This window comes from Streptomyces sp. NPDC048659 (genome assembly GCF_040650575.1).
GTDB lineage: Bacteria > Actinomycetota > Actinomycetes > Streptomycetales > Streptomycetaceae > Streptomyces.
On the sequence record NZ_JBEZHM010000006.1, the window covers coordinates 170,872 to 223,359 of the forward strand.

44 protein-coding genes (1 of these 44 only partly in view) are annotated in these 52,488 nt (G+C 74.4%); 30 read left to right on the forward strand and 14 right to left on the reverse strand.

Features of this window, described 5'->3' with window-relative positions:
- The 5 genes in view from AB0C99_RS07340 to AB0C99_RS07360 are tightly spaced (at most 43 nt apart) and all read left to right on the forward strand, a layout consistent with a single transcriptional unit that may run on beyond the window.
- Nucleotides 1-918: the 3' portion of a type III polyketide synthase gene (locus AB0C99_RS07340; protein ID WP_362470646.1), read on the forward strand. It extends 285 nt beyond the left edge of the window; only the last 918 of its 1,203 coding nucleotides appear in the window; the start codon falls outside the window, past its left edge; the stop codon is at nucleotides 916-918.
- Entirely contained in the window at nucleotides 915-2,138 is a 1,224-nt protein-coding gene (locus tag AB0C99_RS07345; RefSeq protein WP_362470648.1) for a cytochrome P450, read from the forward strand. Before AB0C99_RS07340 ends, AB0C99_RS07345 begins: the two co-directional genes overlap by 4 nt.
- A 16-nt stretch (nucleotides 2,139-2,154) precedes the next feature.
- Entirely contained in the window at nucleotides 2,155-2,724 is a 570-nt protein-coding gene (locus AB0C99_RS07350; RefSeq protein ID WP_362470651.1) for a cupin domain-containing protein, read from the forward strand.
- Nucleotides 2,721-3,935 carry a cytochrome P450 gene (locus AB0C99_RS07355; protein WP_362470653.1) on the forward strand — a complete coding sequence of 405 codons (1,215 nt, stop codon included), beginning with the start codon at nucleotides 2,721-2,723 and terminating at the stop codon, nucleotides 3,933-3,935. Before AB0C99_RS07350 ends, AB0C99_RS07355 begins: the two co-directional genes overlap by 4 nt.
- Nucleotides 3,936-3,978: 43 nt before the next feature.
- Nucleotides 3,979-4,755 carry a GNAT family N-acetyltransferase gene (locus tag AB0C99_RS07360; RefSeq protein WP_362470656.1) on the forward strand — a complete coding sequence of 259 codons (777 nt, stop codon included), beginning with the start codon at nucleotides 3,979-3,981 and terminating at the stop codon, nucleotides 4,753-4,755.
- A gap of 16 nt (nucleotides 4,756-4,771) precedes the next feature.
- On the opposite strand, the gene AB0C99_RS07365 is transcribed toward AB0C99_RS07360, so the two are convergent.
- On the reverse strand, nucleotides 4,772-5,623 hold the full coding sequence (locus tag AB0C99_RS07365; RefSeq protein ID WP_362470659.1) for a pentapeptide repeat-containing protein: 852 nt from the start codon (nucleotides 5,621-5,623) through the stop codon (nucleotides 4,772-4,774).
- Nucleotides 5,624-5,690: 67 nt separating this feature from the next.
- On the opposite strand from AB0C99_RS07365, the gene AB0C99_RS07370 reads away from it, so the two are divergent.
- Nucleotides 5,691-7,223 carry an alpha/beta fold hydrolase gene (locus tag AB0C99_RS07370; RefSeq protein ID WP_362470662.1) on the forward strand — a complete coding sequence of 511 codons (1,533 nt, stop codon included), beginning with the start codon at nucleotides 5,691-5,693 and terminating at the stop codon, nucleotides 7,221-7,223.
- A gap of 5 nt (nucleotides 7,224-7,228) precedes the next feature.
- Here the strand turns inward: AB0C99_RS07370 and AB0C99_RS07375 are convergent, their stop codons facing one another.
- Nucleotides 7,229-8,851 carry an acyl-CoA synthetase gene (locus tag AB0C99_RS07375; protein WP_362470664.1) on the reverse strand — a complete coding sequence of 541 codons (1,623 nt, stop codon included), beginning with the start codon at nucleotides 8,849-8,851 and terminating at the stop codon, nucleotides 7,229-7,231.
- Between the two features lie 176 nt (nucleotides 8,852-9,027).
- Between AB0C99_RS07375 and AB0C99_RS07380 the strand changes: the two genes are divergently transcribed.
- From AB0C99_RS07380 to AB0C99_RS07415, 8 genes are all read left to right on the forward strand, one after another.
- Entirely contained in the window at nucleotides 9,028-9,831 is an 804-nt protein-coding gene (locus tag AB0C99_RS07380; RefSeq protein WP_362470667.1) for a crotonase/enoyl-CoA hydratase family protein, read from the forward strand.
- A 54-nt stretch (nucleotides 9,832-9,885) separates the two neighbouring features.
- Nucleotides 9,886-10,848 (forward strand): OB-fold domain-containing protein, encoded by a 963-nt coding sequence (locus AB0C99_RS07385; protein ID WP_362470669.1) that lies wholly within the window; start codon nucleotides 9,886-9,888, stop codon nucleotides 10,846-10,848.
- Entirely contained in the window at nucleotides 10,845-11,906 is a 1,062-nt protein-coding gene (locus tag AB0C99_RS07390) for a thiolase domain-containing protein (RefSeq protein WP_362470672.1), read from the forward strand. Before AB0C99_RS07385 ends, AB0C99_RS07390 begins: the two co-directional genes overlap by 4 nt.
- Nucleotides 11,899-13,065: a thiolase domain-containing protein gene (locus AB0C99_RS07395; protein WP_362470675.1), complete on the forward strand. Its 1,167-nt coding sequence runs from the start codon at nucleotides 11,899-11,901 to the stop codon at nucleotides 13,063-13,065. The genes AB0C99_RS07390 and AB0C99_RS07395 overlap by 8 nt, the downstream gene beginning before the upstream one ends.
- A 38-nt stretch (nucleotides 13,066-13,103) precedes the next feature.
- On the forward strand, nucleotides 13,104-13,514 hold the full coding sequence (locus AB0C99_RS07400; RefSeq protein ID WP_362470677.1) for an ACT domain-containing protein: 411 nt from the start codon (nucleotides 13,104-13,106) through the stop codon (nucleotides 13,512-13,514).
- 118 nt (nucleotides 13,515-13,632) lie between these two features.
- Entirely contained in the window at nucleotides 13,633-16,605 is a 2,973-nt protein-coding gene (locus AB0C99_RS07405; protein ID WP_362470680.1) for an AAA family ATPase, read from the forward strand.
- Nucleotides 16,606-16,654: 49 nt separating this feature from the next.
- Entirely contained in the window at nucleotides 16,655-17,155 is a 501-nt protein-coding gene (locus tag AB0C99_RS07410) for a hypothetical protein (protein WP_362470683.1), read from the forward strand.
- Nucleotides 17,156-17,173: 18 nt separating this feature from the next.
- Nucleotides 17,174-17,539 (forward strand): RNA-binding S4 domain-containing protein, encoded by a 366-nt coding sequence (locus AB0C99_RS07415; protein ID WP_362470685.1) that lies wholly within the window; start codon nucleotides 17,174-17,176, stop codon nucleotides 17,537-17,539.
- Nucleotides 17,540-17,578: 39 nt separating this feature from the next.
- Here AB0C99_RS07415 and AB0C99_RS07420 read toward each other — a convergent pair whose 3' ends face one another.
- From AB0C99_RS07420 to AB0C99_RS07430, 3 genes are all read right to left on the reverse strand, one after another.
- Nucleotides 17,579-19,777, reverse strand: coding sequence for a germacradienol/geosmin synthase (locus tag AB0C99_RS07420; protein WP_362470687.1), 2,199 nt, complete (start codon nucleotides 19,775-19,777; stop codon nucleotides 17,579-17,581).
- Nucleotides 19,778-19,939: 162 nt separating this feature from the next.
- Nucleotides 19,940-21,817, reverse strand: a complete 1,878-nt coding sequence (locus AB0C99_RS07425) for a peptidoglycan recognition family protein (protein ID WP_362470690.1) — start codon at nucleotides 21,815-21,817, stop codon at nucleotides 19,940-19,942.
- Between the two features lie 354 nt (nucleotides 21,818-22,171).
- Nucleotides 22,172-23,299 carry an aminoglycoside phosphotransferase family protein gene (locus tag AB0C99_RS07430; RefSeq protein ID WP_362470693.1) on the reverse strand — a complete coding sequence of 376 codons (1,128 nt, stop codon included), beginning with the start codon at nucleotides 23,297-23,299 and terminating at the stop codon, nucleotides 22,172-22,174.
- Between the two features lie 236 nt (nucleotides 23,300-23,535).
- Here AB0C99_RS07430 and AB0C99_RS07435 point away from each other — a divergent pair, with 236 nt between their 5' ends.
- On the forward strand, nucleotides 23,536-25,026 hold the full coding sequence (locus tag AB0C99_RS07435; protein ID WP_362470696.1) for a hypothetical protein: 1,491 nt from the start codon (nucleotides 23,536-23,538) through the stop codon (nucleotides 25,024-25,026).
- 169 nt (nucleotides 25,027-25,195) lie between these two features.
- On the opposite strand, the gene AB0C99_RS07440 is transcribed toward AB0C99_RS07435, so the two are convergent.
- Nucleotides 25,196-26,623 (reverse strand): SpoIIE family protein phosphatase, encoded by a 1,428-nt coding sequence (locus tag AB0C99_RS07440; RefSeq protein ID WP_362470699.1) that lies wholly within the window; start codon nucleotides 26,621-26,623, stop codon nucleotides 25,196-25,198.
- A gap of 214 nt (nucleotides 26,624-26,837) precedes the next feature.
- Between AB0C99_RS07440 and AB0C99_RS07445 the strand changes: the two genes are divergently transcribed.
- Together AB0C99_RS07445 and AB0C99_RS07450 are read left to right on the forward strand one after the other, a co-directional pair.
- On the forward strand, nucleotides 26,838-28,448 hold the full coding sequence (locus AB0C99_RS07445; RefSeq protein WP_362470702.1) for a hypothetical protein: 1,611 nt from the start codon (nucleotides 26,838-26,840) through the stop codon (nucleotides 28,446-28,448).
- 58 nt (nucleotides 28,449-28,506) lie between these two features.
- Nucleotides 28,507-29,019 (forward strand): GNAT family N-acetyltransferase, encoded by a 513-nt coding sequence (locus AB0C99_RS07450; RefSeq protein ID WP_362470705.1) that lies wholly within the window; start codon nucleotides 28,507-28,509, stop codon nucleotides 29,017-29,019.
- On the opposite strand, the gene AB0C99_RS07455 is transcribed toward AB0C99_RS07450, so the two are convergent.
- The 3 genes from AB0C99_RS07455 to AB0C99_RS07465 all read right to left on the reverse strand — a co-directional run bounded on the left by AB0C99_RS07455 (nucleotide 28,997) and on the right by AB0C99_RS07465 (nucleotide 31,459).
- Complete coding sequence (locus tag AB0C99_RS07455) at nucleotides 28,997-30,286, reverse strand: bifunctional GNAT family N-acetyltransferase/ATP-binding protein (protein ID WP_362470708.1); 1,290 nt, start codon at nucleotides 30,284-30,286, stop codon at nucleotides 28,997-28,999. The genes AB0C99_RS07450 and AB0C99_RS07455 overlap by 23 nt on opposite strands.
- 249 nt (nucleotides 30,287-30,535) lie before the next feature.
- A complete protein-coding gene (locus tag AB0C99_RS07460; protein ID WP_362470711.1) occupies nucleotides 30,536-30,892 on the reverse strand; it encodes a DUF805 domain-containing protein in 357 nt (118 codons plus the stop codon).
- A gap of 186 nt (nucleotides 30,893-31,078) precedes the next feature.
- Nucleotides 31,079-31,459: an SPW repeat protein gene (locus tag AB0C99_RS07465; RefSeq protein WP_362470714.1), complete on the reverse strand. Its 381-nt coding sequence runs from the start codon at nucleotides 31,457-31,459 to the stop codon at nucleotides 31,079-31,081.
- A gap of 363 nt (nucleotides 31,460-31,822) precedes the next feature.
- On the opposite strand from AB0C99_RS07465, the gene AB0C99_RS07470 reads away from it, so the two are divergent.
- Nucleotides 31,823-33,067 carry a cytochrome P450 gene (locus AB0C99_RS07470; protein WP_362470717.1) on the forward strand — a complete coding sequence of 415 codons (1,245 nt, stop codon included), beginning with the start codon at nucleotides 31,823-31,825 and terminating at the stop codon, nucleotides 33,065-33,067.
- Here the strand turns inward: AB0C99_RS07470 and AB0C99_RS07475 are convergent.
- Nucleotides 33,042-33,425 (reverse strand): VOC family protein, encoded by a 384-nt coding sequence (locus AB0C99_RS07475; protein WP_362470719.1) that lies wholly within the window; start codon nucleotides 33,423-33,425, stop codon nucleotides 33,042-33,044. The two genes, AB0C99_RS07470 and AB0C99_RS07475, sit on opposite strands and share 26 nt — an antisense overlap.
- 325 nt (nucleotides 33,426-33,750) lie before the next feature.
- Between AB0C99_RS07475 and AB0C99_RS07480 the strand changes: the two genes are divergently transcribed.
- Nucleotides 33,751-34,122, forward strand: a complete 372-nt coding sequence (locus tag AB0C99_RS07480) for a cupin domain-containing protein (RefSeq protein WP_362470721.1) — start codon at nucleotides 33,751-33,753, stop codon at nucleotides 34,120-34,122.
- Between the two features lie 102 nt (nucleotides 34,123-34,224).
- On the opposite strand, the gene AB0C99_RS07485 is transcribed toward AB0C99_RS07480, so the two are convergent.
- Nucleotides 34,225-35,643, reverse strand: coding sequence for a sulfatase-like hydrolase/transferase (locus AB0C99_RS07485; protein WP_362470724.1), 1,419 nt, complete (start codon nucleotides 35,641-35,643; stop codon nucleotides 34,225-34,227).
- Nucleotides 35,643-36,725, reverse strand: a complete 1,083-nt coding sequence (locus tag AB0C99_RS07490) for a TauD/TfdA family dioxygenase (RefSeq protein ID WP_362470727.1) — start codon at nucleotides 36,723-36,725, stop codon at nucleotides 35,643-35,645. Before AB0C99_RS07490 ends, AB0C99_RS07485 begins: the two co-directional genes overlap by 1 nt.
- A gap of 438 nt (nucleotides 36,726-37,163) precedes the next feature.
- Here AB0C99_RS07490 and AB0C99_RS07495 point away from each other — a divergent pair, with 438 nt between their 5' ends.
- From AB0C99_RS07495 to AB0C99_RS07535, 9 genes are all read left to right on the forward strand, one after another.
- Nucleotides 37,164-38,393 (forward strand): ROK family protein, encoded by a 1,230-nt coding sequence (locus AB0C99_RS07495; protein WP_362470730.1) that lies wholly within the window; start codon nucleotides 37,164-37,166, stop codon nucleotides 38,391-38,393.
- Between the two features lie 503 nt (nucleotides 38,394-38,896).
- Nucleotides 38,897-40,495, forward strand: coding sequence for an ABC transporter substrate-binding protein (locus tag AB0C99_RS07500; protein WP_362470733.1), 1,599 nt, complete (start codon nucleotides 38,897-38,899; stop codon nucleotides 40,493-40,495).
- Between the two features lie 4 nt (nucleotides 40,496-40,499).
- Entirely contained in the window at nucleotides 40,500-41,444 is a 945-nt protein-coding gene (locus tag AB0C99_RS07505) for an ABC transporter permease (protein WP_362470736.1), read from the forward strand.
- A gap of 5 nt (nucleotides 41,445-41,449) precedes the next feature.
- Nucleotides 41,450-42,352: an ABC transporter permease gene (locus AB0C99_RS07510; protein ID WP_362470739.1), complete on the forward strand. Its 903-nt coding sequence runs from the start codon at nucleotides 41,450-41,452 to the stop codon at nucleotides 42,350-42,352.
- Nucleotides 42,349-44,211, forward strand: a complete 1,863-nt coding sequence (locus AB0C99_RS07515; RefSeq protein WP_362470742.1) for an ABC transporter ATP-binding protein — start codon at nucleotides 42,349-42,351, stop codon at nucleotides 44,209-44,211. Before AB0C99_RS07510 ends, AB0C99_RS07515 begins: the two co-directional genes overlap by 4 nt.
- A 122-nt stretch (nucleotides 44,212-44,333) precedes the next feature.
- Nucleotides 44,334-45,173, forward strand: a complete 840-nt coding sequence (locus AB0C99_RS07520) for a formylglycine-generating enzyme family protein (protein ID WP_362470745.1) — start codon at nucleotides 44,334-44,336, stop codon at nucleotides 45,171-45,173.
- Nucleotides 45,170-47,491 (forward strand): arylsulfatase, encoded by a 2,322-nt coding sequence (locus AB0C99_RS07525; RefSeq protein WP_362470748.1) that lies wholly within the window; start codon nucleotides 45,170-45,172, stop codon nucleotides 47,489-47,491. Before AB0C99_RS07520 ends, AB0C99_RS07525 begins: the two co-directional genes overlap by 4 nt.
- 93 nt (nucleotides 47,492-47,584) lie before the next feature.
- The gene (locus AB0C99_RS07530; protein WP_362470750.1) at nucleotides 47,585-48,103 is read left to right on the forward strand and encodes a DinB family protein; all 519 of its coding nucleotides are present in this window, start codon (nucleotides 47,585-47,587) and stop codon (nucleotides 48,101-48,103) included.
- 68 nt (nucleotides 48,104-48,171) lie between these two features.
- Nucleotides 48,172-48,702 carry a GNAT family N-acetyltransferase gene (locus AB0C99_RS07535; protein ID WP_362470753.1) on the forward strand — a complete coding sequence of 177 codons (531 nt, stop codon included), beginning with the start codon at nucleotides 48,172-48,174 and terminating at the stop codon, nucleotides 48,700-48,702.
- Here the strand turns inward: AB0C99_RS07535 and AB0C99_RS07540 are convergent.
- Nucleotides 48,684-49,052 (reverse strand): hypothetical protein, encoded by a 369-nt coding sequence (locus AB0C99_RS07540; RefSeq protein WP_362470756.1) that lies wholly within the window; start codon nucleotides 49,050-49,052, stop codon nucleotides 48,684-48,686. The genes AB0C99_RS07535 and AB0C99_RS07540 overlap by 19 nt on opposite strands.
- Nucleotides 49,053-49,152: 100 nt before the next feature.
- Complete coding sequence (locus AB0C99_RS07545; protein ID WP_362470759.1) at nucleotides 49,153-50,478, reverse strand: ROK family transcriptional regulator; 1,326 nt, start codon at nucleotides 50,476-50,478, stop codon at nucleotides 49,153-49,155.
- Nucleotides 50,479-50,752: 274 nt separating this feature from the next.
- On the opposite strand from AB0C99_RS07545, the gene AB0C99_RS07550 reads away from it, so the two are divergent.
- Nucleotides 50,753-52,240 (forward strand): carboxylesterase family protein, encoded by a 1,488-nt coding sequence (locus tag AB0C99_RS07550; protein WP_362470762.1) that lies wholly within the window; start codon nucleotides 50,753-50,755, stop codon nucleotides 52,238-52,240.
- Nucleotides 52,241-52,333: 93 nt separating this feature from the next.
- Complete coding sequence (locus AB0C99_RS07555) at nucleotides 52,334-52,474, forward strand: hypothetical protein (protein WP_362470780.1); 141 nt, start codon at nucleotides 52,334-52,336, stop codon at nucleotides 52,472-52,474.
- Nucleotides 52,475-52,488: the final 14 nt, after the last annotated feature.

Genomic DNA, 52,488 nt, shown 5'->3' on the forward strand with positions numbered 1-52,488 from the left:
CACGACATCGACCTCATCGTCTACGTCTCGTGCACCGGGTTCATGATGCCCTCGCTCACCGCCTGGATGATCAACAACCTGGGCTTCCGCGCGGACACCCGCCAGCTCCCCGTCGCCCAGCTCGGCTGCGCCGCCGGCGGAGCGGCGATCAACCGGGCCCACGACTTCTGCGCCGCCTACCCCGGCGCCCACGTGCTCATCGTCGCCTGCGAGTTCTGCTCCCTGTGCTACCAGCCCACCGACCTCACCGTCGGCAACCTGCTCTCCAACGGCCTCTTCGGCGACGCCGTCGCCGCCGCCGTGGTCCGGGGCTCCGGCGGCACCGGCGTCCGCCTGGAGCGCAACGGCTCCCACCTGGTCCCCGGCACCGAGGACTGGATCGCCTACCGGGTCCGCGAGACCGGCTTCCACTTCCTGCTCGACCAGCGCGTCCCCGGCACCATGGAGCAGCTCGCCCCCGCCCTCGTGGACCTCGCCGCCCGGCACGGACGGGACGCCGGCCGCCAGGACTTCTACCTCGTCCACGCCGGCGGCCCCCGCATCCTCGACGACCTGTCCAAGCACCTCGACGTCGTCCCCGACCAGTTCCGCTTCAGCCGGGCCACCCTCACCGAGTACGGCAACATCGCCAGCGCCGTCGTCCTCGACGCCCTGCGCCGCCTCTTCGACGAGGGCGGCGCCGCCGACGGCGCCACCGGCCTCATCGCCGGCTTCGGCCCCGGCATCACCGCCGAGATCTCCCTCGGCAGCTGGACCCGCGACCCCTCCGCACCCCCCTGCGAAGGCCCCTCCCGAGACCTCCCGCGTGACACCCCTCTCGACACCCGTCCCGACACCCGTCCCGCTACGTGTCACGACACCCCTCCCGACACCCCCCTCGGCCCCCCACTCACCACGACAGCGACGGTGACCCCATGACCACGACCACGACCTCCCAGGACAGCGACGCCCCCCACGTGCACTTCTGGGCCGTCCCCGACCTCACCGGCCTCGCCTTCGACCCCCTCCTCGCCAAGCTCCTCCACGAGGACCCCGTCTCACGGGTCCGCCTCCCGCACGGCGAGGGCCACGCCTGGCTCGTCACCCGCTACGAGGACGTCAAGTTCGTCTCCGTGGACCCCCGGTTCAGCCGCCAGGCCGTCTACGGGCGCTCCATCACCCGGCTCGCCCCCCACTTCATCCCCATGGAAGGCGCCGTCGGCTTCGCCGACCCGCCGGACCACACCCGGATGCGCCGGGTCGTCGCCCGCGCGTTCAGCGCCCGCGCCCTGCGCTCCCTGCGCGAGCACGCCCAGGCCGTCATGGACGGCCTGCTCGACCGGCTCGAACGGCACGGCCCGCCCGCCGACCTGATGGAGCTCGTCAACCGCCCCTTCCCGCTCGCCATGGTCAGCGAGCTCATGGGCGTCCCCGACGGCGACCAGCCCCTCATGGCGAACTGGTCCGACGCCATCATCTCCGCCGGCGCCGGCCGCGAGGCCAGCGAACGCGCCAAGAGCGAGATGGCCCGCTACTTCACCGAGCTCATCGGCCGCAACCACGGCACCGGCAAGGAGACCCTCGCCGCCGTCCTCGCCGACGCGATCGACGACGGCACCCTGGACGAGAACGAGGCCGTCGGCCTCGCCGTCCTCATCCAGATCGGCGGCGCCCACGCCGTCCGCAACAACAGCGCCAACATGGTCTACGCCCTGCTCACCCACCCCGAGCACCTGGCCCGGCTGCGCGCCGAACCCGCGCTCCTCCCGCAGGCCGTCGACGAACTGCTGCGCTACATCCCGCACCGCAACGCGGTCGGCCTCTCCCGGATCGCGCTGGAGGACGTCGAGGTCGGCGGCGTCCGCATCGCCGAGGGCGACCCCGTCTACGTCTCGTACCTCACCGCCAACCGCGACCCCGCCGTCTTCCCCGACCCGGAGAAGCTCGACTTCGACCGCGGCTACAACCCGCACGTCGCCTTCGGCCACGGCCCGCACTACTGCCCCGGCTCCGCGCTCGCCCGCATCGAGTCCGAGATCCTCCTCGACTCCTTGTGGACCCGCTTCCCCGACCTGCGGCTCGCCGTCCCCGAGGAGGAGATCCGCTGGCAGCGCGGCGCCCTCATCCGCGGCCCCGAGACCCTGCCCGTCACCTGGTGAGAGGAACCGCCGCCCCATGACCGCGACCGCCATCGGACCGGGCGGCGGCCTCATCGTGCCGCCCGGCCACGGCAAGACCCTCACCACCGCCGCCCAGCGCGTCACCTTCAAGGTGACCGGCGAACACACCCCCACCTCCTCCACCTTCGAGGTCCTCGTCCCGCCCGGCTTCGACGTCGGCGCGCACGCCCACGGACACAGCGAGGAGCTCTTCTACGTGCTGGAGGGCGAGCTCGACGTCCTCGCCTTCGAACCCCTCGTCCGCACCCGCGACAGCTGGCGCGACTGGGAGTCCGCCTCCGGCCAGCGAGCCGTCCGAGCCACCGCGGGCACCCTGATGCTGGTACCGCCCGGCTGCCCGCACGCCTTCGCCAACCCCACCGGGGAACCCGTACGGATGCTGTTCCAGGCATCGCCCCCACCCGACCACGAGCGCTACTTCGAGGAGCTCATGGACATCCTCGGCTCCGGCGGCCCCGTGGATCACGCCGCCATCGAACAGCTCCGCATCCGCTACGACATCGACCAGATCACCCCGCTCCGGCACGACGCCGGAGCCCCGCGCGGAACGGTCCCCACGCCATGACGCGGCCCCCCGACAGACCCGGGCGGGTCGTCCACGACTGGGCCCCCACCCCGCTGCCCGGCACCGTCTTCGACCCGCTCCCGCACCGGCTCCTCCACGAGGAGCCGGTGGCCCGGGTCCGCCTCCCGCACGGCGAGGGCCACGCCTGGCTCGTCACCCGCTACGAGGACGTCAAGCTCGTCTCCGCCGACCCCCGGCTCAGCCGCGCCGCCACCGTCGGCCGGCCCATCACCAGCATGACCCCGCACACCCTCGCCCCCGCCGGCGGCGTCGGCCGCGCCGACCCGCCCGACCACACCCGGCTGCGCCGCCTCATCGCCCCCACCTTCGGCCGCCGCCGGATGGCCGCCCTGCGCGCCCACACCGAGCGGACCGCCGAGGCCCACGCCCTGCGCACCCTGGAGACCGGCCCGCCCGCCGACCTCGCCGAGACCTTCGTCGGCCCGCTCTCCGCCACCGTCGTCGCCGAACTCCTCGGCGTCCCCGCCGCCGACCTCGACCGCGTCCAGACCTGGCGCGCCGGACTGCTGTCGAACGCCACCACCGCCGCCGCGGGCGAAGCCGTCAAGAAGGAGATCGCCGGCTACTTCGCCGACCTCGCCCGGCACCGGGCCGCCCACCCCGGCGACGACCTCGTCAGCGAACTCGCCGCCGCCCGCGAGACCGGCGGCATCAGCACCCCCGAACTGGTCTCCATGGCCGTCATGCTCACCCTCAACGGCCTCGACGCCGTCCGCAACATCGTCTCCACCATGGTGTACGTGCTCCTCACCCACCCCGCGCAGACCGCGAAGCTCCGCGAGGACCCCGCGCGGCTGCCCCGGGCCGTCGACGAACTCCTCCGCTACATCCCCCAGCGCGACGGCGTCGGGATGCCCCGGGTCGCCACCGCCGACGTCGAGGTCGGCGGCGTCACCATTCGCGAGGGCGAGGCCGTCTACGTCTTCTACCCAGCGGCCAACCGCGACCCCTCCGTCTACACCGAGCCCGACCGGCTCGACCTCGCCCGCGACGAGGCCCCGCACCTCGCCTTCGGCCACGGCGCCCACTACTGCGCGGGCGCCCAACTGGCCCGCATGGAGGCCGAGGTGATGCTCACCACCCTGCTCACAGGCTTCCCCGCCCTCCGCCTCGCCGTCCCGCCCGACGAGATCGCCTGGCGCGCGGGCACGGTCAACCGAGGCCCCGAGGCCCTGCCCGTGACCTGGTAAAACCAGTGGCGTCCCGGCCGCCCGCGAGGTTGAGTGGGCGGCCATGGACATCACCGCACTCCGCATCCGCTTCGACCGCCAGCGCCGGATCGACGCCCGCCCCGACGGCCCCGGCTGCCACGTCGAGCGCGACGGCTCCGTCGTCCGCCACACCGGACCCGCCTACGCCTGGAACGGCGTCCTCTGGTCCGGCCTCGGCGAGACCGACGCCGACGCCGCCATCGAGGCCCAGATCCGCTACTTCCGCGCCGCCGGCCGCTCCTTCGAATGGACCGTGTACGGCCACGACGGCCCCGCCGACCTCGCCGACAGGCTCCTCGCCGCCGGGTTCACCGCCGAGGAGCCCGAGACCCTCATGGTCGCCGAGGCCGACTCGCTGCCCGCCGCCGTCGACCTGCCGCCGGGCGTGGAACTCCACGCGGTCACCGACGAGGCCGGGGTGCGGATGATGGCCGAGGTGCACGAGAAGGCGTTCGGCACCGACAGCTCGCAGTACGTCAGCCGGATGCTCGACCAGCTCACCGCCGCGCCCGACTCCGTCGCCGCGGTCGTCGCCCTCGCCGACGGCGTCCCCGTCAGCTCAGGCCGCCTCGACCTGCCCGAGGGCTGCGACTTCGCGGGCCTGTACGGCGGCGGCACCGTCGCCGAATGGCGCGGCAAGGGCCTCTACCGCGCCCTCGTCTCGCACCGCGCCCGCACCGCGATCGCCCGCGGCTACCGCTACGTCCAGGTGGACGCCGCGCCCACCAGCCGCCCCATCCTCCGGCGCCTCGGCTTCGCGGAGCTGACCACCATGACCCCGTACGAGTACGAGGTCTGAGCCCGCGCGCGACGGCTCAGCGGGACCAGTGGGCCGGGCGCTCGAACCCCTCCGGCAGCCGGGTGGCGGCGTCGCCGCGCGCCGCGTTCAGCTGCGGCTGGGTGAGGAAGAGCGCCCCGGTCAGGTCCGCCCCCGACAGGTCGGCGTCCCGCAGGTCCGCGCCGATCAGATCGGCCAGCGACAGGTCCGCGCCCGACAGGTCGGCGGCGATCAGCAGCGCCCCGCGCAGGTCGGCGCCGCGCAGCTTCGCCCCGCGCAGCCGGGACCCGATCAGGTCGGCGCCGCGCCGGCTCTTCGGCTTCCCGCCCGCGGCGGCGCGGACCAGCGCGCTGCTCTTCAGGAGCAGCGGGTTCACCTCGGCCCGCACCGGGGCCACGTCCAGCCCCTCCAGCTCCGCCGGGCCGCCCTCGGCCAGCGCGGTCACCCGGGCCAGCGCCCGGTCGAGCTCCGCGTGGAGCGTCCGGGTCGCGGGCAGGGCGCGGGCCTCGGTCAGATAGCGGAGCAGCTCGTGGAGCTGGCGCATCACCGGGAACACCTCGTACATGCGCCGCGCGGTGTCCGGGGCCTCGCGCCAGGAGACGCCGCCGAAGGTCACCTGGGAGACCCGCTGCCCGGCGCCGAAGCAGTCGTACACGGTGCAGCCGCGGAAGCCGCTGTCCCGCAGCCGGGTGTGGATGCCGCAGCGGAAGTCCTCCTGGAGGTTCCGGCAGGGCTCGCCCGAGGACTTGTTCACGGCGAAGTCCGCGGACTTGGCGAAGGGGAGGGCCACACAGCACAGGCCGAAGCAGTTCGCGCAGTCGCCGCGCAGTTCGGACTGACGGGTATCGGACACGGTGGAACGGCTTCCTTCGCTGGTGGGGGCGGACATCCCACCGTATCGCGCTGTGGGCGAACCCGGTTGCGGCGCCGGGACGCGGCTGGTCATGATCGGCGGCATGGCCGAGCGGACACAGACCTTCACCACCTACGACGGCACCGAACTCTCCTACCGGACACGCGGCGAGGGCGAGCCCCTCGTCGTGCTGCCCGGCGGCCCGATGCGCGACGCGGTCCACCTCGGCGACCTCGGCGGACTGTCCGCCCACCGCGCCCTGGTCCTGTTCGACCCGCGGGGCACCGGGGCGAGCGCGGTGCCCGCCGACCCGGCGAGCTACCGCTGCGACCGGCAGGTCGCCGACGTCGAGGCGCTCCGCGTCCACCTCGGGCTCGACCGGATCGACCTGCTGGGCCACTCCGGGGGCGGCGCCCTGGCGACCCTGTACGCCGCCGCGCACCCCGGGCGGGTGCGCTCGCTGGTCCTGGTGACCGTCGGGGGCCGGGCGCTCGGCATCGAGACCTCCGACGCGGAATGGGACGAGGCGGTCGAGGTCTTCGCCGACCGGCCCTGGTACCCGGAGCTGCGGGCCGCCCTGGACGCGCTCGATCCGGCCACGCCGCCCCGGGAGGAGGTCGCCCTCCTCATGCCCTTCGCCTACGGGCGCTGGGACGAGGCCGCCCGCGCCCACGCGGCGGGCCTCGACGAGCAGACGAACTGGGAGGCGTGGGAGCGCTTCTACGCGCCGGGGGCGCTCGACCCCGAGGCCACCCGCGCCGCGCTGGCCGCCCTCACGGCCCCCGTGCTGGTCCTCGCGGGCGCGCTCGACGCCTCCCCGACCCCGGCGAAGGCCGCCCGGCTGGCCGCCTGTTTCCCGCACGCGGAGCTGGTCGTCCAGGCGGACGCCGGGCACTACCCCTGGGTCGACGACCCGGGCGCCTTCACCCGCGCGGTCGCCGCCTTCCTCGACCCGGCGGTGCGCACGGTCACCGTCGACGGGGTCCGGCTCGCGTACCGGGTGAGCGGCCCCGAGGACGCCCCGCCGGTGGTCCTGGTGCACGGCCGGGGCGCCGACTCCACCGACTGGGCCGGGATCGCCGCCCCGCTCGCCGCCGACCGGCGGGTGTACGCCCTCGACCTGCGCGGCCACGGGCTGAGCGACCGTCCGGGGGAGTACGGCTTCGCGGCGCTGCGCGACGAGATCGGCGGCTTCCTGAAGGCCCTCGGGCTGGCCGGGGCCACCGTCGTCGGGCACTCGATGGGCGGGGCGGCGGCCTGCCTGCTGGCCCAGCGGGAGCCGGCGCTGATCGGGCGGCTGGTCCTGGAGGACGCCCCGGTGTTCTTCCCGGTCCTGCCGCCGCGCGGCCCCTCGGGCCCGCCCGAGGAGGGCGCGGCCTTCGACTGGGCGGTGCTCGACGCGACCAACGCGGACCTGAACGCGCCGGACCCGGCCTGGCGCGAGGAGCTGACGGCGGTCACCGCGCCGACCCTGATCGTCGGCGGCGGCCCGGACAGCCACCTGCCGCAGGGCCACCTGGTCTGGATGGCGGAGCGGGTCCCGGACGCGCGGCTGGTCACGATCGAGGCCGGGCACCTGGTGCACGATGCCCGGCCGCGTGAATTCCTGGCCGCCCTGAGGGAGTTCGGCGTCTGACGGTCCTAGTTGGCGTCCGCCGCCACGGCCACCGAACGGGCCCAGCGGTAGTCGGCCTTGCCGCTGGGGGAGCGCTGGATCCGGTCGGCGAGGACGAGCTGGCGCGGCACCTTGTAGCCGGCCAGGCGGGTGCGGCAGTGGTCCTGCACGGCCGCCAGGTCCAGCGGCGCGGCGCCCGCGCGCAGCTCGACCACGGCGGCGACGTGGTTGCCCCAGCGCGGGTCCGGGACCCCGGCGACCAGGGCGTCGTAGATGTCCGGGTGGGACTTGAGCGCCTGCTCGACCTCCTCCGGATAGACCTTCTCGCCGCCGGTGTTGATGCACTGCGAGCCCCGGCCGAGGACGGTGACGATGCCGTCCTCGTCGACGGTGGCCATGTCGCCGAGCAGCACCCAGCGCACGCCGTCCCGCTGGAAGAAGGTCTCGGCGGTCTTGGCCGGGTCGTTGTAGTAGCCGAGCGGCACGTGCCCGCGCTGCGCGAGCCGGCCGATCTCGCCGACGCCGACGAGCTCGTGGGTGGCCGGGTCGACCACCTGGGTGCGCTCGTTGACGTGCAGCCGGAAGCCCTTCTCGGGGCCCGAGTCGTCGGTGGCCCGGCCGTTGGAGCCGGACTCCGAGGAGCCGAAGTTGTTGAGCAGCAGCACGTTCGGCGCGAGCGCCTGGAACTGGGCGCGGACGGTGTCGGACATGATGGCGCCCGAGGAGGAGAGGCTGAACAGCGCCGACAGGTCGGTGCCCTTGAGCGGCCCGTGCAGGGCGTCGATCAGCGGGCGCAGCATCGCGTCGCCGACCAGCGAGACGCTGGAGACCTTCTCCTTCTCGATGGTCCGCAGCACCTCCTCGGGCACGTACTTGCGGTGGACGACCACCCGCTGCCCGTAGTTGAAGGCGACGAACGAGGTGAGCGTCGAGGTGCCGTGCATCAGCGGGGGAGTCGGGAAGAAGGTGATCCCGGCGGCGCCCGCGGCGACCCGCTCGGCCAGCTCCTCGGGGCGCTTGACCGGCTCGCCGGAGGGGTCGCCGCCGAAGAGCCCCGCGAAGAACAGGTCCTCCTGCCGCCACATCACGCCCTTGGGCATCCCGGTGGTGCCGCCGGTGTAGATGATGAAGAGGTCGTCGGCGGAGCGCGGGCCGAAGCCGCGCTCCGGCGAGCCGGCCGCCTCCGCCGCCGTGAACTCCACGCAGTCGAGCTCGGGCGCCCCCTCGGGCGGGGTCCCCACCCGCACGAGGTGCCGCAGCTTCTCCGTCTGCGGCCGGGCCGCCGCCACCCGCTCGGTGAACTCCGCGTCGAAGACGAGCGCGGCCAGGTCGGCGTCGCGGTAGAGGTAGACCAGCTCCTCCTCCACGTACCGGTAGTTGACGTTGACCGGCACGATCCGGGCCTTGAGGCAGGCGAGCACGGTCTGGAGGTACTCGATCCCGTTGTACAGGTGGATGCCGAGCTGTTCGCCGGGGCGCAGCCCCGTGTCGACGAGGTGGTGGGCCAGGCGGTTGGCCGCGGTGTCGAGCTCCGCGTAGGTCAGCCGGCGCTCGGCGCCGGTGCCGGGGTGGTCGACGTAGACCAGCGCCTCGCGGTCCGGGACCGCGTCGACGACCGATTCGAACAGGTCGGCAAGGTTGTACTCCACCGTTCCTCCTGATCCTGGCCCAGGGCTGCCCCGTCGGTCACTGGTCGGTCATCAGAGCACCGAAGACCGGAGGGCGGAAGGGGTCGCGCAGAAGAATCTGACTGGGTGTCAGAAAACTATTGAACTGGACCCGGCACTCCTGCAACCTGTTCCAGAACTGGAGACGGGAGACGCCCATGGGCGGCAGCACCGAGCACCTCACCGTGCGGCGCGAAGGCGCCACGCTCGTACTCACCCTCAATCGGCCCGAGGCGCGGAACGCCCTCTCGCTGCCGATGCTCGTCGGCCTCTACGACGGCTGGCTGGAAGCCGACGCCGACGACACCGTCCGCTCCGTCGTCCTCACCGGCGCGGGCGGCAGCTTCTGCGCGGGCATGGACCTCAAGGCCCTGGCCGGCAAGGGCATGGCGGGCGAGGCGTACCGCGACCGCATGACCGCCGACCCGGACCTGCACTGGAAGGCGATGCTGCGGCACCACCGCCCCCGCAAACCGGTGATCGCCGCCGTGGAGGGCCCCTGCGTCGCGGGCGGCACCGAGATCCTCCAGGGCACCGACATCCGCGTCGCCGGGGCCTCCGCGACCTTCGGCCTCTTCGAGGTCCGCCGCGGCCTGTTCCCGATCGGCGGCTCCACCGTCCGGCTGCCCCGCCAGATCCCGCGCACCCACGCCCTGGAGATGCTCCTCACCGGCCGCCCCTACACGGCCGACGAGGCCCAGCGGATCGGCCTCATCGGCAGCGTCGTCCCCGACGGCACCGCCCTCGACGCGGCCCTGGAGACCGCCGAGCGGATCAACGCGTGCGGGCCGCTCGCCGTCGAGGCCGTCAAGGCGTCCGTCTACGAGACCGCGGACCTCACCGAGGAGGAGGGCCTGGCCGCCGAACTCAAGCGCGGCTGGCCGATCTTCGCCACCGCCGACGCCAAGGAAGGCGCCAGGGCCTTCGCGGAGAAGCGCCCGCCGGTCTACCGGCGCGAGTGAGCGCGCGCACCGCCCGCCACCGCCGCCCGCGCCCACCCACCAAGGAGCCGCCCCATGACAGCCGCCCCCGAGACGCTCTCGGCCCCCCTCGTCGTCGAGTTCCCCTTCACCCGCTCCCTCGGCCCCGTCCAGTCCGCCTTCCTCACCGGACTGCGCGAACGCACCCTCCTCGGCGTGCGCACCGAGAGCGGGAAGGTCCTCGTGCCGCCCGTCGAATACGACCCCGAGACCGCCGCCGAGCTCGGCGAACTCGTCGAACTCCCCGCCACCGGCACCGTCACCACCTGGGCCTGGAACCCGTCACCCCGCCGCGGCCAGCCCCTCGCCACCCCCTTCGCCTGGGTCCTGGTCCGCCCCGACGGCGCCGACACCGCCCTCCTGCACGCCCTCGACGCGCCCGGCCCCGAAGCCGTCCGCACCGGCATGCGCGTCCGGATCCGCTGGGCCGCCGAACGCCGCGGCGAGATCACCGACATCGCCTGCTTCGAACCGTACGAGGAGCCCGCGCCGGCCGCCGACACCCCGCCCCCCGGCCACGACGGGCGCTTCCCCGAACCCGTCACCGGCATCGTCGCCCCCGCCCGCCTCGACTACACCTACAGCCCCGGCCGCGCCCAGACCGGCTACCTCCACGCCCTCGCCGGCCACCGCACCGTCGGCGAACGCTGCCCCTCCTGCGCCAAGGTCTACGTCCCGCCCCGCGGCGCCTGCCCCACCTGCGGCGTCGCCACCACCGACAAGGTCGAGGTCGGCCCGCGCGGCACCGTCACCACGTACTGCATCGTCAACATCAAGGCGAAGAACCTCGACATCGAGGTCCCCTACGTCTACGCCCACATCGCCCTCGACGGCGCCGGGCTCGCCCTGCACGGCCGGATCGGCGGCATCCCCTACGACCAGGTCCGCATGGGCCTGCGCGTCGAACCCGTGTGGAGCGAGGACGGCCGCTACCCCGACCACTACCGCCCCACCGGGGAGCCGGACGCCGACTACGACACGTACAAGGAGATGCTGTGAGCCGAGACGTGGCGATCGTCGCCTTCGCCCAGACCGACCACACCCGGCGCACCGACGAGCTCTCCGAAGTCGAGATGGTGATGCCCGTCCTCCACGACGTGCTGCGCCAGACCGGCCTGAAGACCTCCGACATCGGCTTCACCTGCTCCGGCTCCTCCGACTACCTCGCCGGCCGCGCCTTCTCCTTCACCATGGCCCTCGACGGCGTCGGCGCCTGGCCCCCCATCTCCGAGTCCCACGTCGAGATGGACGGCGCCTGGGCCCTCTACGAAGCCTGGGTCAAACTGCTCACCGGCGAGGCCGACACCGCCCTCGTCTACTCCTACGGCAAGTCCTCGCCCGGCTCCGTCCGCGACGTGCTGACCCGCCAGCTCGACCCCTACTACGTGGCCCCCCTCTGGCCCGACTCCGTCGCCCTCGCCGCCCTCCAGGCCCAGGCCCTCATCGACGCGGGCGACACCGACGAACCCGGCCTCGCCAGGATCGCCGCCCGCAGCCGCGAGGACGCCGCCGCCAACCCGCACGCCCAGCTCCCCGGCGCCCGCCCGCAGGGCGAACACCTCGTCGCCCCGCTGCGCACCGGCGACTGCCCGCCCATCGGCGACGGCGCCGCCGCCGTGATCCTCGCCGCCGGGGACAAGGCCCGCGAACTGTGCGCCAGGCCCGCCTGGATCACCGGCATGGACCACCGCATCGAGGCCCACTCCCTCGGCGTCCGCGACCTCACCGACTCGCCCTCCACCCGGCTCGCCGCCACGCGCGCGGGCGCCTTCGACCCCGGCCGCCCGCCCCTCGACACCGCCGAGCTCCACGCGCCCTTCACCTCCCAGGAGGTCGTCCTGCGCAAGGCCCTCGGCCTCGGCGACGAGACCCGCGTCAACCCCTCCGGCGGCGCCCTCGCCGCCAACCCCGTGATGGCCGCCGGCCTCATCCGCATCGGCGAGGCCGCCGCCCGCATCCACCGCGGCGCCTCCCGCCGCGCCCTCGCCCACGCCACCTCCGGGCCCTGCCTCCAGCAGAACCTGGTCGCCGTCCTGGAAGGGGACTCGCATGAGTAAGGAGCCCGTCGCGATCGTCGGGATCGGCCAGACCAAGCACGTCGCCGCCCGCCACGACGTCTCCCTGGCCGGACTGGTCCGCGAGGCCGCCCTGCGCGCCCTCGCCGACGCCGAGCTGACCTGGGCCGACATCGACGCCGTCGTCATCGGCAAGGCCCCGGACTTCTTCGAGGGCGTCATGATGCCGGAGCTCTACCTCGCCGACGCCCTCGGCGCCGTCGGCAAACCGATGCTCCGCGTCCACACCGCGGGCTCCGTCGGCGGCTCCACCGCCCTCGTCGCCGCCAACCTCGTCGCCGCCCGCGTCCACGGCACCGTCCTCACCCTCGCCTTCGAGAAGCAGTCCGAGTCCAACGCCATGTGGGGCCTGTCCCTCCCCGTCCCCTTCCAGCAGCCCCTGCTCGCCGGGGCGGGCGGCTTCTTCGCCCCGCACGTGCGCGCCTACATGCGCCGCACCGGCGCCCCCGACGCGATCGGCTCCCTCGTCGCGTACAAGGACCGCCGCAACGCGCTCAAGAACCCGTACGCCCACCTCCACGAACACGACCTCACCCTGGAGAAGGTCCAGGCGTCCCCGATGCTCTGGGACCCGATCCGCTACTCCGAGACCTGCCCCTCCTCCGACGGCGCCTGCGCCATGGTCCTCACCGACCGGGCGGGCGCGGCCCGTTCGCCCCGCCCGCCCGCCTGGCTGCACGGCGGCGCCATGCGCAGCGAGCCCACCCTCTTCGCGGGCAAGGACTTCGTCTCCCCGCGCGCGGGCAGCGACTGCGCCGCCGACGTCTACCGGCAGGCAGGCATCACCGACCCGCGCCGCCAGATCGACGCCGTCGAGATGTACGTCCCCTTCTCCTGGTACGAGCCGATGTGGCTGGAGAACCTGGGCTTCGCCGAGGAGGGCGAGGGCTGGAAGCTCACCGAGGCCGGGGTCACCGAACTCGACGGCGACCTCCCGGTCAACCCGTCCGGCGGAGTCCTCTCCACCAACCCCATCGGAGCCTCCGGCATGATCCGCTTCGCCGAGGCCGCCCTCCAGGTCCGCGGCCAGGCCGGCGAACACCAGATCCCCGGGGCCCGCCGGGCCCTGGGACACGCCTACGGCGGCGGCGCCCAGTTCTTCGCGATGTGGCTGGTCGGCGCGGAACCCCCGGCCACCTGACCACGCGGCACCCGCCGGGGCCCCCTACCCTGGCGATCATGAGCGCAGAGCGAGACCTGACCCGGCTGCTGTCCGGGATGCGACCGGAGCTCCACCCCGGCCGCTACGTCTTCACCACCGTGGACGGCCCCGTGCCCGCGGGTGTCGCCCCGGTGGCCACCGTCGCCGAACGCGAGGGGCTGACGATGGTCGTACGCCAGGAGGACGCCGACGCCCGGCACCTGGCGTACGACTACGTGGCGGGCTGGATCACCCTGCGCGTCCACTCCGCCCTCGACGCCGTCGGCCTCACCGCGGCGGTGGCCCGCGCCCTCGCCGAGTCCGGCCTGAGCTGCAACGTGGTGGCGGGCTTCCACCACGACCACCTGTTCGTGGAACACGCCAGGGCGGAGGAGGCGTTGACGACGCTCAACGCCCTGTCCGCCCGCTCCGCGACCCCGTTCACATGATCCCCACAAAGCCCCTCCCCCGGGGCGCGTCCCGGCGTACGCTGGGGCTTTCGCGGGGCCAGCACCCGGGCCGCACCAGCCGTGCGCCGGGCATGCGCCCCCACCGTGGGGGTGGACGATGGCAGGAAACACCGGCAGGACCGGAGCCCGCGGCTTCGGCCTGTTCGAGCGCGAGGCCGAACTCGCGGCGGCCGAGGAGGCCCTCGACCTCCTGACCGGCCAGGAGCCGCGCACCCCGCGGCTCCGACTCGTACGCGAACCCGAGGAACCCCGGATCCCGCGGGACCCCGCCACCCCCGCCGCCCCCGGCGCCCACCCGCCCCGAGGCGGCGTCCTCGCCTACGCGGCCCCCGCCGGACTCGGCAAGACCACCCTGCTCGCCGAGATCCGCCGCCGCGCCGCCGCCAAGGGCTGCACCGTCCTGTCCGCCCGCGGCGGCGACCAGGAACAGCGCGTCGCCTTCCACGTGGCCCGCCAGCTCCTCCAGCCCCAGCTCGCCGCCGCCTCCCGCACCGAACTCACCGAGCGCCTCGGCGGCTGGTACGACATCGTCGGCCCCGCCCTCGGCCTGTGCACCGCCGCCGAAGGCTCCCCGCCCGACCCCCAGGGCCTGCGCGACGGCCTCGACTGGGTCCTCACCCACCTCGCCGTCCGCCGCGCCCCGCTCGTCGTCGTCCTCGACGACGCCCACTGGGCCGACCCGGAGTCCCTCGGCTGGCTCTCCGCCTTCGCACCCCGCGCCGAGGACCTGCCCATGCTGCTCGTCGTGGCCTACCGCCCCGACGAACTCCCCGAATCCGGCTCCGAGTTCACCGGCCGCCGCTCCGGCCAGCGCCCGCTCGGCCTGGAACCGCTGACCCCCGAGGCCATAGCAGGGCTGGTCCGCGACCGGGTCGGCGCCCACGCCGACGACGCCTTCTGCCAGGAGATCTGGACCGTCACCGCCGGCAACCCCTTCGAAGCCGTCGAACTCGCCGCCCGCGTCCGCGACCGCGGCCTCGAACCCACCGCCGACCGCGCCCACGCCCTGCGCGACCTCGCCGCCGCCGTCAAGGGCAGCGGCCTCATCGCCCAGATCGAGGGCTTCGGCACTTCCACCGTCCGCCTCGCCTGGGCCTGCGCCGTCCTCGGCACCGAGATCTCCCCGCAGCTCGCCGGAGCCGTCGCCGGACTCGGCGGCGAGGAGGTCGCCCGCTGCGCCGAACGCCTGCGCCGCGCCCGCGTGCTCGCCCCGGCCGACCCCGACGCCGAACCCGGCCGCGACACCCTGGAGTTCGTCCACCCCCTCATCGCCACCGCCGTCTACGACGCCATCCCCGCCGCCACCCGCGTCGCCCTGCACGGCCAGGCCGCCTGGTGCGTCGTCGACGCCGGACTCGGCTCCACCACCGCCGCCCGCCACCTCGTCGAGACCCACCCCGAGGGCGACCCCTGGGTCGTCCAGCACCTGCGCGCCGCCGCCCAGGAGACCCTGCGGGCCGGCGCCCCCGACACCGCCCGCCGCTACCTCGCCCGCGCCCTGCGCGAACCCCCGGACCAGGACGAGCGCGCGGCCGTCCTCTTCGAACTCGGCTGCGCCTCGCTGCTCACCGAACCCGCCACCACCGTCAACCACCTCCGCGCCGCCCTGGAGGAGCCCATCGCCGACGCTGCCCTGCGGCACGGCATCGTCTACCGCCTCTCCCAGGTCCTCGCCCACAGCGACCGGCTCGTCGAGGCGTCCGAGCTCCTCGGCCGGGAGTCCCGGCTCACCACCGACGCCCGCAGCCGCCTGCGCATGCAGTCGGAGAAGTTCATGTGGGACGCCTTCCGCGCCGACGAACCCGACTCGCCCGCCCGCTCCCGCCGCCTCGCCCGGCTCGCCGACCGGCTCACCGGCCGCGACCTCACCGAGCGGTACATCATCGGCCTGCGCGCCTGGGACGCCACCTTGCGCGGCGAACCCTCCGCCGTCGCCGTCGGCCACGCCGACCGGGCCCTCACCGGCGGCCTCAGCTGGGCCGACGAGAGCCGCGGCTTCGAGGTCCCCGTCCTCTCCGCCCTCACCTTCCTCTACGCCGACCGGCCCGGCCGCGCCGAGGAGCTCTTCGCCGACGGCACCGCCGAGTTCGAACGCCAGGGCTGGCGCGGCGCCCACCTCTCCTTCGCGTACACCCTGCTCGGCTACATCCGCTACCGCCGCGGCCGGCTCGTCGAGGCCGAGGACTTCGTCCGCGCCGGACTGCGGCTCGCCGAGCGCGTCGGCCCCCGCACCCCCTGCGAGTGGTACGCCGTCGGCGTGATGGTCGAGGTGCTGCTGGCCCGGGGCCGCACCGACGAGGCCGAGCGGGTCGCCCGCGCCCACGACTTCGGCGAGCCCTTCCCCGCCGCCGTCACCTTCCCCGACTCCCAGACCGTCTACGGGGAACTGCTCCTCGCCACCGGCCGCACCGAGGCCGCCGCCGCCGAGCTCGCCTCCGTCGGCCGCCGCCTCGACCCGCGCGGGATGCGCAACCCCGCCTGGTGCCCCTGGCTCCTCCACCTCGCCCTCGCCGAGGCCCGCGACACCCCCGAGCGGGCCCGCGACACGGCCCTGGAGGCCGTCGCCCGGGCCCGCCAGTACGGCGCGCCCTCCGCGATCGGCCAGGCGCTCCGCGTCACCGCCGAGGTCTCCGCCGAGGGCGAGCGGGTCAAGCTCCTGGAGGAGTCCGTGGACTGGCTGGAGCGCTCGCCCGCCGCCTACGAGCTGGCCCGCTCCCTGGTCGCCCTCGGCGGCGCGCTGCGCCGCACCGGCCGCAGCACCGAGGCCGCCGAGCACCTCTACCGGGGCCTGGAGACCGCCCAGGACTGCGGCGCCGACGGCCTCGTCGACGACGCGAGGGCCGAGCTCGCCGCCGCCGGCCTCCGCCCCCGCACGCTGCACCCGACGGGCACCGACACGCTCACCGTCCGCGAGCGCGCCGCCGCCGAGCTGACCCTGCGCGGCGAGGACCCGGCCGCCGTCCTGGGCCTGGACCAGGCCGCCGTCACCCGGCTGCTCTCCGCCGTCTACCGCAAGCTCGGCACCGACCCGGCGGGCCTCGCCGAGGCCCTGACCGGCGGCAGACCCTGACACCGCCCCGGCGCGCCGCACCGCGCGCCGGGACACGTACCATGGCAGTATGTCCTTCCTCCGCCGCCGCAGCGCCGCCACTCCCGCTGGCCCGGACTTCGACGTCCTCGCCATGGACCCGGGGGACTGGCCCGGCAATCTCGGCGCCGGGCTGCTCCCGGCCCCCGACGGCACCTGCCAGGGTGTGTTCCTGCGCTACGACCTCTTCGGCGGCAGGGGACCCGCGATGATCATCGGCAACCTCCCCGAGGGCTCCCCGGCGCGCGAGCTCGCCGAGGGGCAGATCCCCTTCGAGGTGGCCCAGCTCCTCGCCGCCCTGGAGAACGACGAGCCGGTCGACGTCCTCGACGTCGAGGACGTCCCGGTGATGCAGGGCGACAACCTGCTGATCGTGCGCCGGCTCAAGCTCTCCGAGAGCCGCATCTCCTGCGTCCAGTTCGACCGCAGCGACAACGTCCTGGTGACCATCGCCAGTTGGGACCGGCCCATCACCGACGACCTGTACGCGCTGCTCAAGCCGCTGCCCGCCGAGCTGTTCCAGCAGGGCTGACGGGGAGGCCGGGGGCCGATGAGCGCACGCGTCGACAGCTGGATCTGGGCGGTCCGGCTCACCAAGACCCGCAGCCAGGCCGCCGCGGCCTGCCGCGCCGGTCACGTCAAGGTCAACGGGGAGCGGGCCAAGCCCGCCCAGCCGGTGAAGCCGGGCGACGAGGTGCGGCTGACGCACGGCGGCCGGCAGCGGATCGTCGAGGTCAAGGAGCTGCTCACCAAGCGGGTCGGCCCGCCCGCCGCCGCCGAGGCGTACGTGGACAACAGCCCGCCCCCGCCGCCGCGCGAACACGTCGCCGTGGCGGCCGTCCGCGACCGGGGCGCCGGCCGCCCCACCAAGCGCGACCGCCGCGAACTCGACCAGCTCCGGGGCCTCCGCCCCTGACCCGGAGACCGCCCCGCGGGGCGGTCTCCGCGCCCGGCCTCAGCCGACCGGCGCGCCGAGCAGTCCCGCCACCCGGGCCGTGGCCGTCCCGAGCCCGCGCGGGCCCGCCGGGAGCAGTCGGCTGCCGCTGCCGGATCGCACGTCCTCCGGCCCGTACCGCCGCACGGAGCGATGCCAGTGGAGCACCCCGGCCAGCCAGTCCTCCAGCTCCCGCAGATACGCCGCGAAGGCCGCCCGGCCCGCCGCGTCCAGCTCGAAGTCCGCGTAGAGCAGGGGCACTTCGCGCCGCTTCAGATGCTCGTACTGGCGCAGCCGCCCGCGCATCAGGCCGTCGACCATCCGGACGCTCGTCGGATAGTCGCAGTCGAAGAACTTCTGCACCACCAGCGCCAGGTTGTGCGTCTCGCCCTCGACCTCGATCTCCTTCTGGTACGAGAACAGGTCGTTGACGAAGGCCCCGTAGTCCGCGACCGCGTTCTCCAGGGCGCGCACCGTGCCCGTGCGGAAGAGCTCGGGCGGCAGCGTCCGCCGGTGCCGCAGCCGGCACAGCAGCATCGTCAGCTCCGAGCCGAAGGTGGCCCGGCGCATCTCGATGTAGTCGACCGGGTCGGGCACCCGGTGCTGCGCGGTGTTGAACAGCTCCCACATCCAGCTGTCCAGCATCACGTCGAGGGCGCCGCGGAGCTCGGCCCGCGCGGCGGGCTCCAGCGGGCTCGCGGTGCGGGCCCACAGGTCGGCGAGCGCGCGTTCCAGCGGGTTGAGCACATGCGCGGGCGGCGCGTCCGGGGTCTCCAGCGGCATCAGCGCCTTGAGCCGCCGGGTCTGCTCGGCGGCGCCGACGAGGTCGCGGGAGTACCCGAAGGCGAAGGGGTAGTAGTCGTCGGCGTAGGTGCCCCAGGTCAGCCACAGGGCGCTGGTCTCCAGCTCCTCCAGGGTGGCGTCCGGGTCGAGCCCGGCCGAGCAGAGCGCGAAGTCGAAGCCCTCCATCATCGGCCGGTCCCACAGCCCGTCCAGGAGCCCCATCCGCTCGGCCCAGTCCTCCGAGCGCCGCTTGGCCTCCTGGTGGTGCAGGCTGACACTGACGGGGTACGGGAGGTCGAACTCCGGCAGCAGCGAGGGCCCCACCGGCTGGTGCGGCGGATGGGTGAGGGCGCGCGCCCGGCTCGCCGCCTGACGCCCGAAGAGGGTGCGGATGTTCCGCGCGGACGCGCCGAAGGTGCCGCTTCCCGGCGCGTCGGCGCCCACCAGGCCCTCGTTCATGTAGCGGCTGGAGCGCAGGTGCCACTCGTGGCCGCCGGACTGCCAGTCCTGGAGCCCCTTGACGTACGCGGCGATGGCGGCGGCCTCCGCCGGGCCGAGCCCCTGCTCCAGGCAGAGCGCGGGCACCTCGGTGAGCGCGGTGTTCTCGAACTGGTGGAGCCGTGAGGTCAGCAGGTCGTTGACCGCCTCCGCCGCCTCCTGGGTGGTGCAGCCGAGGAAGGTCTCCAGGACCAGCACGCCGTTGCTGTTCTCGCCCTCCTCCTCCACCTCGCGCTGGTAGGAGAAGAGGTCGTTGCGCAGGTGGACGGCGTCGGAGAAGGTGTCCCGCAGCACGCGCAGCGGCCGGGAGTAGGCCACCCGCTCGGGGACCTCGGCGCCCGCCGCGTACTCGACGAGCCCGGCCGACCAGGGGGCGCCGCCGACCTTGCGGCGCATCTCGATGTACTCCAGGGGGTTGGCGATCCGCCCGTCGTTGATGTTGTCGAGCTCCCAGAGGGACTCGTACAGCAGGTGCTCGGTGGCTTCGGCGAACCGCACCCGCCACGCCTCCGACATCGCGGGCACGGTCCGCCGCCACAGGTCGGCGAGTCCGGCCTCGACCGGGTTGACCGGCTCGGGCATCCCGGCGGCGGGGTCGGCCGGCATGAACAGCGGCAGCCGGTCGAGGTACGCCTTGCCGCCCGCCCGGTCCTGGGAGCGCTTGAAGATCTCCAGGAAGTGGTCGTCGAAGAAGAAGACCCAGGTGTACCAGTCGGTGACGAGGGAGAGGGCCTCCGCGTCGCAGTCCGGGTGGGTGTAGGAGCACAGCAGCGCGTAGTCGTGGGCCTGGAGGTCGGCCTCCTCCCAGACGCCGGAGCCCTCCAGCATCCCCATCTCCCGGGCCCAGTCCCGGGTGTGGACGCGGGCGGCCTCCACATGGGGGTTGAGCCGTGCCGGATACGGTACGTAGAAATCCGGCAGAACGAAGGGCTGAGCCATGCCAGGGGGGCCTTTCGGAGAACGGGGGGCTGTCGTCCGGCCGAGCATTACCCCTCGACCCCCGCGTTCACGCGAACACCGGAATAGTCATATGAACGCCACGGGGCGCCGGTCGGGCCGTGACCCGGCCGGCATCCCGTGGACGCCCCGCCCTTCGCGCCCTCAGGCCCGGGAAACCCGCACGTCAGTGGCCTTCACGAAGGCCACCCGATGCCCGAACTGGATCTCGTAGTACCGCTCCTGACCCCGCACGACCGTGTGCCCCGTGGGATCGAACGTCGGAGCGAAGAAGTACTCTCCCAGGGTGCTGCCGCCCACCACGTACCGCTGCCCGGCGAGCAGCCTGTACGGCAGCGGGGACACCGCCTGCACCGGCACGCCCGCCGGATAGGCCGAAGCCTCCGGATACGCCCGCCCGTACACCGGCACCGACTCCAGGCCCTCCTTCGGCGTCAGCACCGTCCCGCGCGCGTCCACCGCCGTCCGCGCCTCCCTCGGGTCGTGGAACCACGCCTTCTGCCCCAGATACCAGATCGCCGTCCAGCCGCCCCGGCGCTCCGCGACCGCGAAGCTCTGGCCCGTCGACGCCCGCGCCCCCGTGTCGTTGACGTCGACCGTCGAATCCTGCCCGCCCGGCCGCAGCCCGATGTCCTTCACCAGCGGCGCGTCGGCGCTCGGCGCGGTGTGCAGGCGCACGGCCCCGCTCCCGTGGGGCGCACACGCCGCACCGGCCGTCGCGCAGCCCGTGTACACCGGCCGGTTCCCCTCGTACTCCGGACGGATCGTCACCACCCCGGCGTCCGGCCCCGCGCTCGGCGTGATCGGCCGGCCCAGCAGCCGGAAGTAGTGCGCCCAGTCCCAGTACGGCCCCGGATCCGTGTGCATCCCGCGGATCGACGAGGTCACCGTGCCCGGCACGTTGTCGTGGCCCAGGATGTGCAGCCGGTCCAGCGGAATGCCGTACCGCCCCGCCAGATACCGCACCAGCCGCGCCGAACTGCGGTACATCGCCTCCGTGTACCAGGAGTCCGGCGAGGTCAGGAACCCCTCGTGCTCCAGCCCCACCGACTTGGCGTTCACGAACCAGTTGCCCGCGTGCCAGCCCACGTCCTTCAGCGCCAGGTGCTGCGCCACGTGCCCGTCCGAGGACCGCAGCGAGTACTGCCACGACACGTACGTCGGGTCCTGCACCAGCTTCAGCGTGGTGTCCCAGCTCGCCTCGGTGTCGTGGATCACGATGTAGTCGATCGACTGCGAGGACGGCCGGTCGCCCAGGTCGTGATTGCCGTAGTCGCCGTCCCCGAACTCCGCGTACGGCGCCGGGATCCACTCGCAGGCCACCGTGCGCGGGCACTCCACCGGACCCTTCGCGGGGGCGCGCAGCCCCAGCGCCCGGAGCTGGGCCTTCGCCGGGACCAGCGACGGCTCCGCCGCCAGGGTCACCGCCTGCCCGCCGTCCGTCGTCCGCGCCGCGCCCGTCCGGATCACGTCGAAGACGTCGTCCGCGTAGGCCGCCGCCGTCGCCGCGTCGTCGGCGCCCGAGTAGCGCGCCACCGCCCCGTACCAGTCGGCCGGGTCCGCGCTCGCCGGGAGGCCCGCCTCCCGCTGCGCCGCCGCGAGCAGCGCCGCGCCGCCCTCGATGTTCGCCGCCGTACCGGTCCGCAGCTCCTCCGGCGACCGCCCGGACAGCTCGGCCGCCCGCTCCAGCGTCCGCAGCCTCGGCGGCAGCTCCGCCGCCGAGGGCCCCCGCGCGGGCCCGGCCGTGCGCGGCCCCCGCGCCTCGTCGCCGCGCGCGTCCTCACCGCCCTCGGAGTGGTGCGGCGCCTCGGCCAGCGCGGTCACCGCGTCCGTCAGGTGCATCGGGCCGTAGCCCCCGGTCACGCTCGGCGCGCCGGCGTGTCCGTCCCAGCGCGACTGGAGGTACGACACGCCGAGCAGCACGCCGGGCGGCACGCCGTACCGCTCGGCCGCCGCCGCGAACTGGCGCTGCAACGCACCCGCCACCGGCTCGTCGGCGGTCGCCGACGGCGCGCCGGACAACAGGGGAAGGAGCAGGACGGCCGGAGCGGCACGTCTGAGGAACGCGGAACGGAGCAAGGCAGCCTCCAGCGACGGATGGGAGAACGGGGGCCGTGCGGTACCGAACCCGTACAGGGGTAGCGGCTTCCGAGGCATCCGTCAATCACCCGTAGGCAAAGGCGATTTCCCACGTCAGAGCGGCTGGAGCGGCGGACGGGCGGAGTTTCGCGCGGGCGGCGCGCCCGCCTGCGGCGCGTCAGTGGAGTGGACCAATGAGCGCCGTCGCGCGCCCCTCCGGACCATGACACGCGCCGCGCCCCCGGTGTGTCGGCACCGGGCGCACGACGCGCCGCCCCCGTTCCGTGCCGGAGCCCCTCAGCGGGTCCCGACCGCCGCGCGCACGGCCCGCCGTGCCATCGCGCAGTCGTCGTGCAGCCGGCGCAGCAGCCGCCGCTGCTCCTCGCCGGGCGAGACCGCCCCGGCGGGCACCGGGACCGAACCGGCCGGCGGCGCCTCCCGGATGGTGCGCTGCACCGCCGTCTCGTACGTACGGATCTCACGGGTCAGCACGATCATCAGGTTCACCAGGAACGCGTCCCGCGAGGCCGTGCCCGCCTGCTGGGCCAGCTGGCTGATCTGGCGCCGCGCCAGCGGGGCGTCCGCGAGGACCGCCCACAGCGTCGCCAGGTCGTACCCGGGCAGGTACCAGCCCGCGTGCTCCCAGTCGACGAAGACCGGACCGGCCGGGGAGAGCAGGATGTTGGAGAGCAGGGCGTCCCCGTGGCAGAACTGCCCCATGCCCTGCCGGCCGCCCGCCTGGGCCAGCCCGTGCAGCAGCTTCTGCAGGTCGTCGCGGTCACGGTCGGTGAACAGACCGAGCTCATGGAAGCGGGAGATCCGCGCCCCGTAGTCGAGCGGGGCGTCGAAGGTCCCGGCCGGCGGACGCCAGGCGTTGAGCCGGGCGACCGCTCCGAGCGCGGCCCGTACGTCCGCGCGGGGCGGAGCCTCGGCGGGGTGGCGCGTCAGCGCCGCCGCCCGCCCGGGCATCCGCTCGATCACCAGCGTGCAGTTCTCCGGGTCCGCGGCGATCAGCCGCGGCGCGCGCACCGGGGGACGGTGCCGGACGAAGGAGCGGTAGGCCGCTATCTCGTGCCGGAACCGCTCGACCCACGCGGGCGAATGGTCCAGTAAACACTTCGCGACCGCCGTGGTCCGCCCGGTCGTCCCGACGATGAGCACGGAACGGCCGCTGCGGCGCAGCACCTGGACGGGATTGAACTCCGGGCAGATCCGGTGCACGGACGCGATCGCCATCCGCAGCTGCGTGCCCTGGGGGCCGGACAGATCGATTCTCCCGCTGGGCGGCTGGACGGTGCTCCCCGCCCAGCGCCTCGGCCGCGCCGCTCCCTGCGGAACGGGGGCGAGGTACGGTCCGGAGCCGGCCGGGACGGTGCGGTGGAGCGGCCGGGGCGGGGCGGTCACGGAGGACGATGCTGTGTACATGGAGGAGACAGATCCCTTCGTGCGCCGACGAGTTGCGTGCGTCGCCCCGCCCGCCCAACGGTCCGCACCCTGGGGAAAATGAGGGCCGGTCGACGGGACGGGGTGGCGCTTTCCTACCTGACACCCGGGCTCGGGTGGCGGAACATCGGGCGCACCCTGGCGAACCCTGGCGAATAGTCGCCACCCCTCTGACAGGGGGTTACTGTCAACTCAGCCGAGAACCTGGGGGCTTAGACGTGACCGGACAGACCAACACCCGCCTGGCGGACCTCTTCGGCCTCGCCGGGTGGTCCAAGGGCGAACTCGCGAGGCTCGTGAACCGGCAGGCGGCGGCCATGGGCCATCCGCAGCTGTCGACCGACACCTCGCGGGTGCGGCGCTGGATCGACATGGGGGAGACCCCGCGCGATCCCGTGCCCCGGGTGCTGGCTGCGCTGTTCACCGAGCGACTCGGCCGTGTCGTGACCATCGAGGACCTCGGGTTCGTACGACACGGGCGCGCCGGGAAGAGGCGGGACGTCAGGAACGACGACAACCCTGACGGGCTGCCCTGGGCGCCCGAGCGTACGGCGGCGGTCCTCACCGAATTCACGGGAATGGACCTCATGCTCAACCGACGCGGCCTGGTGGGCGCGGGTGCCGCGCTCGCCGCCGGCTCCGTACTGACCAACGCCATGCAGGACTGGCTGCACACCGACCCCGCACGCCCCGGCGCCACCCCCCGCGCCGTCGATCCGCTCCACGCCGATCCGGCGGGCTTCGACCGTTACGAGGCCGCACCGATCGGCTCCGAGGAGATCGACGCGCTGGAGCGTTCCGTGGAGGTCTTCCGGGCCTGGGACGCCTCCCGGGGCGGCGGCCTCCAGCGCAAGGCCGTGGTGGGCCAGCTCAACGAGGTGGGCGGGATGCTCGCCTACCGCCACCCCGACCACCTCCACCGGCGGCTGTGGGGCGTCGCCGCCAACCTGGCCGTGCTGGCCGGCTGGATGTCCCACGACGTGGGCCTGGAGCCGACCGCCCAGAAGTACTTCGTGATCGCCGCGCACGCGGCCCGCGAGGGCGGCGACCGGCCGCGGGCCGGCGAGGCGCTCTCCCGCGCGGCGCGCCAGATGGTGCACCTGGGCCGTCCCGACGACGCGCTGGACCTGATGAAGCTGGCGAAGTCGGGCTCGGGGGAGCGGGTGCTGCCCCGCACCCAGGCCATGTTCCACACCATCGAGGCGTGGGCGCAGGCGTCGCTGGGCCGTGGCCAGGCCATGCGGCGCACCCTCGGCGAGGCGGAGGACCTCTTCGTCTCCGACCCGGGGAAGGAGAAGCCGAGCTGGATGCAGACCTTCGACGAGGCCGATCTGCACGGGATGCAGGCGCTGGCCTACCGCACCCTCGCCGAGCACGACCCGACCGCCGCGGTCCCCGCGCAGCGGCACGCCAAGCTGGCGCTGGAACTGCGGCGCAACGGCCACGACCGGTCGAAGCTCTTCGACCACATCTCGCTGGCCTCGGCCTGCTTCATCGCCGACGACCCGGAGCAGGCGGACCGTTACGCCCGCCTGGCGCTGGTGTCGATGGGGGACACCTCCTCGCACCGCACCTGGGACCGGCTGCGCGAGATGTACCGGCTGACCGGCCAGTACGCGGGCTACACGAAGATCGAGGACCTGCGCGAGGAGATCGCGACCGCGCTGCCGAAGGCGCCGACCAACCGGCCCAGGACCGGGGAGGCGTGAGGCGCGGGTACGGGGAGGCGCCTGTGCGCGGAAGGGCCTGTGCGGGGAGGGCGCGCCGAATCGCTCCGGCGCGTACGTCGGGCCTCGGCGTGTCCTTCGGAGCGGGGCGCCGCGTCTCGGCGTGTCCCGCGTCCGTGGGTCCCGCGCCCGCGGGTCCCGGCCGGGCCGGCTAGCCGCCGACCCGGACGACCATCACGCAGGCGTCGTCCTCGCGCGGTCCCTCGCCGAACTCCTCGATCACCGACCGTACGCAGTCCTGCGCGTCGCGCGCCTCGGCCAGCCGGGGGGCGAGGGCCATCAGCCGTCCGGTGCCGGCGTCGTGGTGGGCGCCGGCCGTGCGGGTCAGCCCGTCGGTGTGCAGGACCAGCAGGTCGCCGGGGAGCAGCCGGGTCTCGGCCTCCTCGTACGCCGCGCCGGTCGTGGCGCCGAGGAGCACGCCCTCCGGCCGGGCCAGGGCGCGCACCGCTCCGCCGCGGAACAGCAGCGGGGCGGGGTGCCCGGCCTGGGACCAGGTGAGGACCTGGGAGGCGGGGTCGTAGCGGCAGCACATCGCGCTGCCGAGGGCCGGCTGGACGGAGGTCTCCAGGAGCTGGTTGAGGTGCCCCATGAGGGCGCCCGGCCGGATCCCGGCCACGGCCATGCCGCGGAGCGCGCCGAGCAGCATGGCCATCGAGGAGGTCGCCGCCACGCCGTGCCCGGTGAGGTCGCCGACCGTGAGCAGCGCGTCCCCGTCGGGGAGCGCGAGGGCGTCGTACCAGTCGCCGCCGATGAGCCCCGTGGAGGCGGCCGGGAGGTAGTGCCCGGCCACGTCCAGCGGGGCGGGCCCGCCGTGGGCGAAGCGGAGCGAGCCGCGCCAGGGCGGCAGCACGGCCTCCTGGAGCTCGACGGCGACGCGGCGCTCGGTGTGCTCGATCTGCCGGTGCCGCTGGAGGCTGTCGCGGCTCTCGCGGACCGCGCGCTCGCTGCGGCGCAGCTCGCTGACGTCGCGCAGGACGGCCCACATCGAGGCCGTGCAGCCGTCGGTGTCGAGCACCGGCTCGCCGGTCATGTGGACCGTGCGGACCCGGCCGTCGCTGCGGACAATCCGGAACTCGCCGTCGATCGGCTTCCCGTCGATCAGGCAGTCCGTCACCATCGACTGGAGCAGCGTCTGGTCCTCGGCGAAGACCAGCGAGGGCAGCTCGTCCAGCGACATCGGGCCGCTCTCCAGGGGGCGCCCGAAGATCTGGAACAGCTCGTCCGACCAGTGGACCTCGTCGGTCAGCAGGTCCCACTCGGCGCTGCCGACCCGGGACAGCAGGGACCCGGCGGCGCGCGGCGCGGGCACGGCGTAGGCAGCGGGCGAGTCGGCCGCCTGCTCGGCCGGGAGCCCGGCCTTGAGCTGTCCCAAGTGCGCGCCGAGGTCGTCCAGTTGGCTCACGGCCAGATCGCACAGGGCCCGCTGCCAGCGGTTCTGCGGGTCGTCCTCGTCCGCCGGCGAGTCCCGGCGCACCGCGTCCACGTCCCCCCGCAGACGCCGCGTCTGCGAGATCAGCGCGTCCACCGTGCCGGGCTCGGGCGGCTGGGCGGGACGGTCCGCGAACAGATGGGACGGCATGTCGTACTCCGATACAGGCGACTGGGACCACACGGCACGGCCAGGGTCATGAAGTTGAAGCCCGGACACGACTTTCGCACAGGCCGGGACACCTCGTAAGTGATTTGGCAACACTCGATACGGTGGTGCTTCTGACATATGCCAAAGGCCCACCGGATGACCGTCCGGTAGACAACGGCATTTCGGCCACACCGACTCGGGTTACGGTGCTGGTGTGGTGAGCGACGAGGTGAACACAGTGGGCACGGCCCTCCTGCTGGCGGCGGCGCCGGCCGGAAGGGGACGGGCGATCGACGCGGCCTCCGTGCTGCCCGCGCTGGCGGCGGTTCCGGCCAGCGCCCTCACCGGTACGGACACGGCGACGGTCGTCGAACTGGCGGACCCGCTCGATCCGCAGACCGTGCTGACCCGGCTGCGCGCCGCCGCCGCCTCGCCGGGCCCGCTCGTCCTCTGCCTGGCGGGCCAGCTCCAACTCGACCGGCGCCAGCGGCTGCCGCACCTGGCGCTCGCCCGCAGCACCCCGACGACCCTGCGCTACACGGGACTTCCCTGGCACTGGCTGGCCACCGAACTGGCCCCGCGCCGGCCCGGCACGACCACCGTCGTCGCCGATCTCGCGGCCGAGCCCGAGCTCCTCCAGCGGCTCGCCACCGAGCCCGACACGCTCGGACTCGGGCCGTCCGTCGCGCTGTTCGCCCACGTGACCCCCTTCCCCAAGCGGGGCGCCCCCTCGGCCCCGGAATACCTGCGCCATTGCGCCACGGTGTGGCGCGCGGGGGCCCGCCCGCCGCTCCGGGAGCTTCATGTGGAGGCGGTTTTGGCGGCGGGTGTTTCGGATGCGGTGGTGATCGCCATGGGGGCGGGGGTGGGGGGAGGGCCTGTGGCTTCCGTCGCTGCGGTGCCTGCGCCTGTGGGGCCGGGGGCTGCGGTGCCTGCGGCTGCTGGGCCTGCGGCTCCCGCGCCTGCGCCTTCTGGGCCCGCTGTGCCTGTGCTTGCGGTGCCTGAGTCTGTGCCCGCCGTGCCCGCTGTGCCTGCGGCGCCCGTGCCCGAGGCTCCCGGACCTGCCGTGCCCGTGCCCGCCGCGCCCGTGCCCGCACCCACGCTCGACTCGCCCGCGACACGCCGTCTCGGGAGCGTGCCCGGCCGTTCCCTCACGGCGCGGCGCGCGGGCGCTGGGGCGGGGGAGTCGGCACCCGCCCCGGTCCCGGCGCCCGCTCCCGTACCGGAGCCGGTAGCCGCACCCGCATCCGTTCCCGTGCCCGCCTCCGTAGGGGCCTCGGGCCCGCCCGCGCCCCCGGCTCCGCCGCTCGCGCCCGTCGCGCCCCCGGCGCCCCTCGTGCCCCCGGCTCCGCCGGTGCCGCCCCGGGCGCCGGACGTCGGCGTGGCGCGGGCGGCAGGGCCGGTGCGGTCAGGGGGTGGCGGGGATCCGCATCCGGCGATCCTGGCCGCGGCCATGGCGGGGCGGCACGGCGAGGCCGCCGCGATGGCCGCCGCCTGGGAGAGCGACGCCCTGCGCCGCCACGGACCCCGGTCGGGCGAGGCGGTGCACTGGATCGAGGTGCGGGCCGATCTGGCGCGGCTCGCCGGGGAGCCCGCGCGCAGTTGCGAGCTGTGGATCGCCGTCGCCCAGGCCCGCCTTGGCCTGCGCCAGGGCCCCGACGAGCCCGACGTCGAGGGGGCCGTGGACCGCGCCCACCACCAGTGGGAGCAGATCCAGGACCAGGCCAGGGCCCGCGCCCTGGGCCCCGCGCTGGTCGAGCTGCGGCGCCGTGTGCCGGGGCGGCGCGCCGGAGCGCTCGCCGCGCTGCAGCGCCGCCTGGGCTGAGGACCGTATCCGCCGCCCGTGTCCCGCCCGTACCGCGCGAGGCTGGCATCATCGATGCATGGCCCCTGCATCCGTCCAGCTCCGCACCGAGCGGCTCGTCCTGCGCCCCGTACGGTCGCGGGACCTGCCGGCCGTGACGCGGCTGTGGACGGACCCCGAGGTGCGGCGCCACCTGGGCGGACCCGTGATCGACTCCGTGGTGCGCATCCGGCAGCGGCGGATCGTCGGGGCGCCCGGCTTCCACGCCGTCGAGCGGACGTCCGACGGGGTGGTCCTCGGCCTGGTCACGGTGGAGAGGTCCGGCCGGGGCGGCGAGGCGGAGGTGTCGTACCAGTTCCTGCCCGAGCACTGGGGGCGGGGCTACGCCCGGGAGGCCGTCGCCGCCGCCGTGGAGCGGGCCCTGGCCGACACGCCGACGGTCGTCGCCGTCACCCAGGAGGCCAACACGCCGTCGCGGCGGCTCCTGGAGGCCGTCGGGATGACGCACGCCGACTCCTACGTGGAGTGGGAGGCGCACCAGGTGCTGTACCGGGTGCGCCGGGGCGCGTTCAGAACCGGGCGTGGGTCGTGATGTCGGACTCGAACTGGGCGATCATCTCGGGTGTGACCGTCGGCCGGCACTGGGCGATCGCGTCCAGGTAGTCCCCGGTGGTCGCGCCCGGCGCGGGCCCGTCCCCGGCGCGCGCGCCGATCGCGACCAGGTCCCGCTCGAAGGAGTTCTGGGCGGCGATCCGGGCCGCGTGCTCGATGTCGGCGGGGGTGAACAGCTCGCTGGCGAGGACGAGCGCGTCGATGTCGACGTCCGGCCGGGCGTCCGTGTAGCGGGACCAGATCGCGGCCCTGGCCGCCTTGTCCGGGGTGCCGATCGGGATCAGGTAGTCGAAGCGCCCCGGGCGCAGGAACGCCGGGTCGAGCGAGCGGATCGAGTTGGTCGCGCAGACCAGCAGCCGCTCGTCCCGTTCGCGGAAGCCCGGGATCAGCTTGAGGAGCTCGTTGGTCACCCCGTGCGTGCCCCCGGACGCGGCGGGCTCGGTGCGTACGGGCGCGATCTCCTCGACCTCGTCGATGAAGACCAGCACCCGCTCCAGTTCGGCGATCCGGGCGAACGCGGCACGCAGCGCCGCCGCGAGGTTGCCCTCGTCGGCCAGCCGGGACGGCAGGATCTCCACGAACGGCCAGCCGAGCCGGGAGGCGATGGCGCGGGCGAAGGTGGTCTTGCCGGTGCCGGGCGGCCCGAAGAGGCCGAGCGCGCGCGGCGGCCTGACGCCGTGCCGGGCGGCCCGCTCGGGCTCGGCGAGCGGCAGGACGACACGCCGTTCGATCAGGTCCTTCTCCCGCTCCATGCCGGCCACCGAGGCCCACAGGTCGGCGGGCAGCAGCCGGCCGCCGAGGTCGTCGAGGAGGCCCGCCGCGGGTCCGTGCAGCGGCTCGACCTTCTCGAAGTACGCCACGGCGGGCTGGCGGGTGTACCCGGCGTTGAGCAGTCCCTCGCCGACCAGCTCCTCCTCGGGCAGCACATAGGCGATCCGGCCCACCCGGGCGGCCACCAGGCGCCGTTCGAGCTCGACGAGGAGCGCGCTCGCCAGGCCGCGGCCGCGCCATGCGGAGGAGATCGCGATCCGCATCACCCAGGCGCGCTCCCCGGCGACACAGGCGAGCGCGGCGCCGATGGGGGTGCCCTGGTGCACGGCCACGACGGCCGGCTGCCGGGAGGTCAGCGCGCCGATGCACTCGGCGAGCGAGAAGACCGACTCCTGGCCGAGCTCGGCCGTGGTGTCGATCAGATGGACGACGGCGGCGAGATCGCTCTCGCGGTAGTCGTGGATGAGCCAGTTCACCGGTGGTACCGCCCCTCGTTGCCGCTGTCGCGCTCCGTGACGGCGAGGTTAGGCGGGCGGGCGGCGGCGGGGCCCGCTCCATCCTGCACAAGGCGGCGCGGCCGAACACGCCGTACCGGCTCTATGCACGCGGCGGGCCGCCGGGGACACGCGCGGGCCCCCGCGGCGGTGCTCGCGGGGGCCTCGGCGGGTCCGGTCGGACCGGCGGGTCCGGAGAGTACGGATGGACCGGATGGACCGGCAGGTTCCTCAGGGGGCCGGGAGGGTCTTCGGGTTGGGGCCGTAGGCGTTGTCGTGGGCGTCGCCCTCCAAAGCGAGGAAGACGATCAGGATGATGCCGCCGACGAGCGGAATCAGCTCGATCAGGATCCACCAGCCGGACCGGCCCGTGTCGTGCAGCCGGCGGACCGCCACGCCGAGGCTGGGCAGCAGCACCCCGAGTGCGTAGAGGACGTAGAGCAGCGGGCTCGTGCCCAGGACCGAGTCGAGGATCGCGACGATGATCGCCGCGATGATGTTGAACAGCACGTACATCCAGAATTCCTGGCGCCGGGCCCGCCCGGTGAACACCGCGTACTTCTTGAGAACGTCGAGGTACCAGTTCACTTCGTCCCCCCGAGGACTGGGTTGAGAGATGCCTGTTCCTGTGCTTTACGCAGAACTTATGTGGCTGAAACCAGAAGGGTCAATCCGTTACCGGGCGGTGGCCGTTCACAGGGGCGGGCGGGGCGGAAGTGAATGGCGTCGCCTCCTCGTGCGAGGGGCGACGCCGATTCGGGCAGGGAATCCTTCTCACGTCCTTCTCTTGCTCATGAGGAGTCCGCCCGCGGTGAGGGCGAAGAGGCAGACGCACGCGCCGGTGATCACATTGCTGAGGATCGCGCCGGTGCCGGCGTTCCGGGTGACGACCCACGGCGAGACGATCAGCCACGCGCCGAGCAGCAGCACCACGAAGTTGAGGTCCTGGGAGCGTTCCGGGGCCATCGACATGCAGAGCCCGAGACCGGCGAGGGCGATGCCGACGATCAGGTTGCTGATGGCCAGTTCCGGCTTTGCGGCGGCGAAGTGGACGGTCCACGCGGACACCGCCGCGTAGAGACCGGCGATGATCACCAGCTCCTCCACCGCCGCCGCGCCCCGGGTCTGCGTGATGCGGGCATAGCGGCTGCGCATTTCACCCGCGTCGGGGTGCCCACTGATATCACCTGGACGGTGAGAGACGTCGGCCATACGACTCGCCTCCTTATGGCGTTCCTGCACGTCTGACCGAGATGGCGGCACGGATGCCGCTGTTTCATTGTGCTCTTATCCGGCCTTTATGTGTAGATCTGCCCGATAAGGGATCCGTACAGAATTGCGCGCGCCGCTCTGCGCGGAACCACCAAAGACCGGGAATCTTCAACAAAATTCGAGAAAGGATCAAGAAATTCTCCGCACCGACACCCGCAATGCCCTTGAGTTGTCGCGCCCCGTCCCCCATCCTCCGGCCAGGCAGCCCGCTCGCCCGCCCGGACCGCCGACCCTGGAGAGGCCCCGATGACGCGCGCTCCCGTCCTGGCCGAGGACGTCTTCACACCCGCCGCACTCGACGACCCGCACGCCCTCTACGCCCGGCTCCGCGCCGAGGGCCCCGTCCACCACCTGCCGGGAGCCGGACTCCACCTGGTCACCCGGCACGCCCAGGTCCTCCAGGTCCTCGACGACCCGGCCACCTACTCCAGCAACCTGACCGCTCTGTTCTTCGCGGGCGACGACGGCCGGCCCGCCCTGCTCGACGCGGGCGGCACCGGCGCCACCGGGCCCGACGTCCTCGCCACCGCCGACCCGCCCGCGCACACCGGACAACGCGCCATCGTCCGGCACGCCTTCGGCCGCGGCTCCGTCGAGTCCTGGCGCGCCGCCGTCGAGGAGATCGCCGCGCCGCGCGTCGCCGCCCTCGTCGCCCGCGGCGGCGGCGACTGGATGGCCGAGGTCGCCGCACCCCTCCCCGTACGTGTCATCGCGCGCGTCCTCGGGCTCCCCGACGCCGACGCCGACCGGCTCACCGCCTGGTCCGACGCGGGTGTCGAGCTCTTCTCCGGTCACGCGGGCGCCGACCGGATGCTCCTCCTCGGCACCGCCATGAACGACTTCCGCGGCTACCTCCGCGACCGGCTTGACACCGCCGCCCACGAGCCCTCCGGCGGACTCGTCGACACCCTCGTCGCCGCCCGCGCACGCGGCGAGGTCACCGGCGACGAGGCCACCGCCATGCTGCTCCAACTGGTCATCGCGGGCAGCGAGTCCACCACCAGCCTGCTGGGCAGCGCCGTACGGATGCTCGCCGAACGCCCCGGCCTCCAGGACCGGCTGCGCGCGGAACCGGCGGCCGTGGAGCGCCTCGTGGAGGAGGCGCTCCGGCTGGAGAGCCCGTTCCGGGGCCACTTCAGGATCACCACCCGCCCGGCCGAGCTCGGCGGGGTGCGGCTGCCCGCCGGGGCCCGCCTGATGCTGCTCTGGGGCGCGGCCAACCGGGACCCGGCGGCCCACCCCGAGCCCGACGCCTTTGACCTGGACCGGCCCGCCCCGAAGGGCCACACCGCCTTCGGCCGGGGCATCCACTTCTGCCTCGGCGCCCACCTCGCCCGCCTGGAGGCGGTGGTCGCGCTGCGCCTCCTGCTGTCCGCGACGCGCGCCATCGCCCTGCCGGCGGGCGAGGCGCCCGGCTATCTGCCGAGCCTCTTCGTCCGCCGGCCGGCCGCGCTGCCGATCGAGGTCAGGGGCGCGCGTACGGGCGGGTGATGATCTCCATGTTGTGGCCGTCGGGGTCGGAGAAGTAGGCGCCCCGGCCGCCGAAGTGACGGTTGATCCGCCCCGGCTCGGCGTGCTGCGGATCGGCGAAGTACGTCACCCGCATCCGCTCCAGCCGGTCGATCATGGTGTCGAACTCCTCGTCCGGCACGAGGAAGGCGTAGTGGGTGGGCGTGAACGGCTCGTCGGCCCGCTCGTAGTAGTCCAGGGTCACGCCGTTGCCGGTGTCCACCGGCAGGAACGGGCCCATCGGGGCGCCGACGGAGAGGCCGAGCACCTCGGCCAGGAAGGTCGCGGACACCTGACGGTCACGGGCGTACACGACGGTGTGATTGAGCTCGACGGACATGAAGGGGGTCCTTTCGCAGGGCAAGCGCTTCGACTGTCACCTCGCCCCGTACCGGCGGTACGGGAGGGACGGCCGCGGCGGACCCCGCGCCCACCACCCGGCGGCGCTCACACCACGGCCGGGCGCCTGTCTCGATCACGGCCCATGGCCGACCCGGCAGTCATGCCCCCACCGTAGGCCGCGCGCAGCGTGACCCACAACGGGGTTTACGGACACGGCGGCGGCCCTGCCGCCGTCCCCGCCGCAGGCCCGGCCACGGCTTACGCGGCGTAGCCTGGAAGTGGACTCGGGGGTCTCATGTCCCACCGCCGGGAGGCGGACGACGATGACCGGAATCGTTTCCAGGAGCTTCGACTCCGCAGACGAGACCCGCCCCTTCGACGGGGCCAAGGGGCGGCTGGACCTGCTGAACACGGACAAGGGACAGATCGGCAGGGCCGTGTTCGAACCCGGCTGGCGGTGGACCGAGCACGTCAAGCCGATCGCGGGCACCGACAGCTGCCAGGCGCACCACGTCGGCTATGTCGTGAGCGGACGGATGAAGGTGGTCATGGACGGCGGCGACAGCGCCGAGCTGGCCCCCGGGGACTTCTACGAGATCCAGCCGGGACACGACGCCTGGGTGGTCGGCGACGACGCCTGTGTGGCCCTGGACTGGGTCGGCTTCGGCGACTACGCCGTGCCGTCCGGCTCCTGACCGCGCCCCGACCGGGCCCTGAACCGGGCCGTGACCGCGCCCTGCCGGGCCGGGCGGGGGGAGACGAGGTCGCCGTCGTGGTCACTGTCGCGGTCGCGTCCGTCATGCGTGTCCGAAGCGCACCCCCTCCCACGGCACGGTCCCGTGCGGGAAGGAGTCCGGGGAGCGCTGGTCGAGGGTGCGTGGCGGGGCCGCCTCGATGACCGGCTCGGCCCCCTCGACCTCGCGCAGCCAGGCGGCCAGCGCGTCGCGCAGCCCGTCCGCGACCCGCCGGTGCGAGGTGAGCCCGGCCAGGTTCTCCAGCTCGTACGGATCGGCCGCCAGGTCGTACAGCTCGGTCTCGCGGTAGCGGTCCGCGTCCGGCTGCCGCCACGGGTCCGCGCCGGGCGGCGCCGTCACCACGTACTTCCACCGGTCCGTGCGCACCGCCCGCCCGATCACGTCCTCGCTGATCTGCACGAACACCGAGTACGGGCGCTCCGGGTCGGTCCCGCCGCCCACCAGCGGCAGGAGCGAGCGCCCTTGGACGCCCTCGGGCGCCTTCAGCCCCGCCGCGTCGAGCAGCGTCGGCATCAGGTCCACCGTGGAGACCGGGTGCCGGACCAGGCCGCCGCCGCGGAAGCCGGGGCCGGTGAGGGCGAACGGCACGCGGACCGAAGCCTCGTGGGCGGACCGCTTGTATTCGGCGTTGCGCGTTCGGAAGTGCGAACCGTGGTCGGCCGTCCACGCGAAGACCGTGTCGTCCTCGATGCCCAGACTGCGCAGCGCGTCGCGCAGCCGCCCCACTCCCTCGTCGACGCGCTTGATCTGCCCCAGATAGCCGCCGAGGTGCCGGTGCGCGCCGCCCTGGTCGGAGCCGGGGCTGAGCGCCGCGAGGTCGGGCGGCAGCCAGCGGCCCTGGTAGCGCTCGCGGTAGCCGGCGGGGGCGGGGTAGTCGTCGGTGGCGTTCTGGTGGTGCGGCTCCAGGAGGGAGAGGAAGAGGAGGAACGGGCGCTCGTGGTGGTCGGCGACGAAGCGGATGGCCGCGTCGACCAGGGCGTCCGAGCGGTAGCCGGGCAGCCGGACCGGCTCGCCCTGCTCGTCGTACACCACCGTGCGGTAGGCGTCGGAGGTGAACTCCAGCCGGTCCGAGGCGAGCCAGCGCCCGTAGCCGCCGCGCCGGCCGGGCGGGACCGGGCCGTCGGGGTTCTCCTCGCCCGCCAGGTGCCACTTGCCGATGTAGCCGGTGACGTACCCGGCCTCGGCGAAGGTGCCGGCGAGCGTGGGGAGTTCCGCTCCGAGCGGAAGTCCGTTACGGAAGACCCCGGTGGCCGTCGGATAGCGGCCCGTCTGGAGGGCGGCCCGGGCGGGCGCGCACACCGGATTGGGCGTGACGGCCTGCTCGGCCAGCGTGCCCTCGCGGGCCAGCCGGTCGAACTCCGGGGTCACCCCGGCGGGGTTGCCGTGCGCGCCCGTCGTGTCCCACCGCTGCTGGTCGGTGAGGACGACGACGACGCTCGGCCGGGCGGCGGCGGGCGGCATCAGGCGCCGGGGGTGGCGGGGACGGCGGGAGCCGCAGGGGCGGTGGAGTCCGCGGGGACGGCGGGAGTCCCGGGAGTGGGAGCGGGCGCCGTCGTCGAGGCGCCGGAGGCGATGCCGAAGGCCGGGTCCGGCACGCCCTCGGGCGCGAGCAGGACGGAGGCCCACCCGTCCACGCCGACCGGTACGTCGCCGTCGATGGTCACCCGGCGCAGCTTGCGGTCGTGGGCGTCGGAGTCGTCCACGCCGTAGTGCTGGGTGGCCCGGTTGTCCCAGATGGCCACGTCGCCCACCTGCCACTGCCAGCGGACGGTGTTCTCGGGCCGCTCGACGTGGGACTGGAAGAGGTCGACCAGGGCGCGCGAGTCGGCGCCGGTGAGCCCGCTGATCCGCTGGACGAAGTTGCCGAGCAGCAGGGTGCGCTCGCCGGTCTCCGGGTGGACCCGCACCACGGGGTGCTCGGTGAGGAACTTCGTCGAGGCGAAGACCTCCCGGAAGCGCACGAGCTGCTCGGGCAGGGTGTCGGGGCGCAGCGCCGCGTAGTCGTAGTCGTTGGAGTGCACGGCCCGCAGCCCCTCGGCGAGGACGCGCAGCGGCTCGGGCAGGCGCTCGTACGCGGTGGCGGTGTTGGCCCAGAGGGTGTTGCCACCGTACGGCGGGATGACGACGGCGCGCAGGATCGAGAAGGCCGGGTAGGCGGGGACGAAGGTGACGTCGGTGTGCCACTGGTTGGCCCGGCCGCCGTAGTCCGAGTCGATGGGGAAGGAGTAGCGGCCGTCGACGGAGGGGACGGTGGGATGGGCCACCGGCGTGCCGAGCAGGCGCCCGAAGGCTTCGTGGGCCTCCTCGTCCAGGTGGTCCTGGCCGCGGAAGAAGACGACCTTGTGCTCCAGGAGGGCGGCACGGATCGCGGCGACGGTGGCGGGGTCGAGATCGCCGCCGAGCCGGACGCCGGAGATGACGGCGCCGATCCGGCCGCCGACCTTCCGGACGGTGAGCCCGGGCCCGGAGTCCGTGGCGGCGGGGGAGTCAGAGGCGCCGGGGGAGGTCGTGGAGGAGGCCGTGGGGGCGGTCGAGGTCGTCATGGCGGATCCCTTCGGGACAGGGGACGGAGTTAATTTCGCAGGGGAAGTAATGAAGGCGCCAGAGGGCGGACACCGGGAGGACCGGCGGATGCCCACGGGCAGCCAGGGTGGCCACGGACGGCCACGGGTGTGCACCGGTGGGCACCGGAGAGCCGGACGGCGCGGCGGGGCGATGCCCAGGACCATGGCAGCGCCCCCGGCGGACCGTCAACGATCCACAGGCTCGGCGGAGATCGCGCCGGAGTGGTTGAATCGGGCTCCTCGCCGACACCGGTCGGGCATCCGCCGGACCCGGCCGAACCTACGGTGACCTGCGCCTTCTTCACCACGCGCGGCCTCCGGGGAGGGGCCGGCGCCACCGAGCGCGGGCGCCCGCCACGGCGCCGGGGGATTTCACGCCGTCGCAATACTGAGCAGCATTCCCGAGACGAGGCCGTCATGACCTTCACCTCCCACAGCCCGCGCATGGCCGGGGACGGCCGGCGCGAGGCCAACGCCGCCACCGTGCTGCGCACCGTCCTCGACCACGGGCCGGTCGCCCGCAGCGCCATCGCCCGGCTCTCCGGGCTCAGTCCGGCGGCCGTCTCCCGCCAGGCCACCGACCTGCTCGGGCTCGGCCTGCTGCGCGAACTGCCGGAGCACGCCGAGGGCGGGGGAGTGGGCCGCCCGCAGATCCCCGTCGACCTGCACCTCGGCGCCACCGGCGGCCCGGTGGCCGGCGGCGTCCATCTCGGCGTGCCCGCCTCCTCGTTGGGCCTGGTCGACCTGCGCGGACGGCTGCTGGCCCGGCGCACCTTCGGCCACGAGGGGGCGGACGTGCGCGTGCTGCCGGGGCTGGTCGCCCGGGAGTTGCGCGCCTTCCTCGCCGAGCACCTCGACGGGCGCCCGCTGCTCGGCGTCGGCGCGGCCGTCGGCGGCTGGGTGGACCCCGACCGCGGTCACGTCATGCGGCACGACGCCTTCGCCTGGTACCACCGGCCGCTGGGCGCCGAGCTCACCGGCGGGCTCGGCGGGCGCACGGTGCGGATCGACAACCACGCCCGCGCGATCGCCCAGTCCGAGATCCTCTTCGGGCGGCCCGAGGCCCGGCGCAGCCTGGTCCACCTCTTCATCGGCAACGTCGTCGACGCCGCGCTCGGGATCGCCGGCGTCGTCCACCAGGGCCCGGGCTCGGCGGCCGGCGACGTGGCCCACCTGCCCGTACCCGACTCCACCACGCCCTGCCCGTGCGGACGTTCGGGCTGTCTGGAGGCGACCGCGTCGAACACCTGGGTCGCCGAGACGGCGTACCGGCGGGGCCTGGTCCCCGAGCCGGACGTGTTCCTGGTGGTGGACGCGGCGGCGGCGGGCGACCGGCGCGCCGACCGGCTGCTGCGCGAACGGGCCCGCGCGGTGGGGCGGGCCGTCGCGCTCCTCCTCGACGTGCTCAACCCCGATCTGGTGGTCGTGACCGAGCAGGCCAGCGTCCTCAACCCCGACTACCTGGAGGAGATCAGGGGCGCCGCGGTGGACCTCTCGCACGTCTGCGACGACCCCGAACGGATCGTCAGTCCACATGCCGGACCAGCCACGCTGCCCGTCGCGGCGGGCACGATTCTGCTGAATCCCCTGTTCAGGAACCCCATTCAGGGCCTCGAAGGGCTGTCCGGATGGGAGGTCTCGGACTGACCGAGTCTCAGTATCCGGACCAGCCCGGTTGACCGGGTCGCGAAGCCGCTGCCATATTGCTCCCGTGAATCCGGACATGCGCCTCATCTGCCGCAGGCACGTCGACCTCTGTCGACAGGCCAGCGCGGTCTGTGCCGTCCGCCTCTGAGCGGCCCGTCCCGCCTCCCTCTCGGCGCCCCGCTCACCGGAAGCGCGCGCCACGCGTGACGCGCACCCCGTGTGCGACGTGTGCGACGTGCACGACCGTGCGCTGATCCACTGAGCCGCTGAGTCTCCGAGCCCCTTAGCGCTCCGAGCCCCTGAGTCTCCGACCCTTGAAGTCTCCGATTCCTCGGGTCTCTTCGCTGTCCGCCTCTTCGCCGTCCGCTGCCGGGCTTTGTTTCTTTCGCAGCGGAAGTAATTCGGCGGATGCTGTGGCGCGCCCTTCGTCCCGCAGGCCCCCGTCCGGCAGCCCTCCGCCCCACGGGGCCCTCCTCCTTCCCACCCACAGGCAGGCAAATCCGATGACCGAGCACTACCCCTCCACGCCCGGCGCCCCCGCCCCCTCCCGCCGCGCCACCCTGCGCGCCGCGGGCGGCGGTGCCCTGCTCCTGGGGCTGGGTCTGGCCGGCTGCCGCTCGGCCGTCTCCGAGTCCGGCGCCACGGACCCGAAGGCCGCCGCCGGGCCGCGCCGCGGCGGCACCGCCACCATCGCTGTCAACAGCGACTTCACCCCCAGCCTGCTCTTCTCCCAGAGCGGCCAGTCCCTCCAGCAGCGCCTCCTCTTCAACACCCTCACCCGCTACGACGACCGGCTCCGCCCCCAGCCCGAGCTCGCCACCGCGTGGGACTACGCCCCCGACGGCCGCTCCCTCACCCTCAAGCTCCGCACCGGAGTGACCTTCCACGACGGGCGCCCCTTCACCGCCGACGACGTCGTCTTCGCCGTCCGGAACCTCCAGAACCCGCTGCGGGCCGCCCAGTTGAGGGCGACCGCCGCCGCGATCACCGGCTTCGACAAGCGCGGCGACCACGAGCTCACGCTCCGCCTCGCGCATCCGGTCAACAACCTCTTCGACCTCTTCGAGTTCATGATCATCACCGATCGGAACAGCGTCGAGGACGCCGTCACCGGCAAGCGGCTCAACGGCACCGGCCCCTTCAAGCTCGCCAAGTGGAGCCCCGGCACCGGACTCAGCCTCACCCGCAACGCCGCCTACTGGCAGCCCGGCCGCCCCTACCTCGACGGCGTCGAACTCCGCGTCATACCCCAGGCCGACGCGCTCATCTCCTCCCTGCGCACCGGCCAATCCCAGCTCTCCTTCAACGTCCCCGGCAAGAGCCTGGCCGTCGTCAAGGGCAACTCCGACCTCACCGTCACCAGCTACGACACCGGCGCCGGCGCCTACTACCTCGGCGTCAACACCACCGTCGCCCCGCTCGACGACAAGCGGGTCCGCCAGGCCCTCGCCTGGGCCGTCGACCGCGAACGCCTCCTCAAGCAGGCCCTCGGCGGCTACGGCCTCGACTCCGCCGCGCCCTGGCCGAAGTCGTCGCCCGCGTTCACCGAGACCGGCCGCACCCACTACACGTACGACCCCGGCAAGGCCCGCGAGCTCCTCAAGGCCGCCGGACACCCGAGGCTGCGGCTGCCCCTGCTCCACGTCAGCCTGCCCGGCGACACCGCGATCGCCGAGTCGATCCAGTACGACCTCAAGCAGGCCGGCGTCGAGGTCACCCTCCAGCCCACCGACCCCGCCACCGCCCAGAAGAACCTCATCTCGCAGAACATGCCCGCCCTGTGGACCATGGGCCACGGCTTCGCGCAGGTGCAGCCCTCCACCCTCGCCGTCAGCGCGTACCCCTTCAACGAGGCCAAGAACACCTCGAAGTACCGTTCCGCCGCCTACACCAAGGTCGTCCGCGAGGCTTGGACCAGCCGCGCCACCGGCGCCGCCGCCAACGCCCTGCAGAGCCGGATCTCCGACATCCTGCTCGACGAGGCGTTCATCATCGACCTCGTCATCCGCGGCAACGTCCAGGTCGCCTCCGCCGCGCTGCACGGCGTCACCCTCAACAAGTTCTCCTACCTCAACCTCGACGACGCCTACCTGGCGGGCTGAGGCGATGCGCCGCCACCTGCTGCGGAAGCTCCCCTCCGCCCTCCTCGTCCTGCTCCTCGCCTCCTTCCTCGTCTTCGCCCTCATCCGGCTCGTGCCCGGCGACCCCGCCAGCTCGCTCGCCGGACCCGACGCGAGCGCCGAGACCGTCGCCGCGATCCGCGCCCGACTCGGCCTCGACGCACCCCTGTTCAGCCAGTACGCGCACTGGCTCGGCGGCCTCGTCACCGGCGACCTCGGACCCTCGTACGCCATCGGCGGCCAGACCGCCGACCTCATCGCCGACGGCCTCGGCGCCACCGTCGAACTCACCCTCGGCGCCCTGCTGTTCGTCGTCCTCCTCGGCGGCGCCTTCGGCATCCTCGGCGCCACCGCCCGCGCGCCCTGGCTGCGCGGCGCGGTACGGGTCGTCACCACCGCCGCCCTCGCCGTACCGCCGTTCGTCTCCGGCGTGCTGCTGGTCCTGCTGTTCGCCGTCCTCCTCGGCGTCCTCCCGCCCGGCGGCCGGGTCCCGATCCTGACCGCGCCCGACCTGGGGGTCCAGTACCTCCTGCTGCCCGCCCTCTGCCTCGCCCTGCCCAGCGCCGCCGTCCTCGGCCGCTACCTCAAGGACGGCATCGAACGCGCCCTCACCGAGGACCACGTCCGCACCGCCACCGCCGCCGGCATCGCGCCCCGCCGCATCCTCTGGCGGCACACCCTCCCCGGCGCCCTGCCGCCCGTCGTCACCCTCCTCGGGATGCAGACCGGCCACCTCCTCGGCGGCGCCGTCCTCGTCGAGGCGATCTTCGCCTGGCCCGGCCTCGGCCAGCTCGCCGAACAGGCCCTGGTCCGCCGCGACTACCCCGTCGTCCAGGACCTGCTGCTCCTCCTCGTCACCGTCTTCGTCCTCGTCCAGCTGCTCACCGACCTCGTCCACGCCTGGCTCGACCCCAGGATCAGGTGGGAGTGACCGCCATGACCACCAGCCCTGTCGCCACCAGCCCCGTCACCACGGAACGGGCAGCCCCAGGCGCCCGCACCACCGAACCCACCCCCCGCCGCCCCCGCCACCCCTACCGGGCCGCCCTCGCCACCGCGCGCGGCCGGACCGGGCTCGTCCTCGTCGGGCTCGTCGTCGCCGCCGGGCTGCTCGCCCCGCTCCTCGCCGGGCATGGGCCGACCGACCAGAGCGCCCTCTCCCTCGCCGGACCCGGCACCCCCGGGCACCCGCTCGGCACCGACGACCTCGGCCGCGACCTGCTCGCCCGGCTCCTCTACGGCATCCGCGCCGACCTCGGCATCATCGCCGTCGCCGTCCCGCTCGGCGCCGCCCTCGGCTGCCTCGCCGCGCTCCTCGCCGCCGTCCACCCGGCCGCCGACACCGCCGTCCAGCGCGCCTTCGACCTGATCCTCGCCTTCCCCGGACTGATCCTCGCCCTGGCCGTCACCGCCGTCCTCGGCCCCGGGCCGCTCCCCGTCGTCCTCGTCATCGCCCTCGCCGAGATCCCCGCCTTCGGACGCCTGCTGCGCACCGGGATCCTCGTCCAGCGCTCCCGCGAGTACGTCACCGCCGCCCGCGTCGGCGGCAGCTCACCCGGCCGGATCCTCACCCGCCACATCCTCCCCAACGCCGCCGACCCCCTCGTCGTCCAGCTCGCCGTCTCCCTCACCGTCGCCGTCTTCATCGAGGGCGCCATGAGCTTCCTCGGCGTCGGCGTCCGGCCCCCGCAGCCCACCCTCGGCGCCGTCCTCAGCCAGTCCATGCCCTACCTCGCCCAGGCCCCGCACTTCGCCGCGGGACCCCTGATCACCGTGACCGTCCTCGTCCTCGGCCTCTCCCTGATCGCCGAGGCGCTGAACCGGGAGACCCGCAGATGACCCGCCCGGCCCCCGACGGGGACACCCCCGCCCTGCTCGAAGTCAGCGGCCTCGACGTCGAGTTCACCACCCCCGACGGCACCGCCCTGCGCGCCGTCAGCGATGTCTCCTTCACCCTGCGCCGCGGCGAGACCCTCGCCGTCGTCGGCGAATCCGGCTCCGGCAAGTCCACCACCGCCCTCGCCCTGCTCCGGATGCTCCCCGGCACCGGACGGATCGCGGCCGGCTCCGTACGCCTCGACGGACAAGAGCTCACCACCGCCGACGAGCGCGAGCTGCGGGCCGTACGCGGGGCCCGGATCGGCATGATCTTCCAGGACCCGATGACCGCTCTCAACCCCGTCCTCACCGCCGGAGCCCACCTCGACGAGGTGCTCCGCGCCCATCGGTACGGGGACCGCGCCGCGCGCCGCGCCCGCGCCGCCGAACTGCTCGACCTCGTCGGCATCCCCGACCCCGCCCGCCGCCTCGACGACCACCCCCACCAGTTCTCCGGCGGCCAGCGCCAGCGCATCCTCATCGCCATGGCCCTGGCCGGCGAGCCCGACATCCTCCTCGCCGACGAACCCACCACCGCCCTCGACGCGACCGTCCAGGACCAGATCCTCACCCTCCTCGCCGACCTCGGCCGCAAGACCGGCACCGCCCTCGTCCTCATCACCCACAACATGGGCGTCGTCGCCCGCGCCTGCGCCCGCGTCCTCGTCATGTACGGCGGCACCGTCGTCGAGGACGGCCCCACCGCCGAGGTCCTCACCCGCCCCCGCCACCCCTACACCGCCGGACTCCTCGCCGCCGTGCCCCGCCTCTCCGCACCCTCCGGCACCCGCCTCACCGGCATCCCCGGCAACCCCCCGGACCCCACCCTCCTCGGCGCGGGCTGCGCCTTCGCCGACCGCTGCGCCCACGTCACCGACCCGTGCCGCGCCGCCGCCCCCGCGCCCGTCGCCCTCGACGGCGGCGTACGGGTCGCCTGCCTGCTCGCCGCCGAAGGCGCCGAACCCCTGCCGCCGCCCCCGGCGCCCGCCCGCATCGACCGGCCCGCGCCCGGAGCCCTCGTCCTCGCCGCCGAATCGCTCCGCAAGACCTACCGCTCGCGCGGCCGGCGCGCCTTCACCGCCCTCGACGACGTGTCCCTCACCCTCGCCGCCGGGGAGACCCTCGGCATCGTCGGCGAGTCCGGCTCCGGCAAGTCCACCCTCGCCCGGGTCCTCGCCCACGCCCACCCCGCCGACTCCGGGCGGCTGCTCCTCGACGGCCGGGATGTCACCCGGCCCTCCCGGCGCGAGCTCCACGCGGTACGGCGCCGGGTCCAGCTCGTCTTCCAGGACCCGTACGCGTCCCTGGACCCGCGGATGACCGTTGGCGAGACCGTCGCCGAACCGCTGCGCGCCTTCGGCCTCGGCGACCGGGCGGCCCGCGCCCGCCGGGTCGCCGAACTGCTCGACCTCGTCGGCCTCGACCCCGCCGTCGCGGACCGGCTGCCCCGCTCCTTCTCCGGCGGCCAGCGCCAGCGCATCGGCATCGCGCGCGCCCTCGCCCCCGAACCCGCCGTCCTCATCTGCGACGAACCCGTCTCCGCGCTCGACGTCTCCGTTCAGGCCCAGATCGTCGGCCTGCTCACCGACCTCCAGCGCGACCTCGGCCTCGCCCTGGTCTTCATCGCCCACGACCTCGCCGTCGTCCGCCAGGTCAGCCACCGCATCGCCGTCATGCACCGGGGCCGGATCGTGGAGACCGGTGGCGCCGACGAGGTCTGCGAGCGCCCCCGCGACCCCTATACCCGCGCCCTGCTGGCCGCCGCCCCCGAACCCGTACCAATGGCCCCGCTCCTGACCGCCGCCGGGGCGAGCGCATGAGCGCCTGCTGCGCGCCGGGCCGCCCCTGCGCGGGCGCGGCGGGGGCCCCGGGGCCGCGGGTCACGGAATTTCTTCCGCTCCCGACGATACGAAAGTCCGGGCGGCACCTCCCCGTGCTGCCCATGGCCGAACTGCCCGGCGGCACCTTCGCCATGGGCGACCACTTCGACGAGGGCCACCCCGCCGACCGGGAGGGCCCCGTCCGGAAGGTGACCGTCGCGCCCTTCGCCATCGACACCACCGCCGTCACCAACGCCCAGTACGCGCGCTTCGTGACCGCCACCGGCCACCGCACCGACGCCGAGCACCACGGCTCCTCGTACGTCTTTCACCTGCTGCTCCACCCGGCCGCCGAGGCCCACGTCCTCGGCCGGGTCGCGAACGCCCCCTGGTGGCTCGCAGTCGAGGGCGCCGCCTGGCACAGCCCCGAAGGCCCCGGATCCGGCGTCGAGGACCGCGCCGACCACCCCGTCGTCCACATCAGCCACGCCGACGCCACCGCCTACTGCGACTGGGCCGGGCTGCGGCTGCCCACCGAGGCCGAATGGGAGTACGCGGCCCGCGGCGGCCTCGACGGCGCCCGCTACCCGTGGGGCGACGACCTCGCCCCCGACGGCCAGGAGCGCTGCACCATCTGGCGGGGCTCCTTCCCGTACCGCTCGGACCGCCCCGCCGGGCGCACCGGAACCGTCCCCGTCACCGCCCACCTCCCCAACGGCCACGGCCTCCACAACACCTCCGGCAACGTGTGGGAGTGGTGCTCCGACACCTTCGCGCCCCCCGCCCGCCCCGGCGGACCGGCCGAACGGGTCATCCGAGGCGGCTCCTACCTCTGCCACGACTCCTACTGCAACCGCTACCGCGTCGCCGCCCGCTCCCACAACACCCCCGACTCCTCCACCGGCCACGGCGGCTTCCGCTGCGCCCGCTCACTCACGGATCACGGAGACCACCCCGCATGACCACCAGCACCCGCACCCGCCGGGATCCGTACGAGGGCTTCCCCGGCCGCGTCGGCCGCACCTTCGCCGACTCCGAGCCCGCCTGGCCGGACCGCCCGGCCCCGCCCGCCAAGGCCCCCAACATCGTCGTCGTCCTCGTCGACGACATGGGGTACAGCGACATCGGCCCCTTCGGCTCCGAGATCCCCACCCCCGTCCTCGACTCGCTCGCCGAGGACGGCGTGCGCCTCACGAACTACCACACCATGCCGCTGTGCTCACCGGCCCGCGCCGCCCTGCTCACCGGCCTCAACCCGCACCGCGTCGGCTACGCGATGGTCGCCAACTCCGACCCGGGCTTCCCCGGTTACGCCATGCGGATCGCCGAGGACGTGCCGACGCTCGCCGAACTCCTCCACGACGCCGGTTACGCGACGTACGCCGTCGGCAAGTGGCACCTGGTCCGCGACTCCGCCTCCAACGCCGCCGACGACCGCCGCGACTGGCCCCTGAACAAGGGCTTCGACCGCTACTACGGCGTCCTCGAAGGGCTCACCAGCCTCTTCCACCCGCACCAACTGGTCCGCGACAACAGCCCGCTGGACATCGACGAGTTCCCCGACGGCTACTACTACACCGACGACATCACCGACGAGGCCATCGCCATGGTGAAGTCGCTGCGCGCCCACGACCCCGACAAGCCCTTCTTCCTCTACCTCGCCCACAACGCCGTCCACGGCCCCCTCCAGGCCAAGCCCGAGGACATCGCCCGCCACCGGGGCCGCTACGACGAGGGCTGGGACGCCCTGCGCGACCGGCGCTTCGCCGCCCAGATCGCCGCCGGATTGTTTCCGCTCGGAACGGAACTCCCCGAGCGCAACAGCGAAGCCGGACTCGACGTCCCCGCCTGGGACTCCCTCACCGAGGACCAGCGACGCCTCTACGCCCGCTACATGGAGGTCTACGCCGCCCTCGTCGACAACATCGACCAGAACCTCGGCCGGCTCACCGACACCCTCGCCGCCCTCGGCGAACTCGACAACACCGTCATCGTCTTCACCTCCGACAACGGCGGCACCGGCGAGGGCGGCGCCGAAGGCACCCGCTCCTACTTCAGCCGCTTCGTCCACCACCCCCGGCTGCCCGGCGACTGGGACCCCTACGTCGACCGCGACCCCGAGCTCATCGGCGGCCCGCGCAGCCTCGTCCACTACCCGCGCGGCTGGGGCATGGCCTCCAACACCCCCTTCCGGCTCTACAAGGGCCACACCTACGCCGGCGGCGTACGCGTCCCCTTCGTCCTGTCCTGGCCCGACGGCGCCCGCGACGGACGCCTCGCGCGCGGGCGGCGCGCCCAGTACCAGTACGTCACCGACATCACCCCCACCCTCCTCGAACTCGCCGGTGTGCCCCGCCCCGAGGTGCGCCGGGGCAGCCCCGTCCAGGAGGCCGACGGCACCAGCTTCGCGCCCGTCCTCGCCGACCCCGCGCACGAATCCACCCACCCCGAGCAGTACTGCGAGATGACCGGCAACCGCAGCCACTACCGCGACGGCCACAAGCTCGTCACCCTGCACCGCCCTGGCGCCCCCTACGACGACTCCGAATGGGCCCTCTACGACATCCGGGCCGACCCCACCGAGATCCACGACCTCGCCGCGAGCCGCCCGGACCTGGTGGCCGAGCTGTCCAAGGCGTGGGAGGAGGCCGCCTGGCGCAACGGCGTCTTCCCGCTGCCCGACCACAGCGGCGCCCTCGCCCGCCGCAACCCCGCCGAACAGCGCCTCGCCCGCCCGCTCACCCTGCTCCCCGGCACCCCCGAGCTGGAGCGCTATCGCTCCTCGCGGCTGATCTCGCTGCGCTCCTTCGAGGTCGCCGTGAGCGTCGACGAGACCGGCGACGGCGTGCTGGTCTCGCACGGGGACCAGGGCGGCGGCTACAGCCTCTACGTCGAACACGGCAGGCTCGTCCTCGCCTACAACGAGTACGGCACCCTCCACGAGACCGACGCCGGTGCCCTGGCACCCGGCGCCCACGAGATCCTGCTGACCGCGACGGCCGAGGAGGGCCTGCGCTGGCGCCTCGCCGTCCACGTCGACGGCGAACTCCGCGCCGCCCCCGCGAGCGTCCACCAGCTCATCGGGATGGCCCCCTTCCAGGGCATCAGCGTCGGCATCGACCGCAAATCGCCCGTCTCCTGGCCGCTGTACGAGCGCCGGCGTTCCTTCCGCTTCGAGGGGAAACTGCGCGCGGTCACCTACCGGCCAGGACCGCCGGGACCGGACGCGCCCGAGGCGGTCGCCGAGGCCCTGAAGGCGGCGGCGGCAGCCTTCGAGTGACGGCCGGGAGGAGGGCCGTTGTGTGCGGGGGCGCCCGGGGCGCCAGGAGGAAATCCGGGCGCCCCCGCCCGCCCCCGCTGGCAGGATGCGGACATGACACTCGTTGACCGCCGGATCCAGCCGCCCCTCACCGCCGACGAACGCACCACCCTCACCGCCATGCTGGACTTCCAGCGCGACACCCTCGCCCTGAAGTGCGAGGGCCTGAGCACGGAACAGCTCAAGGACCGGGCGGTCGCCCCCTCCGGACTCTCCCTCCTCGGTCTCGTCCGGCACGCCGCCGAGGTCGAGCGCGGCTGGTTCCGCAACGTGGTCAACGGCGAGACCAGCCGCAGCCCCTGGACCCCCGCCGGCTCCACCGACTGGGCCGACTTCGACGTGGACGACGCAGGCGACACGCAGGTGGCGGAGGCGTTCGCCGTCTGGCGCGAGGAGTGCCGCCTCGCCCGCGCCATCGTCGAGGCCGCCCCCACGCTCGACGTCACCGGCCGCCTCGGCGACGAGGAGTACTCGCTGCGCTACGTCCTCGCCCACATGATCGAGGAGTACGCCCGCCACAACGGCCACGCCGACCTCCTGCGCGAGCGCATCGACGGAACCACCGGCGAGTAGCCCCTTCCGCTCGGAGAGGAAGAAAAACCCCTGGTGGCGTCCCCGACCGCCGCTGCTATCGTCGCCGCATGTCGCAGCTGATCACCCCCACCGCGCGCCTCCACGACTCCTGGCTCGCCGCCCACGCCGAGTGGAGTCCCGGTGTCAACCAGGACGGTTCGGGGATGCGGCTCGCCGGTGACGACGCCTTCGCCGTCCCCGAGGTCTTCGCCTCCTGGGTGGGCCGGCTCCGCGAACAGGCCGACCGCACCCGGCCGCTGCCCGAGGGCCGGGTGCACGCGACCCACTGGTGGATCGTCGAGGACGACACCTACCTCGGCGCCATCGACCTGCGCCACGAGCTCAACGACTTCCTGCTTCGGGCGGGCGGCCACATCGGCTACAGCGTCCGCCCCTCCGCCCGCCGCCGCGGCCTCGCCACCTGGGCGCTCGGCGCCGTCCTCCCCGAGGCGCGGGCCCTCGGACTCGGCCGCGTCCTGCTCACCTGCGACGACGACAACACCGCCTCGGCCCGCACCATCGAGCACAACGGCGGCGTCCTGGAGGACGTCCGCCCCACCGAACTCGGCCTCAAGCGGCGCTACTGGATCGAGCTGTAGGCGTCCGTCACGCAGTCCGCCGCGCAGCGGCCCCGCTCGTACGCGTGGCGCAGCGCGGCGGCGGCGTGCGCCCGGCTGACCTCCTCGTAACCGAAGCGCTCGTGGGCCATCCGTACGACCGACTCGACGGTGACGATGGCCGGTTCGCCCCGCCCCGCCGCGCCCCGCGCGGAGGCGATGGCCAGTTCGGCCGAGCGGGTCAGCGCCCGCACGTAACTCTCCCAGGCGGCCCGGCGGGCCCGGCGCGGCGCGGGCGGACGTACCGCCCGCCCCTTCCAGCGGGCACCCGCCGCGACGAGGATCACGCCGGCCGCGACCACCAGGGCGCCGAGCAGGGCATCGGGACTCACGTTCACCCCGCGAGCCTTCCCTGCCCGGCGAACGGGCAACCGGGCATGGCGCGCGCACGCCCCGCGCGCGTCGCCCGGGCCGGGGTCCGGAGGCCGCCCGTCACCCCGAGCCCGAGTCTGAAGTCGATGCCCCCGAGCCCGAGCCTGAAGCCGATGCCGCCGACGCCGACGCAGCCGACACCGCCACCGGCACCGACGCAGGATCGTCCAGGACCGTGTCCCGCGCGTACGTGAGCGCGCCCGCCAGTGCCGCGTCCGCGCCCAGCACGCCAGGGACCGGGGCCGGGACCAGCCGGTCCGAGAGGGCGCGGCGCCCCGACAGGCGGGCGGTCAGGCCGCGTTCGAGCCAGGGGTGCCAGTCGGCGAGGTAGCCGCCGAGGACCACCTCGTCCGCGTCGAGCAGGCTCGTCACCGCCAGCACTGCCGCGCCCAGCACCTCGCCCGCCGTGTCCAGGGCGTCCACCGCCCGGGGCTCCCCGGCCGCCAGGGCCGCGCCCAGCGCGACGAGCGCCGCGTCCGCGCCCTCCGCCGCGCGCAGCCCCGCGAACCCGGCCGCGTCGGCCAGCGCCTCGGGGCCCACGTACAGCGCGAGGCAGCCCCGCGCGCCGCACGCGCACGGCGGGCCGTCGAAGGCGACGGGCATGTGCCCCGGTTCGCCCGCGACCCCGTGCCCGCCGGTGTGGATCCGCCCGTCGAGGACGAGCCCGCCGCCGACTCCGATGTCCGCTTTCAGATACGCCAGGGAGCGCGGCGGCGCGGCCCGGTGCGGGAGGAGGGCGCGGTACTCGGCGAGCGCGGCCAGGTTGGCGTCGTTCACCAGGGCCAACGGGAGCCCGGCGAGGGCGGGTTCGGTGCGCAGCAGCTCCGCGCGGACGAGGGCGGTCAGGGGTACGGGGCCGGGCCAGCCGAAGTCGGTGCTGAACGCCGTCGCGCCGTCCGTGGCGTGCGCGTCGACCGGACCGGGCATCGCCATCACCGCGCCCCACAGGTGCGCCCCCGGCACGGCCAGCGCCGCCGCCCCGGCCTCCCGCAGCGCGTCCGCGACGGCGCGCGCGAGCGGCCGAGGATCGCCCTGCGGGGTGCGGTGGGGGAGCGTGGCACGGTGGCGCGGGCGGCCCGCGAGGTCGGCCACCGTCACCTGGAGCCGGCGCCGGGTGATCCGTACCGCCAGGGTGAGGACGCGCCCGGGCGCCAGCTCGAGCTGCCGCCGGGGCCGGCCGCGCCCGCCCGCCGGCGTCAGCCCGGCCTCGCGGACGAGCCCGCGGTCGATCAGGTCGGCGGTCAGCGCGGTGAGCGAGCCGTGGGCCAGCCCGGTGGCGGCCGAGAGCTCGCTGCGGGACCGGGGGCCGTGGTCGGCGAGGTGGCGCAGGGCGCGGGACAGGTTGAGGCGGCGTACGGCGGCGGAGTCGGCGGGCGGTGCGGGCACCCGGCCATTCTCCCCGACGCGCTCCCGACGGTGATGGGCACCCGGCGGACCGCCTTGGGCGTCCTGAGTCGCCCAGCGACACGCGATGATGACACGAGTAAGTGACACGCGTCACCTTTTTATTTCGACCATTGACGTAAATGTTTTCCGGCCAGACGCTGTGGACGTGCCCGACGAAGGTGTCGAGGCCGACGCGGCCGTCCGCACCGCACCGCACCGGACGCCCGTCGCCGGCCGGACTCACCACCCCGCCCCACCCCGACAGGAGCCCCTCATGACCGCCCCCGGCACCCCCGCCACGGACCCCGCCGCCCCCGTCGTCGACACCACCCGCGGCCCGGTGCGCGGCGAGCGCCGGGCCGACGGCAGCAGCCGCTTCCTGGGCATCCCGTACGCCCAGCCGCCCGTCGGCCCGCTCCGCTTCGCCGCGCCCGTGCCGCCCGAGCCGTGGACCGAGCCGCTGGACGCGACCGCGTACGGACCGACCGCGCAGCGCCGCCCGTTCGCGGACGTCACCACCATCCCGGAGCCCTCGATCCCCGGCGACGGCATCCTGAACCTGAACGTCTTCACCCCCGCGCCCGGCACCGACGCGGCCCTCCCCGTCCTCGTCTGGATCCATGGCGGCGGCTACGTCGCGGGCTCCGCCGCCAGCCCCTGGTACGACGGCGCCGCCTTCAACCGCGACGGGGTCGTCCTCGTCTCCCTCGGCTACCGCCTCGGCATCGAGGGCTTCCTGCACCTGGAGGGAGCCCCCGACAACCGTGGCGTACGGGACTGGGTCGCCGCCCTCACCTGGGTCCGCGACAACATCGCCCGCTTCGGCGGCGACCCCGCCAGGGTCACCATCGCCGGCCAGTCGGCGGGCGGCGGCGCCGTGCAGACGCTGCTCGCCGTCCCCTCCGCCCGCGAGCTCTTCCACGGCGTCATCTCCGTGTCCGGCGCCGTCATGCGCCCCGACGGACCCGAGGTCGCCCGCGCCGTCGCGCGCCTCTTCACCTCCCGTACGGGCCTCCCGGCCACCGCCGCCGCCCTCCAGGACCTCGGCGACGACGAGATCCTCGCCCTCCAGGACCGCCTCGGCGAGCCCGGCCCGGACCGCGAGGGTCTGCCGCCCATGCTCTCCCTCGTGCCCTTCGCCGACGGCGAGCTCATCCCCGAGCCCGTCCTGGACGCGCTCACCACGGGCGGCGCGGGCGCCGGGGTGCCGCTGATGCTGGGCTTCACCGCCCACGAGTTCAACATGATCCCCACGCCCACCGCGGGCCCCGGCGGGGAGCCGCTGCCGCTGCCCCTGCTGCTCGGCGGCCTCGGCCTGGACGAGGCCGGGGCGGGCGCCTTCGCGGAGGCGTACGCGGACTCCGACCCGGCCGGGCTGTTCGGCCAGGCGCTGACCGACGTGACCTTCCGCGCGCCGTCGCTGGAGGTCGCCGACGCCCGCGCGGAGCGCGGCGAGCCCACCTGGCTCTACCAGTTCGACTGGACCTCGCCGGTCAACGGGCAGTCCTTCCACTGCCTGGACCTGCCCTTCGCCTTCGACCTGCTCGACGCGGAGGGCGTCACGGCCGCCGCGGGCGACAACCCGCCGCAGGCGCTGGCCGACGGCATGCACCGCGCCTGGGTTTCGTTCGTCTCCGAGCGGAATCCCGGCGAGCAGTGGCCCGCCTACACCGCCGAGCGCCGGGCCACCCTGAGCTGGAACACCACGCCCGAGGTGACGGAGGACCCGCTCAAGAGCGTCCGAGCCATCTGGCGGCGCTGAGCCGGGCGGTGGGGGCGAGCCGGCGGGGGCGGGGCGGTGGGGGCGGGGCCCCTCACCGGATCCGCACGGCTCCGGTGAAGGGGGACCTTGCCCATGAGCCTCGGGATCCTGGCTGGTGTCGTCGTCGGCGCGCTGGCCGTTCTGATCGCTCTGTTCAAACTGGTGTGGCATTCGCGCTCGTTCTGCACGGAGAAGAGCACGTCCTTGCCGTCGGCGGCGGTGAAGGCGCCGTAGGGGGCGATGGTGGC

Excerpts from the sequence above, each read along its gene's own strand:
- AB0C99_RS07385 (WP_362470669.1), top strand. The coding sequence starts at position 9,886 with ATGACAGCCGCCCCCGAGACGCTCTCGGCCCCCCTCGTCGTCGAGTTC.
- AB0C99_RS07410 (WP_362470683.1), top strand. The coding sequence starts at position 16,655 with ATGTCCTTCCTCCGCCGCCGCAGCGCCGCCACTCCCGCTGGCCCGGAC.
- AB0C99_RS07420 (WP_362470687.1), bottom strand. The coding sequence starts at position 19,777 with ATGGCTCAGCCCTTCGTTCTGCCGGATTTCTACGTACCGTATCCGGCA.
- AB0C99_RS07510 (WP_362470739.1), top strand. The coding sequence starts at position 41,450 with ATGACCACCAGCCCTGTCGCCACCAGCCCCGTCACCACGGAACGGGCA.
- AB0C99_RS07505 (WP_362470736.1), top strand. The coding sequence starts at position 40,500 with ATGCGCCGCCACCTGCTGCGGAAGCTCCCCTCCGCCCTCCTCGTCCTG.
- AB0C99_RS07355 (WP_362470653.1), top strand. The coding sequence starts at position 2,721 with ATGACGCGGCCCCCCGACAGACCCGGGCGGGTCGTCCACGACTGGGCC.
- AB0C99_RS07495 (WP_362470730.1), top strand. The coding sequence starts at position 37,164 with ATGACCTTCACCTCCCACAGCCCGCGCATGGCCGGGGACGGCCGGCGC.
- AB0C99_RS07405 (WP_362470680.1), top strand. The coding sequence starts at position 13,633 with ATGGCAGGAAACACCGGCAGGACCGGAGCCCGCGGCTTCGGCCTGTTC.
- AB0C99_RS07525 (WP_362470748.1), top strand. The coding sequence starts at position 45,170 with ATGACCACCAGCACCCGCACCCGCCGGGATCCGTACGAGGGCTTCCCC.
- AB0C99_RS07550 (WP_362470762.1), top strand. The coding sequence starts at position 50,753 with ATGACCGCCCCCGGCACCCCCGCCACGGACCCCGCCGCCCCCGTCGTC.
- AB0C99_RS07360 (WP_362470656.1), top strand. The coding sequence starts at position 3,979 with ATGGACATCACCGCACTCCGCATCCGCTTCGACCGCCAGCGCCGGATC.
- AB0C99_RS07370 (WP_362470662.1), top strand. The coding sequence starts at position 5,691 with ATGGCCGAGCGGACACAGACCTTCACCACCTACGACGGCACCGAACTC.
- AB0C99_RS07535 (WP_362470753.1), top strand. The coding sequence starts at position 48,172 with ATGTCGCAGCTGATCACCCCCACCGCGCGCCTCCACGACTCCTGGCTC.
- AB0C99_RS07480 (WP_362470721.1), top strand. The coding sequence starts at position 33,751 with ATGACCGGAATCGTTTCCAGGAGCTTCGACTCCGCAGACGAGACCCGC.
- AB0C99_RS07530 (WP_362470750.1), top strand. The coding sequence starts at position 47,585 with ATGACACTCGTTGACCGCCGGATCCAGCCGCCCCTCACCGCCGACGAA.
- AB0C99_RS07440 (WP_362470699.1), bottom strand. The coding sequence starts at position 26,623 with ATGCCGTCCCATCTGTTCGCGGACCGTCCCGCCCAGCCGCCCGAGCCC.
- AB0C99_RS07365 (WP_362470659.1), bottom strand. The coding sequence starts at position 5,623 with ATGTCCGCCCCCACCAGCGAAGGAAGCCGTTCCACCGTGTCCGATACC.
- AB0C99_RS07485 (WP_362470724.1), bottom strand. The coding sequence starts at position 35,643 with ATGCCGCCCGCCGCCGCCCGGCCGAGCGTCGTCGTCGTCCTCACCGAC.
- AB0C99_RS07515 (WP_362470742.1), top strand. The coding sequence starts at position 42,349 with ATGACCCGCCCGGCCCCCGACGGGGACACCCCCGCCCTGCTCGAAGTC.
- AB0C99_RS07555 (WP_362470780.1), top strand. The coding sequence starts at position 52,334 with ATGAGCCTCGGGATCCTGGCTGGTGTCGTCGTCGGCGCGCTGGCCGTT.
- AB0C99_RS07475 (WP_362470719.1), bottom strand. The coding sequence starts at position 33,425 with ATGTCCGTCGAGCTCAATCACACCGTCGTGTACGCCCGTGACCGTCAG.
- AB0C99_RS07415 (WP_362470685.1), top strand. The coding sequence starts at position 17,174 with ATGAGCGCACGCGTCGACAGCTGGATCTGGGCGGTCCGGCTCACCAAG.
- AB0C99_RS07520 (WP_362470745.1), top strand. The coding sequence starts at position 44,334 with ATGGCCGAACTGCCCGGCGGCACCTTCGCCATGGGCGACCACTTCGAC.
- AB0C99_RS07430 (WP_362470693.1), bottom strand. The coding sequence starts at position 23,299 with ATGTACACAGCATCGTCCTCCGTGACCGCCCCGCCCCGGCCGCTCCAC.
- AB0C99_RS07395 (WP_362470675.1), top strand. The coding sequence starts at position 11,899 with ATGAGTAAGGAGCCCGTCGCGATCGTCGGGATCGGCCAGACCAAGCAC.
- AB0C99_RS07470 (WP_362470717.1), top strand. The coding sequence starts at position 31,823 with ATGACGCGCGCTCCCGTCCTGGCCGAGGACGTCTTCACACCCGCCGCA.
- AB0C99_RS07380 (WP_362470667.1), top strand. The coding sequence starts at position 9,028 with ATGGGCGGCAGCACCGAGCACCTCACCGTGCGGCGCGAAGGCGCCACG.
- AB0C99_RS07350 (WP_362470651.1), top strand. The coding sequence starts at position 2,155 with ATGACCGCGACCGCCATCGGACCGGGCGGCGGCCTCATCGTGCCGCCC.
- AB0C99_RS07465 (WP_362470714.1), bottom strand. The coding sequence starts at position 31,459 with ATGCGCAGCCGCTATGCCCGCATCACGCAGACCCGGGGCGCGGCGGCG.
- AB0C99_RS07450 (WP_362470705.1), top strand. The coding sequence starts at position 28,507 with ATGGCCCCTGCATCCGTCCAGCTCCGCACCGAGCGGCTCGTCCTGCGC.
- AB0C99_RS07345 (WP_362470648.1), top strand. The coding sequence starts at position 915 with ATGACCACGACCACGACCTCCCAGGACAGCGACGCCCCCCACGTGCAC.
- AB0C99_RS07490 (WP_362470727.1), bottom strand. The coding sequence starts at position 36,725 with ATGACGACCTCGACCGCCCCCACGGCCTCCTCCACGACCTCCCCCGGC.
- AB0C99_RS07500 (WP_362470733.1), top strand. The coding sequence starts at position 38,897 with ATGACCGAGCACTACCCCTCCACGCCCGGCGCCCCCGCCCCCTCCCGC.
- AB0C99_RS07400 (WP_362470677.1), top strand. The coding sequence starts at position 13,104 with ATGAGCGCAGAGCGAGACCTGACCCGGCTGCTGTCCGGGATGCGACCG.